We start from the raw sequence: 56,164 nt of genomic DNA on the forward strand, positions 1-56,164 counted from the left end.
GATTTCCCAATACGTAAGACCCCTGGAAGAACACCAGGTTGATAGGCTCGGGGTGGAAGCGCGGCAACGCGTGGAGCTGACGAGTACTAATCGGTCGAGGGCTTATCCTAAAGCAACGACAACAGCGCATCGTTTCGTATCCGGTTATCAAGGTGTAAGCCTTGAAAGATAAATGATCTGGTGGCAATGGCGGAGGGGAACCACGCGTACCCATCCCGAACACGACCGTTAAGCCCTCCAGCGCCGATGGTACTTGGACCGAAGGGTCCCGGGAGAGTAGGACGCTGCCAGGTCGAACAGCAAGAAGCATCTCTTAAGGGATGCTTCTTTTTTTGTTCCATTGTTCGGATCGCGCGATGAACGGTAGCCATGATCGTCGCTTCAATCATCCGTGCCTTGAACTCCCTGAACTCATATCATCATCCTCAATAAAAGGATGACGGGAAGTCCGCGTAAGCGTCAGCGCTTGCAGTGCCTTCTCCTTTGTCGGCCAAACGGACGGATCCTATAAACAGCGGTTACTGGGATATGCTTCCGTTCGCGAATGCCAGCAGCGGAGCGGTTTTCCAGCTTTTCCTGCCCTTCATGCTTGCGCCTTGACAGCCTGTTATGCCTCTGCTAAGATTGCCTATAATCAATCGGAGAACAACCGGTTATCGGAACTTAAAAGGGGAGGAAAATTCTCGTGTGGCAAAATAAATTCGCCAAGGAAGGCCTTACGTTTGACGACGTTTTGCTCGTCCCGCGCAAATCTTCGGTTCTGCCCAGGGACGTAGATGTGTCGACTACGTTAAGCGCCTCGGTGAAGCTGAATATTCCGTTGATCAGCGCAGGGATGGACACAGTAACGGAATCGGCCTTGGCGATTGCCATTGCCCGTGAAGGCGGCATCGGCGTTATTCACAAGAACATGTCGGTCGCGCAGCAAGCGGAGGAAGTGGACCGGGTCAAGCGTTCGGAGAGCGGCGTTATTACGAACCCTTTCTCGCTGACACCGGAACATCACGTATACGATGCGGAAGAACTGATGGGCAAATACCGGATTTCGGGCGTGCCGATCGTGGACGACAACGGCAAGCTGCAAGGGATCATTACGAACCGGGACCTGCGGTTTGTTCATGATTATTCCATCAAGATCAAAGAAGTCATGACCAAGGAAAATCTGGTGACCGCGCCCGTCGGAACGACGCTGCAGGAAGCCGAAATCATTCTCCAGAAGCATAAGATCGAAAAGCTGCCCCTGGTCGATGAGTCGAACACCCTCAAAGGACTTATCACCATTAAAGATATCGAGAAAGCCATTCAATTCCCGAACGCCGCAAAAGACAAATACGGGCGTCTGCTCGTCGGCGCTGCGGTAGGCGTCTCCAAAGATACGTTTGAGCGGGCTGAAGCCCTGGTACGGGCCGGCGTCGATATGCTGGTTGTTGACTCGGCACACGGCCACCATATCAACATCGTCGAGATGGTGCGCAAGCTGCGCGACCGCTATCCGGATCTGACGATCGTGGCGGGCAACGTGGCGACCGGCGAAGCCACACGCGATCTGATCGAAGCCGGCGCCTCCATCGTCAAAGTCGGCATCGGTCCCGGCTCGATCTGCACGACGCGCATTATCGCCGGCATCGGGGTTCCGCAAATCACGGCCATCTACGACTGCGCTACCGTTGCGCGCGAGTATAACGTTCCGATCATCGCGGACGGCGGAATCAAGTATTCCGGAGACATTACGAAAGCCATTGCCGCCGGCGCCAGCGCCGTCATGCTGGGAAGCCTCTTCGCCGGCACGGAGGAGAGCCCGGGCGAGGCCGAAATTTACCAAGGCCGCCGTTACAAATCCTACCGCGGCATGGGATCGATCGGCGCGATGAAGGAAGGCAGCAAGGACCGTTATTTCCAGGAGGACGACTCCAAGCTGGTTCCCGAAGGCATCGAAGGCCGTATCCCGTACAAAGGACCGATCAAGGACACGATTCACCAACTGATCGGCGGCCTGCGCTCCGGCATGGGATATTGCGGAACGAGAACAATCGAGGAACTGAAGAACGATACGTATTTTGTCCGGATTACGGGCGCAGGATTGCGCGAAAGCCATCCGCATGACGTCCAGATCACGAAGGAAGCCCCGAACTATTCGCTGTGACGTCCCGACGAAAGAAGCAGCCTAAAACCGGCATGCTGGACTTAAGCCGCAGAAGAGAGACTTCGACGCTGCGGCTTTTTCGTTTGTTTTTGGTATGCTACAATAGCAGACGGAACAGGCGCAGCTTTTTTGACATCAGAGAAGACAATAAAGGAGAGAATGCGCGGTGAATCGTCCTCAACCTTTCTTTTTTCGTCCTACGCTATCGATCACACGATTTTTGGCTATCGTCACTCTTATTTCATTCCTGTCGCTTGCTTTGTTTTCGGGCGCGGCCAGAGCGGAAACGGATCCGGCCGGGCTGCAGCTTTCGGCTCGCTCCGCCATTCTGATGGATGCCGAGTCGGGACAAGTGCTTTATGAGAAGGACGCCGATACCGCCTATGCGCCGGCCAGCATGGCCAAAATGATGACGGAATATTTGGTGTTCAAAGCCGTGGAAGAAGGCAAGCTGAGCTGGGACCAGCAAATCACGGTAACGGAAAATGCCTCTAAGCAGGTGGGCAGCCGTATTTTCCTGGCCGTTGGGGATAAACATACGGTGGAGCAGTTGTACATTGCCATGGCGGTCGGATCGGCCAACGATGCCACCGTTCAGCTTGCCGAAGCCGTAGCGGGCTCGGAGGAAGCGTTCGCCAAGCTCATGAACGAAACGGCCAAAGAACTGGGCATGACCCATTCTCACTTCATCAACGCCACCGGCCTCGATCGGGCCGATATGCCGGAAGAGTTCAGGCCTACGTCGATCGAAGGCGAGACGGTTATGTCCGCTAGGGACGCGGCTACGCTGGCCTATCATATTATCAAGGAAGATCCGAAATTCCTGGAGTATTCCAAAATTCAAACCTACAAATTCCGCGAGCGGGACAAAGATCCGATCGTCAATTGGAACTGGATGCTGGAGTCCAACAAAAACGTTCCTTCCCTTCGCAAGTTCGCCTACGACGGCGTAGACGGTTTGAAAACCGGGCATACGTCGACGGCGGGCAACTGCTTTACCGGCACCGCTTTGCGGAACGGCACTCGCCTGATCGCCGTCGTCATGGGTGTCGACGGTTCGACCAACGACGGCAAACGGTTTTTGGAAACGGCCAAGCTGTTCGATTACGGTTTCAACAACTTCGAGAAAAAGACGATTATCGAGGCCAAAAAGGCCGTACCGGGGCATGAGACCCTTCCCGTCAAAAAGGGCGTGCGCAAGAAGCTAGAGGTCGTCACCGCTTCGGACCTGACCGTCATGGTAAAGAAGGGCGAGAAAATCGAGCCGACGGTGGCCGAAGTCAAAAGCGTACAGGATCCGCTTGTCGCACCGATTAAGCAGGGAGACAAAGTAGGGACTGTTACGTATACGTACAAAGACCCGGCGACCCAGAAGGACAAATCGGTTACCATCGATCTGGTCGCGGCCGAAGACGCCAAAAAAGCCAGCTGGTGGCGGCTGTTGTTCCGCGGAATCGGCGAATTTTTTGCCGGCTTGTTCAAAGGGATTGTCAATTTGTTTTAATTTCCGGAAATGAATTCCGACTTGGTGGGTTGTCTATTCGCGATCCATCCTGTAAAATTTAACGTTAGAATGCTCAGGAGGCGTGTATACATGGAAACAGGTACTTCGAGGGTTAAACGCGGCATGGCCGAAATGCAAAAGGGCGGCGTCATTATGGACGTTATGAATGCGGAACAGGCGAAAATCGCCGAAGCGGCCGGCGCAACGGCCGTAATGGCGCTGGAAAGAGTGCCCTCCGATATCCGGGCGGCAGGCGGAGTCGCCCGTATGGCCGACCCGACGATCGTGGAAGAGGTTATGAAGGCGGTCAGCATTCCGGTTATGGCCAAAGCCCGGATCGGGCATTATGTAGAAGCGAAGGTGCTGGAGGCGCTGGGCGTCGATTACATCGACGAGAGCGAAGTGCTGACGCCGGCCGACGAAGTGTTTCATATCAACAAGAGCGAATTTACCGTGCCGTTCGTGTGCGGCGCCAAGGATCTGGGCGAGGCGCTTCGCCGGGTTCAGGAAGGCGCGTCGATGCTGCGTACGAAGGGCGAGCCGGGTACGGGCAACATCGTGGAAGCCGTTCGCCATATGCGTCTGATTATGAGTCAAATCCGCAAAGTCCAAAATATGTCGAAGGACGAGCTTTACCACGAGGCCAAAACGCTTGGCGTTTCTTACGACCTGCTCTTGGGCGTGCATGAAACCGGCCGCCTGCCTGTGGTGAACTTCGCGGCCGGCGGCGTGGCGACGCCTGCGGACGCCGCTCTCATGATGCATCTGGGCGCCGACGGCGTGTTTGTCGGTTCCGGCATTTTCAAATCCGACAACCCGGAAAAGTTCGCTCGCGCGATTGTCGAAGCGACCACGCATTACGACGATTACGAGCTGATCGCCCGCGTATCCAAAAATCTCGGCACCCCGATGAAGGGAATTGAAATCTCCAAGCTGAGCCAATTCGAACGGATGCAGGAACGCGGTATCTGATTTTTTAAGCGTCAGCCATTTCGGTTCAACTTCGGGCGGCTTCGCAACAGCCTTTGAACGGCTTGCGCGGAGCCGCCCAGATTGATTTTGATCGTTTTTAAGCTCACTGATCGGGAAAGAAGGAATCGGGATGAACATTGGAGTATTGGCGCTGCAAGGAGCTGTGGCCGAACATATTCAAAGCATTGAGCGGGCGGGGGCAAAAGGCGTGTCCGTCAAGAAGGTTCAGCAGCTGGACGAGTTGGACGGCCTTATCATTCCCGGCGGCGAAAGCACTACCATCGGCAAACTGATGCGCAAGTACGGTTTTATCGAGGCGCTTCGGGCGTTTTCGGGCAAGGGCAAGCCGATTTTCGGCACCTGCGCCGGCCTGATCGTTCTCGCCGATCGTCTGGAGGGCGGCGAAGAACCGCATCTGGGCCTGATGAACATGACGGTCGCCCGCAACGCTTTCGGACGCCAGCGGGAGAGCTTTGAGACCGATCTGGACGTCAAGGGCATCGATACGCCGCTGCGCGCCGTATTTATTCGCGCCCCGCTGATTAAGGAAGTCGGCTCGAATGTCGACGTGCTTTCCACTTACAAGGGAGAAATTGTGGCGGCCCGGCAAGGCCATCTGCTCGCGTCTTCCTTCCATCCGGAGTTGACCGATGACTACCGGCTGCACGCTTATTTCGTCTCTATGGCTGAGGAAGCCGTCAAACAGACGAAAGCTTAACTAACGAACCCACCCTTGTAAACGGAAAGGGGATTGCCGACTATGTTGGATGTCAAACTGCTTCGCAACGATTATGAGAAAGTCGCGCAGGCGCTTCGCAACCGCGGCGCTTCGACCGATCTGATTGAGGCGTTCCCGGAGCTTGACCGCGGACGCCGGGAACGGCTGGCCGAAAGCGAGGCGCTCAAAAACCGGCGAAACGTCGTTTCGCAGGAAGTCGCCAAACTGAAAAGAAGCGGCGGCGACGCGGAACCGTTCATTTTGGAAATGCGCGAAGTGAACGAGCGGATCAAACGGCTCGACGAGGAAATCCGCGAGCTGGAGGAACAGATCGACAAGCTGATGCTCGCGATCCCGAACGTGCCTCACGAGAGCGTTCCGGTCGGCGCTTCGGAAGAGGACAACGTCGAGATTCGACGCCACGGGGAGCCGCCGGCCTTCGACTTCGAGCCGCGCCCGCATTGGGAACTGGCGGACGAGCTGGGCATTTTGGATTTTGAAGCGGCGGCCAAGGTGACCGGTTCGCGCTTCGTGTTTTATAAAGGTCTGGGGGCGCGTCTGGAACGGGCGCTGATCAACTTTATGATGAATTTGCATGCGGACGAGCACGGCTACGAGGAGTTTCTGCCGCCGTACATCGTGAACCGGGACAGCCTCATCGGAACCGGCCAGCTGCCCAAGTTCGAGGAAGATTTGTTCAAGATCGAGGGAACGGATTTTTACCTTATTCCGACCGCGGAAGTGCCCGTGACCAACTATCACCGCAACGATATCTTGTCGATCGAGCAGCTTCCGGCCAAGTTTGTCGCCTACAGCGGCTGTTTCCGTTCGGAGGCGGGCGCGGCGGGGCGCGACACTCGCGGGCTCATTCGCCAGCATCAATTCAACAAGGTGGAACTGGTCAAGCTGGTCGATCCGGAGACGTCCTATGCGGAGCTGGAGTCGCTTACGGCGGAGGCGGAGCGCGTGCTGCAGATTCTGGGTCTTCCTTACCGTGTGCTCACGCTGTGCACGGGCGACATGGGGTTCGGTTCGGCCAAAACGTACGATATCGAAGTATGGCTTCCGAGCGCAGGCGTCTACAGGGAAATCTCGTCGTGCACGAACTTCGAGGATTTTCAGGCTCGCCGCGCCAATATCAGGTTCCGCAGGGAACCCGGAGCCAAGCCGGAATTCGTGCATACGCTGAACGGGTCGGGCCTTGCGGTCGGCCGCACCGTAGCGGCCATTCTCGAAAACTACCAGCAAGCCGACGGATCGGTGATCATCCCGGAAGCCCTGCGTCCGTACATGGGCGGAATTGAACGGATCGCACCTCGCGGGGGTTGAACAACGTTTCCCGGCTATGATATGATTACGGGGCAGACTTTTATCCATCCGGCTTTCGGATGCAAGCTGCCCACGGATGGAGAGGTACCGAAGCGGTCATAACGGGGCGGTCTTGAAAACCGTTAGGGCGCAAGCCCACGTGGGTTCGAATCCCACCCTCTCCGCCATTATCCATACCGACACAATGCCGATTCGCGCCGCGGATCGGTTTTTTGTTTTGCATAAGAACCGGGCAGCGGGCCAACCTAACGGGGCGGAGGTGTAAACCCATGTCAAGCAACGACGAACTTACCGTTCCTCAGCAGGAATTGGTTCATGCATGGCAAGATGCGTTGCCGGAGTGGTTGAAGCCGGGAGATCAGGCACTCGTATACGGAGATATCGCCCATAAGGACACGCTGCTCGTGCAAATCCAGTCGGCGGGGCGGCAAAATCTTGAATTTGACTTCAAGGTCAAATACGTAGACAGCCGCGAAATCGACATTCAGCTTTCCGACGTGGAGAGAGATGGACAAACGGTGGACGAGCGGACGGAAGAAATGCAATCGCTCATCGCCGACTACAGGCGGCATTTGCACGAATGCGCGCAGGCGCTGCACCCGGTTACCCGCGCATAATGACGGCAGAAAAGAGGTGCAAGACAGATGAACGACGCCCATATTCATACGGATAAAAATCTGCGCAATGTCGTGAAGGACCTGGACCAGACGCCGGTCAATTCGCTGCAAGCCCAGCAAATGCAGCAGCAAAGCAATGACAGGCGGCATCAAGACGCCTTGAACCATGACGAAACCGAAAACGATCTGCATCCGAAGCGGGTCGGCAAATAAAAAGGAGGACCGTTTCCATGAGCAAGCCTAAGACCGTACCCGTAGCCGAAGCCGCCGATGGCAGCGAACACGCCCGCGACCGGCGCAGCGGCGACGGCAACCAGCCCAACGAGCCCCTGTCCGGATCGAAGAAGGTCAAAAACCGCAACCACAGCCGCCATAACAACGGGGAAGGATGACCTAACCCCAGCACGCAAGCTGTTCCGGGCAGACCTGGTCTGCGGGAGGGACAGCTTTTTTTGGCGCGGGTGCGGGGGTTAAGACAAGGAAATTTGTGTGTTTTTATATCGCACTGTTATAATATAAATAAATGTTTTTGGGAGGTGCCTATGCAAAGTCCAGCACAACTGAACTCTACCGTCAATCCGAAACCGATTCATCACTCCAAATTGTCCGTCCTGGATATCGTTCGCCGGATCTTCTTTATTATTATCGGCGCGTCGCTGGCAGGCGTGGCTCTGGAAATCTTCCTCGTACCAAACGACATCATCGACGGCGGCATCACCGGCATTTCCATTATGGCCGCTCATCTGACCCATTGGCCGCTCGGTATCTTTCTCTTTCTTCTCAACCTTCCGTTCCTGATCGCCGGTTACAAATCCATCGGCAAAACCTTTGCGCTTTCGACGCTGCTCGGCGTTGTAACGTTGTCGATCACGACGACGCTTCTTCATCATGTCAAAGCGTTTACCGACGATACGCTGCTGGCCACGGTATTCGGCGGCATTCTGCTCGGCGTCGGCATCGGGATTGTCATCCGCAACGGGGGAACGACGGACGGCACCGAAGTGGTGGCCATTATGGTCAGCAAGAAAACGCCGTTTTCCGTCGGACAGATAGTCCTGTTCATCAACGTGTTCATCCTGGGCAGCGCAGGCCTGGTGTACGGCTGGGATAACGCGATGTTTTCGCTGATCACGTATTTTATCGCGTTCAAAATGATGGACCTGACGATCGAGGGCTTGGACGAGTCGAAATCGGTCTGGATCATCAGCGACCAATACCGCGAAATCGGCGATGCCATCGTCAGCCGCTTGGGTCGGAGCGTCACGTACCTGAACGGGGAAGGCGGCTTTTCGGGCGATACCAAACGGGTCATCTTCGCGGTCATCACCCGGATGGAGGAGGCCAAGCTGAAGTCGATCGTCAGCGAAATGGATCCTTCGGCCTTTATGGCCGTAGGCAATATTCACGATGTACAGGGCGGAAGATTCAAAAAGAAAGATATTCATTAAGGTTTTTCGTAGGATTTACGGCTTATTTTAAGCTGATTTTAAGCAATCTTTAAGGAATTGGGGTTTCCTGCTCCCTCGATTTAGGATAGAATGTTTGCTGTGTAAGTCATTGTTTTTTGAGGGGAGCAATGCTTTTTGAAGTCTCGCAAGTATCTTTATGCGTTTCTGTCGCTCTTTGTGGTTTTGGCGCTTGTATTGTCGGGATGCAACAGCAGCTCGTCGCCCAAGGAGAAGCTGCAAGACGCCTTGAAGAAATCGGCCGAAGTCAAGTCGTACGGAATGAAGGGCAGCTTGAAAGTGCAAGACCTGAAACTTCCGCCCGAAGTGATGGAGGAGGAAGGGGCCGCAAGCGCGCTTGGCCTGATTCAGAATGCGGAGGTCTCCTGGACGGGCGCTTACCGTCTGGATCCGTTGCTGATGGAGTTGAATCTCAAGCTCAGCATAAGCGGCGACCTGGCCATGACGTTCCAGGTTCCGATCATCATGAACAAAGAGAAAATGTGGATCAAGGTGCCGAACATTCCGATGCTCGGGTTGCCTGAAGATCTCGTCGGCAAATTCGTCGAATTCGACTTGAACGAACTGGCGAAGGAGCAAGGTACGGAATGGACGGGGGTTGCCGATGTCGGCCAATCCGTCAAATTCGCGAACGATATTTATGCTATCCTCTTTAAACATCTCGACGAAAAAACATATTTGAGCGCTCCGAGCGCCAAGGATGCGGGGATTCCGGACGAAGCCGGCGTAAAGAGCGTCGTGCAGTTCCATCTCACGCAGGAGCAAGTCGAACCGTTCATCAAGACGGTCGTCAAGGACATCGCTCCGGAAATCATCAATCTGTTGTCCTCGAACGAAGATTATCGCAAGCTGGCCGAGCTGAGCCAGGAAGACTTGGATTCGGCGAAAAAAGAACTGGATAACCTCTCCGACGCGGATTTGCAGGAGGGAATCGACGAATTCAAGAAAACCGTAAAATCGCTCGATGTGCTCGCCAACTTCGGCATTAACAAAGATGGATTCGCTAGCTACACCGATGCGACGCTCAAGGCCGAAATCGAAGACGAGGGCCAAAGCGGCAGCGGCACGATCAAGATCGTATCGGAGTTGACGGATATTAACGGCGACGTGAAATTCGAGTTTGACGTTCCGAAAGAGGAAGACGTCATTACGTTGGATGAACTTTCCGAGTACGGTTTGTATTAATACGCGAATAGGAATGAAAAAGCAGTCCCGGACGGGACTGCTTTTTTTTCGAATGGATAGACGATCGGATTGTTGCGGGCCGAATCAGGTCCGCTCGGCCGGCAAGACGACCGAGACACCGCGAAGGCGCAAAAAAATCGCGGCCATAAGCCGCGATGTTGTAGTTATGGATGGTCGAGACGACAGGATTTGAACCTGCGACCTCTTGCTCCCGAAGCAAGCGCTCTACCAAGCTGAGCCACGTCTCGATATGTCTTCGATATGTCTTCCGCAACGAACGAATTAGATTATAACACAGTCATTCAAAAAAGAAAAGGGGTGTATTGAGATTTTTTTCGGATTTTCTTGAAACATAGATGTCAATACCCGGACGCTCCGCCGCTGCTCGTCGAGAAGCGCTCGGAGATCGGCTGGACGAAGGATGAACGGGACGGAGCAGACGCTATTGCTGCACCGTTCCGTTTTTCATTTTTCAGTTGAGCCTGCAACGAAAGTCCCGAAAAGAAGAATAGCATCCAAATAATTTAGTAAAATAATCCTACTAAATCTATTGACGCGAAAATCGTGTCGGAGTATATTGGCGATAGAGGTGGATGATTTTGGGAGTCGTTAGATCGAATTTAAAAGCGATAGCCGATAAGGAAGGGAAATCGGTTCGCAGGATCGCAAAGGAGTTGCCTTACAGATACGAAACGATAAGACAAATGTACAACAACGAGACAAAACAATATCCGCGCGATCTTCTTGCCTTGCTTTGCGATTACTTTGATTGCGGGATATCGGATTTGCTGATATATGAAGAGGGTGGGAACCAGGATGAATAACGTTTGGTTTGTTTTGTTTTCAACGATCGAAGCGACTTCGATTTATACGATTATGCTCACCATTTTCCGGTACAATACCATCACGTACATAAAGCAAATCGTGCCGATTTCGATATTGATGTCCATTTTAAGCTGGGCGATTTGGAATGAATTGAATATCTCCCAGTACGCACCGATCATTTCCGTTGTCATTTTTGTCATCTTTATTTTTTACATCCTTCGAATCTCCTTATTGGGAGCCGCATTAGTCGTTGGGACAGGGTACGCCGCTTATGCGGTAGTTCAAACGCTGCTGCTTGCGGTGTTTCAGTCTTTGGGCCTCTTGTCGATCGAGAATGTGCAAAGCAACAAGCCGGACCTCTATGTCTTGCAAAGCGCATCCGCGCTGATCCTGTTTTTCGCCAGTTATGTGTTGTATAAAAAAGGATACGGATTTACGTTCCCGCTCGAACGGTTTAGCTGGAAAAGTTGGAGGCTGGAAAACCAACTCGTACTGGTCGTTCTGATTTTGAGCTTGATCTTTATCAGCGTCGTTTCGCTGCTTAGGAACAGGTTATATATGGCTTGGATTGTTTTTACCATCATGTTTTGCTTCCTCATTTATTTGGGTAACAAGAAGGAAAAAATATGATCGAGTCCATATCGAAAAAATTGGCCCATTCCCTGAAAGCGGCAATTCCGGATCATCCGTATTCCGAGGCCAAATTAACATTCGGCATTCATTTGCTTTTAAACACGGTCTTGACGATCGGTTCCGCAGTCGTCCTCGGAGCCCTATCCGGACGGCTTGCCGACACCATGATAAGCTTGTTCGCGTTCGCCTTGCTGCGGGCCGTATCGGGCGGATACCATTTCAAATCGGCTTTGATATGCGTCATCGTTTCATCGGCAACTGCCGCGGCACTGCCTTTTATTCCGCTTTCCGACGCTGCCGTCATCGGCATAAACATTCTTAACATCCTTCTGATTCTGATTTATGCGCCGTCGCGCATTGATGGGCAAACACGGATTCCAAAACGGCATTATCCGAAACTAAAGATCATATCGCTGGTGATCGCATCGACCAATTTCCTCTTCGCCTCTCCATTGTTGGCCCTAACATGGCTCGTCCAATCGATTTCGTTAATCCGCTTGAAAGGAGGTGAATCCAAATGAAAAAGCGAATCCTTAACACCATGGCAACATTCATCGGTTGTTTTGCGGTGCTTGCCGTTGCGCCCGCCAGCTTTCTCTGGGGCAATCAACCGGAGGTGCCGGCGGAGTTATTGGATTAGTAGGCGATAACCTCAATGAAGTGGCCTGTAACTCGCGACGAAAAAGGGGAGACGGGGCTGCTGTTTATTTCCTTAAGCGATATCGTGAAAATATCCGCCGAAGGAAATCGACTTCTGTTTCACACCAAAGACGAAGTATTCTACCAGCTTAACACCCTGGAAAAAATCGAATCGGCCCTTAAGGCAGCGGGGCTGCCGTTTGAAAGGGCCGATCGGGGTCATCTCATTGATCTGCATAAGGTCGTTGAGATCGACGTGAAAAACGCCATCGCTTATTTCGAACCGTCTCCCGGCAAAGAGAGGAAGTCCGCAACACTGTCCAGAGCGAAATTGAAAGAACTGCTACCGAAAATGAAAGAACGGATGAAACTAAGGGCCAGGGATTGATCCCCCGGCCCGATTTTTTTGGCTGTCCGCGTTTCTCCCGCATGGTTTATTGAGGTTGGGGAAAAAATAAAATCCCTTCGGTACCAAGGGATCTCGGCATGAATATGGCGCGCCACGGTGGGACTCGAACCCACGACGCACAGTTTAGGAAACTGTCGCTCTATCCAGCTGAGCTACGGGCGCGCAGCAATTATCATTATAACAAAAAAAAGCCCGGACGCAAAGCGCAATCCCCAAATGAAAAAGGCCGGCGCATGCCGGCCAACATTGCGATGCAGCGCCGGCCCGGCCAAGCCGGACGCGCAAGCCGTAAGGGAGGGCCATCGTCATCCATCCTCTCTCAGCTCATCGATAAGATTCGCTTTGGCCATGCGGCGAAGAGGTCCTTGGACGGACAGCAGTCCGACGCCGAACGCAAAGACGCAGGCGACAAGAGCGCCAAGCCATGGAAACTGGAAGGGCATCCCCTGCAGTTCATCCAATTGCAGATAAAGGAAGTAGCTGATCGCCGTTCCGGCAACAAGTCCCCAGAATCCTCCGATAAGCCCCATCCAGACGCCTTCGAGCGTCGCCATTCGCTTAAGCTGTCCGCCGGTCATGCCGACGGCCTGCAGCAGGCCGAATTCCCGCCGCCGAAGCAGCAGATTCGTCTGCACCGTGTTGATGATGTTCAGGCTTCCGATCAGCCCGATGACCGTAAGAAAACCGTAAACGAAAATTTGCATCTGCAGAGTGAACTGGCGCGCTTCTTTTTGGTTGGCGGCGACGTCGATCACTCTTCCGTTCGGGATGGTGCGGGCCAGGACGTTGAGCTGCTCGCGCACGGGCTCCGCATCGGCACCGTCCGCGAGGGCGACGTCGAATCCGATCAGGCTCGCCCGGGCGGGGTAATCCGCTTGGAGTTCCTTCGGGACGAGTTTGGCCAGCTTTTCGTAAATGCCTTCCGTCGCTATCACCGACAGGTCGGTTCTCTGATATCGCGCATCAAACGGGTTTTGCGACAAAATACCGCCCACCGTGACTTCGATCGCGATGCGTTCCTTTGCGCGAGGCTTTTCTGCTCCGTAATCATCCGGCACGGCGAGCTTCAGCTTGTCGCCGACTTTGAGGCGGGAAAGTTCCATGATGGCCGGCTTTTCGCTGTCACGCAGTCCGGTTTTCACCGTCTGAACGATGACGACCGCGTTGTCTTGGTCCAGCTTCTGCGGGTCCGTCGTGCCGGAGACGAGATACCGTTCCGCCTCGCGGAAGCGGGCCGCATCGTAAAGTTTAAAGTAAGCCGAGGCCTCCTGATAGCTCTCGCTGCCTTGCGTCACGGTTTCAAAGTTTATTCCCGTCAGCTCGGAAAAGTCCGGATTGATCTTGGCGGACGGTATCCAGGCGTTGACCAGCGGGGTTTGATAGATGCTGTAAACGTCGTCGACTCCGGGCAACGCCGCGATTTTCTTCAACATGTCGTTCGTGACGAAGGATTTCGTTCCGTTCTGGGACATTTCATAGCCGTATACCGAAAACGCGATGCGGTCTTCCTCGTTGGAGGCGGCGGTCATCTCGAACATTTCCCGGATAAAGTAGTGAAAGACGATAAACAGCGTCACGCTTACCACGACGGAAAACGTCGTGATGCGGAATTTCGTCCGGTTGCGGCGAATGTTTTTGGCCGCCATTTTTCCGCCGATACCGAACCCTTGCAGCAGGGACGGAAAGCGCGAGCGGCGGACCGATTCCTGCACGATGCTCCCGGCGCCCTTCACGGCTTCTACCGGAGAGACGCGCGAAGCTTTGCGGGCCGGCAGCCAAGCCGCCAAATAGACGGATACGAGCCCGACCGCAACGCTGCCGCCCATAATCCAGTTGTGCCACTGGAGCTGAAAGCTTTCCATTTGCAAAATTTGAAATCCGTTTGCCACCATTAGCCAAATAACCAACCAAAGCGCGCCCCATCCGCAGAGCAGCCCGATCGGAATGCCGATCAGCGCCAGCGTGGTGGCTTCGCGCAGCACCAGATTGCGGATCTGCCTTGGCGTCGCGCCGAGCGTCCGCAGCAGGCCGAACTGCCGGATTCTCTCCAACACGGAAATGTGAAACGCATTGTAAATCACGGCTGCGGTCGACAGCACGACCAAGCCGATCAGCGTGCCGAAGATGACCGTCAGCGCCTTGTTCGTATTGTCGTTGGTGGACTCGCCCATATAGGACAAGACGCGGTTGTTGGCGGAGAACGTCTCCGATTTGCTCTGAAATTCCGGGAGGTGGTCGCTGATGTCGACGCCCGGCCTGAAGGTCATGAACAGAGTCATTTCCGGCAGGCTAGCGGCCTTCTCTGCCCTCATCAACGTATAAGCGGAAGAGGAGGCGCTGTGTTGATCCGCAGCGGAATTGATCAAAATGCCGGAGATCCGGTAGCGGTGAGGCTTGCCGTCCGGTCCGGTCAGCTCGGTCTCTCCGCCCGGCTTCGGGGCCCCCGGCAGATAGGGCAATATCCATTTCTCCACGACGATTTCGTCCGGGCTCTGCGGCCACTGGCCTTCCTGGAGATGAAGGGGGACGAGCCCAAACGCTTCTTCGCTTGCTTCGTTGACTTGGATCGAGAAGGTATCGTCCAGCTTCGTCTTCGGGCCGTCATGAATGGCGCCGACCCGATCCAGCAGCGCGTTGTTTTTCATCTCGCCGTACAGCTTGGAATCGGCCTCGGAATAAGCGAAGTGATAGGAACCGTTCTCATAGATCGCCCGCTGCAGCAGATTGTCCTGAATGCTCTGGCCCATCGTGCCCAAAGCGCTGATCAGCGCCACCGACAGGACGATGCCGACGACGGTCAGGATCGAACGCTTCCGCTGCTCCTTTAGATAACGCCCGGCCAGCGAAGTGTAGCTCTTCATACGCGGCTCACCCCGCGCGTGTCGCTGACGAGCCGTCCGTCCTGCAACCGGAGGACGCGGTCGGCTTCGGCGGCTACGTTCATGTCGTGAGAGATGACGATGACGGTCTGGTGGTACTGGCGGACGGCGAGCTTAAGCAGCTCCAGCACCTCGCGTCCGTTGGCGGAGTCCAGATTGCCCGTCGGTTCGTCGGCCAGCACGATCGCGGGCTTGTAGGCGAGCGCCCGGCCGATCGCGACCCGCTGCTGCTGCCCGCCCGACAGCTCGGACGGCAGGTGCTTGCGCCGGTTGTCGAGGCCCAACGTCGCGATCAAATCGCGGATGTAGCCCTTGTCCGGCTGACGGTGGTCGAGCAGCAGCGGAAGCTGAATGTTTTCTTCAACGTTCAGCACGGGAATGAGATTAAACGATTGGAAAATAAACCCGATCTTCCGGCGGCGAAACACCGCGCGTTCTTTTTCTTTCAGCGCGTACAGGTTTTCCCCGTCGATGTAGACTTCTCCGGACGTGGGGCGGTCCAGTCCGCCAAGCAGGTGCAAAAGCGTGCTCTTGCCCGAGCCGCTCGCCCCGACGATGGCGACGAATTCGCCTTGGGCAACGCCGAAGCTGACGTCGCGCAGCGCCTCCACCCGAGTCGAACCTTTGCCGTAGATTTTGCTTAAGCCGGCGGCTTCGATGACGTTCATGGCTTTCTTCCTCTCCTCGTATAACGGCTTGATAAGGCCAGTATAACGAGTCCACCTTACAATAAAGGGCAGGGCAAGCTTACAATATTGTAAGCCGCCCTCCCCCATTGCGGTCAGCAAATCCCGCCCGGCTTCACTCCCCCGCATGCAGAACGTTGTCCGGAAGCCGCTGAACGGGAAGCGTCAAGGTGAACTGGCTGCCGCCTTCTTCGCGGTTGCGCGCGGAAAGCATGCCGTCATGCCGTTCCGCGATGGACTTGGCCAGAGGCAGTCCCAGCCCGACTCCGCTTCCGCCCGTTCCGCTCCGGTAGAACTTCTTGAAAATATGCGGCAAGTGCCGCTCGTCAATTCCCGGTCCTTCGTCCAGCACATCCAGACGCACAAACGCCGGCGTACGCTCCCAGCGGATCGTGACGGTGCCGCCCTTCGGGCTATGTTCGATGGCGTTTTTCGCCAGGTTGCCGATCGCTTCCGCCAGCCAGCGGCCGTCGTGCAGCACGAACACCGGCTCCGGCGGTTCCATAAGGCGAAGTCCGACGCCCCTCCGACCGGCCCATTCGCGCAGCGGAGCGACCGCTTCCTCGACCGTTCGGGCCAGAGGCGACACCGTCTTGTGAAGCTCCAGGGCGTCCGCTTCCAGCCTGGCGATCTTGAGCAGCGTCAAGGTCAGCCATTCCATCCGGTCGAGTTCTTGCCGGCACGTCTTCAGAAATCCGGCGGCTTCGTCCGGCTTGGTCCTCTCTTCCTGAAGCAGATCGATGTAGATGCTGAGCGAGGCGAGCGGCGTCTTCAGCTGGTGGGAAATATCGGCGATCGTTTCCTTCAGAAACGCTTTTTCTTTCTTCAATTGTCCGATCGTCAGCTGCAGCCGGTTCGCCAGCTCCTGCACCCCGTGCGCGAGCAGTCCGAGCTCTCCTTCGCCGTAAAGGCGGAAGTCCATCCGCCGGTTGTTCTTTACGGCTTCTTCGAGCGAGAGGGCGAGCGTGCGAAGGCTGCCCAACTGCAGCCGATATTCGCGCAGCAGCGCAAGCCCAAGAGCGGCAATCAGCAGCGCCGCGCCCAGAACAAGCCCCGGCAGCGCGAGGTTCCGGAAAGCGGAGGCTGCCGGAAGCAGGCCGGTTGCAAGCAGTCCGGTCAAGCCGTGCTTGGCGGCCAGCTCGCGGCCGAGACGCGCCGCTTCCGGACTTGCGGCGTCCTGCGCGAACGTCTTCGGCAGCTCGTCCGCAAGCTCCGGATGCGCGGCAGCAAGCGCACCGATGACGGCCACTTGGCGGTCGAGCCAGTCGCGCTCCAGCCGCTCGGTCGCGAAACGGACGAACAGTCCGGCGAGAACGGCCGCCGCTGCGAGCGTCAAGGCGAGAAGGACGGCGAGACGGCGTACGGGCGGATTGCGCCAAAGCCGCGGCAGCGGGATCATATTCACGTTTACCCGTTCCATCGGTATCCGGCCCCCCTGACCGTCACGATCCGCTGGGGATCGTGAGGCGTATCCTCGATTTTCTCGCGCAGCCGCCGGATGTTCACCGCCACGGTGTTGTCATCGAGAAAGTCGCTTTCGCCCTGCCACAGCCGCTGCACAATCTGTTCCTTCGACAAGACGGCCCGGGGATGGCTCATCAGCAGCGCGAGCAGACGGAATTCCGTCATGCTGAGCGGAACGGGCTGCCCTTGCTTTTCCACCCGCATCTCGTCCAGGTACACCGTCAAATCCCCCGATTGCAGGACGGCGTCGCCGGGGAACTGGGTTTTGGCGGACCGGCGGCGCAGCACCGCTTGAATCCGCGATAGAAATTCGCGCAGCCGGAACGGTTTGGTAATGTAGTCGTCTCCGCCCAGATCCAGCCCTCTTACGACATCGATTTCCGTGTCGCTGGCGGTCAGGAAGATGACGGGGGTATCCATCCGCCCGCGCAGCCACGCGCAGAAGTCGAAGCCGCTACCGTCGGGAAGCTGCACGTCCAGAATGATCAGTTCGAAAGGCTGGCGAAGAACGGCCGTTCTGGCATCGGCGACCGACCGTACGCCCGACACCGCGTATCCTTCCTGGCGAAGGGTGAATTCGATTCCCCGGTGCAGCGCTTCGTCGTCTTCCACAAGCAGCAAATGAGGCGCCATATGCTCACATCCTTGTCCAAATCGGTGCGACAAATCGTTCTCAAGACTTAAGGTACGGACGCTAAGACCCAAAAATTGTCGGAATATGGAGGAAATTTACCTGTTTGAATCGACACTATTCTACATCTTTCCGGATTTTTTTGGCTTATAATAGGGTGTATCAAAATAGGGCATCGCTGCGTGGCGATGGTGGTTACCGGAAAGGAGCGGCCAGTAGACCTACATGGAAGATTGTCCGATTATTCATCGCCTTCAGCTACTCCAGCGCAGATTGCAAGACATGGCGAACAATCTGGGAAATTTGACCGATCCCGAGATCCTGAAAGTCAGCGAAGAAGCGGATCGGCTGATCGTTCAACTGCAAAAAATGTACATGGAAAAAGCCTTCGAGCGCCAGAAAGGCGCCCAATCTTTATTTTCGGACGCGCAGCCGGCGGAAGAACTCGGTCAAAAGGCCAGCGCACTGTTCCTGAAGCACTCCTGACGTCCATTCGGTCGTATGGTTGAACCGATTGTCCTGCAGCAAATCCATCAAGGTGCCTACGCACCCGGCTTTCGGATCGTGCGTTCCGTACACGACCCTTTCGATCCGGGACTGAAGGATGGCGCCGGCACACATCGGACAAGGCTCCAGCGTGACGTACAGCGTACAGCCAAGAAGCCGCCAGGCTCCAAGCGTTTCGCTCGCCCGCCGGATCGCGACCATTTCGGCGTGACCCGTGGGATCTTTGGCCGTCTCCCGCACATTGTATCCAGCCCCGACGATGACGCCGTCGCGCACGATGACTGCGCCGATCGGCACCTCTCCCAACTGCTCGGCCATTTTGGCCTGCCGGATGGCCTCTTGCATCCACAATTCGTCTTCGGACACGGTTTAAGCTCCTCTCTTTTCCCACGAACACGTATTCGTTGTTAACATGCTGTGTATAATTTAGTGGATAACTTTCGAGTTGTCCACAGAATTATGCACAACATCGACAATTTATTGGGGATAACCTGCTTTTTTTGGGGATAGTGACGTGTTGGTTTTTTCTTTTTCATTGTAACAAAGGGGACTGGAAGTGCAAATTTGCCTTTTTCCCGAATACAGTATAGAGAAGAGGCGTGGACAACCTGACTCGCAGGCAAAAAAGGAGGGATGCGCATTGGCTACGTCGGCGTATTTGGGATGCCGGTTTCGGGTGCGGACCGGTTGGGAGCCGTCGGGCAAGACCTCGATTATGGGGCAGTCGTACTGTACGGCCGAGGAGCTGACCGCGTTCGCCAGGCGCCGGAATCCGGGAGCGCCCGACTGCTCCGGGCTGTATTTGCAGCTTGGCGAGCGCTACGGGGTGCGGGGGGATTTGGCGTATTGCCAGGCGATGTACGAGACGAAGATGTGGTCGTTGGACGCGGACTATTCGGAAGAACGGCTGGCCAAGGATGCCGAGGTCCAAATCCGCAGGCTGTACCGCTTTGCTGCCGGACCGCCGCCGCAGGAGGAAGATCGGCCGAACGGGGAGCTGCACGCTGCGGAGGCTCGGCTGCGGCACTTGCGCGGCCAGGCGCGCTGTTGGGAGGATTTGAACGGCAAATGGCCCGGGGCCGGCGATCGTTACGGCCAGGACATCGTATCCATTTGGAGAAATCTGCTGGAGTGGGCCGGCAAAGGAGGCATTCGCGTGGAAAAGAAAACGGAAACAGCCCTGCCCGAATCGCAGCAAGGGGAGCGGGCGCGGCTGCGGCACGACGATCAGGTCCCGGACGGGAATGAAACGGCACAAGCGGGGACGAGTCTCGAACAGCGCGTTGCCGCTATCGCGGCGCAAGAGGATCTGAACTGGCTGCGCAGCCGGGACTTGCTGCCCGTGCCGGATCCATTGCCGGGAAAGGGCGTAACGTGGGCCGAGCTGGCCGCGCTGCTGCGGCGCTGGGACGAGAAGCGTCCGGAGCCTTCGGAAGGCTGACGGCGCTGCTGCTTGGCGTCCGCAAAGCCGGGTTGCGCGGCGCGGACACGCAAAACGGCTGCGCCGTCCCGGGGACGTGCGCAGCCGTTTGGAAGCTGGCGGCATCGGGCCGCGGCCGGTGCCGAAGGGCAGGCCGCCGATCGCGTTCAAGGGGCACCCGATGCGTGGATTAAGGCTTTGAAGAGGATTGCGCCGAAGCCTGTTGGCCTTGACTCGCGTTGGCGACAGCCGACAGGGTCGTCTGATCGGATGCGGGATCGGTATATTTCCGCAAAATCGCCACTTCGACGCGGCGGTTTCTCGCCCTTCCTTCGCTCGTTGCGTTCGAGTCGACCGGACGGTATTCGCCGTAGCCGATCGCGCTGAATTTTTTCGGGTCGAAGGCGGGGTTTTGCAGCAGAATCATCATGAAGTTAATCGCCCGCTTGGAGCTCAGATCCCAGTTGGAATCGAACTTGGCCGTCCGAATCGGCACGTTGTCGGTATGGCCGGAGACGACGATTTCGTAGTCGGGATACTCCTGCAGCATTTGTCCGATCGCGACGGCGAGCGCCCGGGCTTCGGGCTTGACCGTCGCTTCGCCGGAATCGAAGAGGGCCGTGTCCCGTATGGTGATCAGCAGCTCCGACTGGTTCAATTGCGTCTGCAACTGCGAAGCCAGGCCGTTTTTCTTGATGTACCGGTCGAGCTCTTTTTTCAGCCCTTCGAGGTTCTCCTGTTCCAGCTGCTGCAGCTGCTTGCGCGTCATCTGGCCGTCTTCGGTATGACGCTGGCGTATTTTGTTGCTTAAGTCCTGTTCGCTCTCGATCGCCGCCGATTTGTCCAGTATCCCGAGACCGGCGTTAAGAACGCTGTTGAAGGCTTGGCTCAGCGCTTCCAGCTTGGACGTATTGACCGCGCTGGCCGCATAGAGCACGATGAACAGCGCGAGCAGCAGCGTCATCAGGTCGGAGTAAGGCAGGAGCCAGGATTCGTCGATGTGCTCGTCATGCTGATCATGCCGTCGCTGCTTTTTGCTCACCGCTCGATTCCTCCTGCTCGAACAATTTCACCCGTTCCGTCGGCGTCAGGAATACGGACAGCTTCTGCTGAATGGCCGTCGTGGATACCCCGGACTGAATGGACAGCAGGCCTTCCACCATCATCAGCCGAAGCTCGATTTCCCGCTTGGACAAGCGTTTCAGCTTATTGGAGATCGGGTGCCAGAGCACGTATCCGGAGAAAATCCCGAGCAGCGTGGCGACGAAGGCGGCCGCGACCGCATGGGCCAGCGTCTCCATTTCGGCAAGGTTGCCGAGCGCTGCGATCAGGCCGATAACGGCCCCGAGAACCCCGAGCGTCGGCGCGTACATGCCCGCCTGGGAGAAAATTTGCGCGCCGGCGCGGTGGCGCTCCTCCGTTGCGGAAATGTCTTCGAGCAGCACGTCGCGGACGAAATCCTGATCGTTGCCGTCGATGATCATCCGCATCCCGTTTTTGAGGAACTGGTCTTCGATCTCCTCGACGCGGGCTTCGAGGGCAAGCAGTCCTTCGCGGCGGGTGATCGATGCCCACTCCATAAACATCCGGATCACTTCGGAACGCTCGATCAGCTTGGGCTCTACAAACACGATCTTGAGCAGCTTCGGAACCTTCGCCAGATCCCTCATCGGGAAAGCCATGCAAACGGAAGCTGCGGTGCCCACGAAAATGATGACATATGCGGCCGGGTTGTTGACCAGGCTGACAAGTGGCGCTCCCTTCAGGAACATCCCTAATATGAGCGCGACTAACCCCAAAAACAATCCGATAATGGTCGAGTTTTTCATTGCTACACCCCAGCTTGTCGTAAATGGATACAGGATTTTTGTTTCGTTCGGAAGCGACACTTTACTCTTTTTATCGACAGTCCGGGGGCAAAGTATTAGAGATGAAGACGTTTTTTCATAAAAATGCCGTTTTGTCCGGCGCTTATTTTCGTTTTGGAGGGGATGAAAGATGAAGGGGAGCGCGAGGCTGCTGAAAGACGAAGAGATTGCCGAAGCGTTGGGAAGACTGGACGGGTGGAAGCTGGAAGAAAACAAACGGATCGCGAAAAAATATCTTTTTCCTTCGTTTCCCGAGGCGATCTCGTTCGTTCAAAAGGTGGCGGAAATCGCGGAGGCGCAAAACCATCATCCCTTTATCGCCATCGATTACCGCAAGGTGACGCTTCGTCTGACCACCTGGCATTCCGGCGGGCTGACCGGGCTGGATATCGCAGCGGCATCGGCCTACGACGGGCTGCTGGCGAAGTAGTTCCGGCAAAAAAGAGAGGCGGCCGAGCAAGGATTCGCCCCTTGCCCAACCGCCGCGACGAAGCTATCGGATGCAGAACGGGTACGTCCGGATTCACGGGTTTTTGGTCACTTTTCCGAACAGCGACAAAGCGTACAAAGCGGCTACGCCCACGATGATATATACGATTTTGGATCCGACTTCGGCGCTGCCCCCGAAAATTTCGCTTACAACGTCGTACTCGAACAGTCCGACCGAGAGCCAGTTCAAGCCTCCCAGAATCACCAGAATCAGGCTGATCACATTGAGCGTTTTCACACCTCAACAGCCTCCTTAGGGGGATAGTCGTTAACCATTACACAGTATGAAAGGAATCCGCGGCATATGCTTAAGGCCGCTTGGCGAAACCGATCTTGGCCGTTTACGTATGAAGACATAAGGCATAATAGGAAATAAAGCCAGAGGAGGCGAGCGCTTGATGAATTGCCCGGTTTGTCATGATACGCGCATGAAAGAAGTGGAGAAGAACGGGGTTCTGATCGATATTTGTCCGAGCTGCAAAGGCGTATGGCTGGACCGCGGGGAGCTGGACAAGCTGATGCAAGAAGTCCGCGAAGTCAGGGACGAGTACAATCACTGGTATTATGACGACAGGCATGATCCATCGTACCCCAGGACGCCGCACCCGCAGCAGGGCTATCCTCAGCAGCCGTACCCTCCGCAATCGCATCCGCAGCATGGATACGATCCGAAATACCGCGGATACGGCGGCCATTACAAGCATAAGAAAAAGAAAAGCGTTCTGGATTTGTTCGGAGATTTGTTCGACTGACCGTTTCTTCCGAACCCGTCAGGATCGCCCGTCGGGGCGGTCCTTTTGTTGATAGACCATGCAGCAGATGTGGACGCAGCCGTGCGTTGCCCGCCGCGTGTACGAGTCGGTGATGACGAAGCCCGCTTTCTCGTAGGCGCGGATGGCCCGCTTGTTCCACGACTCGACCTCAAGGTCGATCTCGGCTCCGGGATAGCGCGCCGAAGCCTCCGCGACCAGCGCCCGCATCAACTCCGCGCCCCAGCCGATGCCGCAGCAGTCCGGCCGAAGCCCGAGACCGAGCCGGACGACGCCCGTCATCGGGAAAAATTGCGCGTACCCGACCAGCGCCTGCTCCTTGTCGCGCACCGAGGCGTACTGGCTTTGCCGGATGTCCGGATCTCCGAACTCCTTCCCCTGCGAGCGCATCTCTTCCCAAGCCGGCCAGCGATAGCGGTCGTAAGGAGCCGGGTAGCGCCACGAGCATATCTCTTCCGCATCCGCTTCCGTCATCGGGCCGATCCGAAAATCCGTCCACCGCAAAGGATCCCTCTCCTTTTTCGATCTCTTGAGTTCAATAGTTTCAGCATACCATAGCCGCTCCTTCATGGTATAATGAATCGGCTTGATTTAGGCGATTGAAAAAAATGGTTGGCTGGGAAAGGGAGTCTTTCGACCGGTGACACGGCTTGTTTGGTTGGGATGTATTGCGTATTTGACCATCGGGCTCGGCCAGCTCGTGGCCGGTTCGGTTATGGAGCCGATGGTGCGCGCCTACGGAATCGGATACGGGGACGGGGGCCAGTTGGTGATGCACCAGTTTCTGGGCGGGCTGGCCGGAACGCTGTGCGCCCCTTGGCTCGTCCGGATCGCGGGCCGGAAGCGTCTGCTGCTGGCGAGCTTTGCGCTGATGGCGGCGGCGGAGTTGATCTTTGCCTTGCGGCCGTCATGGGGGATCATGCTGGCGGTTTCCCCGCTGGCCGGCTTCGGCTTCGGCACGGTGGAGACACTGGTGGGCTCGTTGATCATCAGCGCGGCGGGCGAGAAAGCCAATGTGGCCATGAGCCGGGTGGAGGTGTTTTTCGGCGTTGGGGCGCTAACGATTCCGTTCGCCGGCGCCGCGTTGATCCAGGCCGGGCAGTGGCGGCTGGCGTTTGCCTGCGTCGGCGTGCTGGCGGCCTTGACGCTTGGGCTGTGGGCGGTTCTATGGCCCGGCGTGCTGCATTCGAGCGATCGCGCCGGGCGGGAGTCGAAGGGGAGCGCGCCGACGCTCTTGCCCTTAAGCGCCCGAACCCGGCTGACTTTGGCGGCCTGCGCCTGCTTCTTCTTCGTGTACGTCGGATTCGAGATGAGTTTCGTTCACTACCTGCCCTCGCTGCTCGTGCAAACCGGCGGCTTGACCGACGCTTCGGCAACGCTTGCCTTAAGCGTGTTCTGGGGAGCGATGACGCTCGGCCGGTTGGTGGCCGGACAGCTTGCGGACCGCTTCGGCGGGGCGACGTATCTGATCGTCTCCTGCGCGGTGGCCGCCGCCGCGTTCATTCTGATGAGCCTGCCGAGCGGAATCGGACTGACGATGGCGTTGATCTTCGCGGCCGGGTTTGCGATGTCGGGGATGTTCGCCATCGCCCTTGTGTTCGGAACGCGCGCCGCGCCGGACCGAACGGTTCGGGTCACGAGCATCCTGATGGCTTGCGGCCTGCTCGGCAGCGCGGTGCTGCCCCGGATTACCGGTGGCTTCCTGGACCGGTTCGATGCCGCGCCGACGTTTTTCCTGCTGGCCGGGATTGCCGTGCTGATGCTCGTCATCGCCGCCGTCGCGGTCGCGTCAAGGCGGGCAGGCCGTCCGGAGCGGGCGGCGGCCGCGGAGGGTTAGGGCTAGGCGTTTGAGCCGTTTCTTGGGGCGCTCGGCTTGCATTTGGCATTGTTGGATGGCAAATAAAGTCAATCAACAAGGAAAAGGAGTGTCGGCGGATGCAAAATATCGTATCGATGAAGTGGGTGCTTGCGCGGCTGTACGAATCCGATCTCGTGATCGCGGACTGCCGCTTTTGGCTGGGGCAGCCGGATCGGGGCCGGGCCGCTTATGAGGCCGACCATATCCCGGGGGCCGTGTACCTGGATCTGGAGCGGGATCTGTCGGCTCCGGTCGGCGAGCACGGCGGCCGGCATCCGCTGCCGGACATCCCGGAGTTGGCCGAACGGCTCGGCCGGGCCGGCATCGGCAACGGAACGCGGGTCGTTGCGTACGACGACCAGGGCGGAGCAATGGCCTCGAGACTATGGTGGCTGCTCAAATATCTGGGTCACGACAACGTCTATGTCATGGACGAAGGCTACTCCGCCTGGAAGCGGGAGGGCTACCCGGTCAGCTCCGAGCGGAAGGTGACCGTTCCTTCCGCTTTCGTGCCCCGGGTGCGGGCCGAGATGCTGGCGGACGTCTCGGAAGTCCGCTCCAAGCTCGGCCGGCCCGGCACCGTTCTGGTGGACTCCCGCGAAGCCCCGCGCTATCGCGGCGAAACGGAGCCCATGGACAAGATCGCAGGCCACATCCCGGGCGCCGTCAACAAGTTCTGGAAGGGCGTTCTGGACGAGCAAGGCCGGTTCAAACCGGCGGATGCCATCGCGGACCATTTCGCCGATTTGCCGCGCGACAAGGAGCTCATCGTCTACTGCGGCTCCGGCGTCACCGCCACGCCGAACGTGCTGGCGCTGCAGGAAGCCGGCTTTAAAAACGTGAAGCTGTATGCGGGAAGCTGGAGCGATTGGATCAGCTATCCCGAAAATCCGATTGCCACGGGGGAAGAGGAAAAGGCGTGAAGCCGTGACGACGATGGAGGGCTGCGACAGGTTGCCATTGGGCAGACTGTTGCAGCCCTTTGTGCTTTTCGTTGAACAGCCGGGGTGTGGATGGTCGAGGATCGGCCTGTGTCTATGGCCCATATTGCTCACCGTTCGCCAAGACACGCACGAATAAATGCCGTTTATACGCCGCCTGCAATGCGCAAGAACGGATATGCAAGCGCGATTGTGGCTGAGCTATGTTCGGTCTTACTTTAAAAGTGCGCGAAATGCTAGGCTTTACGTTTTTTCATGCTGTATATTGGGGTTGGAAGGAGAGGGTGGCGAGTGGATTGGGTCGAACGAATGAATAAAGCCATCGGCTATATCGAAGATCATCTTACGGAAGATATTGACTACGCAGAGGCGGCGAAGGTCGCGGGTTGCTCCGCATATCATTTTCAACGCATGTTCCCGTTTATTGCCGATGTTTCCTTATCGGAGTACATAAGACGGCGGCGCCTTACGCTTGCGGCTTTTGAACTTCAGAACAGCGGTGTCAAAGTGATTGATCTTGCGCTCAAGTACGGCTACGACTCGCCCGAGGCGTTCGCCCGCGCGTTTCAACAGTTGCACGGCGCTGCGCCGACCGCCGCCCGCCACCCAGGGACCAAGCTCAGGGCTTATTCGCGAATCTCCTTTCAGTTCTCCGTCCAAGGAGTGTCGGAAATGAATTACAGAATCGAAGAGCTGGACGGCTTTTCCATCGTAGGCATTCAAACCCGCGTGAGCACAAACGATGCTTTCCGGATTGTCCCCGGTTTATGGGCCAGCGCAGCGCGCGAAGGGCTTTTCGGGAAGCTGTGGGAAGTGCGCGATGCGGAACACCCGATCAGAGGGATCCTGGGGGTATGTGCGGATGGCGAGCATGGCCAAAAGGAAGAGTTCAACTACATCATGTCCACGGTCTCCCGTCAAACGCCGCCTGAAAAGATGATCAAAAGGGAGTTTCCTAAAGCCGCATGGGCCGTTTTTGAAGCGGAAGGCCCTCCGGAAGCGCTTGGGGAGATGTGGAGGCGCTTGTATACGGAATGGGTTCCTGCTTCGGCTTACGAGCTTGCTTATTTGCCCGCGATCGAATGCTACTTGCCGCCGGAAGAAAACAAAAACGAATTATGGGTACCCGTAAAATGCAGGGATAAGCTCTGCGACAGGCAGGAATTGCATCTGAAATGAAGAATACTTTCCTATAAAACATCCGGACATTTCCAAATTGTAACGGCGGCAGCTTGCAAGGGCAGAATCGGTCATCGAATATCGGAAAAGGAGACGGTTCAAGTTGGCCAATTACGCGGGCATCCTTCAAACGCGCGTCGTCTGGAAAGACGCCTTCCTGGCGGTCGGGGAGAAAATCCGTTTCGTTCCATCCGCCGACGTTCCGCCGTCGGAGAACGAGATTTCCCGCCTGTGGAACCGCTTTAACGAAAGAGTGGGGGAGATCGAACACATCGAGGGCGGTATGTACGGCTTGTGCCTGCTTCCCCCGGACTGCAAGCCGGACGATCCGTTCGACTATGTGGCGGCCGTCGGCGTCTCCCGGGCGGAACGCGTGCCCCAGGGGATGACGGTGGAGTCGGTTCCGGGCGGATTGTACTGCGTCGTGACCCGTCGAGGCGTCATCGACGAGATCGGGGTGGCTTTCCGCTACTTCTGGGACGAGTGGCTGCCGCAATCCGGTTACGTTTTCCGAGACGGCGCGGAATTCGAATATTACGACGAACGCTACCGCGGCAACCATGATCCGGAATCGGTCATGGACATTTGGTTCCCGATCCGGCCCGCTCAACCGGTTCCGCTGGAAAACCGGATCGCCAGCGCGTTCGTCCATGTGACGGATTTGCGCAGGTCCGCGGAGTGGTACAGCCGCCTGCTTGGGCTGCCCGTGCTTGAGAAGCGCCTCAACGGCGGTCCGGTCTATTGGTTCGACCTTCCGGGCACGCATCTCATTCTCGACACCAACGCGGCCAACCGGCAAAACCCGGCCTGGCGCGAAGAGATGATGCCCCGGTTCATGCTGCCGGCCGCCGATATTGACGACGCCTATCGCTATGTGCAGGCAAAGGCGGAGCCGTTGTTCGAGCCGGAGCGCCACGGCGCGATGGCGTACTTCAATTTCCGCGATCCGGAAGGCAATGCGCTTATGGCCTGCTGGACCGCCCAACCGGGTACGGATTGGGAGTTTCGCGCGGAGAGTCCCGTCCTGCCTCGGATCGGCGGCGTTTTCGCGGACGTAAAGGACACGCGGCGGGCGGAGCGCTGGTACGCCGACCTGTTCGGATTGCCGTACGAGGAGGAGAGCGCCGAGCGGCCGATCCATTCGGTTCCCGTGACGCGGGGAGCGGCGCTGCTGCTGAACCCGAATCGGGAGACGTCGACCCCGCTCTTTTATGTGGAGACGGAAAATGCGGATCGTGCACTTGCGTACGTTCGGGAGCACGGTTTTCAAGTGGCGGGCGAGCTCGACGGCTTCCGCGGGTTGTCCGGATTCGTATTGCTCGATCCGGACGGCAATCGAATCGCCGTTGCGCAGATGAATCGCCCTGCATCATGAATTGGCTTCTGCCGAGGCATTCCCGCCTTTTTTCAAAGGCGCGATTCAGCGGTTCCAAAGTCCGGATTACGGTCGATATTATGGCAAAAACGAAACGAGGGAGCTGCAGAAGGCGGCTCCTTTCCTGTTTGGGGCTTACAGGAGACACTTGTGAAGGAATGTGGTAGCTTAATCTTAGCATCGCTGATCCGAACGAGAACGGCAAGTCATCTTTACGAAACCGCAAAAGGGGGGGGCATCGCGATGAAAGCGACTGAAGTCCGCGACGCGATTTTGCAGCTGACCGGGCGGGAGGCCAAGTTGTTGCTGCTTCATATGGTCATGAAGCTCGATTTGGCGAAAGACGGCGCTCTCTCCCAAGAGGAGCTGTACAATGAGCTGTTGGATCATGGCCATGCGCTGATCGCGGCCCGCAGCGGCAGCAAGCGTTGGGAGCCCGACGACGGCTGCACGGCCGTTCATATCGCCTTCGGCGAGTCCTTCGCCGGGAGCCTGAAGCAGGCGTTGAAATCGCTGAGCCGGGAGAACACCGACAAAATCGTCGCGTTCCGCGATCTGTACTCCATCGGACCCTTATGGCAGCTTCATGAGGATCATGGGCGGCAGCACAGGCGCGAATGGCTCCGGGACCATATCAACGACGGAGACGATGAGGACGACGGCGAAAAGACGGATCAGCAGCTCCTGCGCTACCTCTCGCAAATTCCTCCGCAAGCGAAGATATACGTGTGGGCCGGCGGAAATGCGCACGAACAGGCGGGATTGCGGCTTGCGGCATACCTGCTGAGGGAACATCCGAACGAGATCGCGACGCTGGATGCGCCGGCCGTTTGCGAACGGTTGTTTGACGGCGCCCTGACGCGGTTTGCCTATTTGCACTCGGGGGAAATCCCGCCCGACAAGCTGCAGGCCGTTTTGTACGAATGCAAAGAAGTTCCACCGTTGTCGGACAGGGAGAGAACCGCCCTGGAGCGCGAATGGCTGGAGCTTGCGGAACGCCGCGAGGTGCTGCGCATCTATCAAGACGGAAGAATCGTTCAGGTCGGGGCGGACTATTTTGACGGCTATTTGCGGAATATCGTCGAGCAGCTTCATAAAGACAGAGGCAATCGGGATTTCATCAAAGCGGCCAGAGTGATCGGCCAAGCGATCGGGTATTGCGATCAATACATCGGGGACGGTTACTTCGAATACCGGCTTCGGGAGCTGATTTACAGCGGATATCTCGAAATCAAAGGCGTTCCGCGGGCCATGAGGCATTACAGCGTGAGAACAAAGGCGGAAACGTAAAGGTGTACGGCCTGCTCCGCCAGAGCAGACTTAAGGTGAAGGAGATGGTACTTGTCCGGCCCGACGGCCGGGGCGAAGGCGATCCGTATTTGACGTATAAAAAAGGGTTGACCTTTACGCTGCGTCAAGGTGTACGGTGATGTTGTCGGGAGGTGAGCGCATGGAATACACCGTTCAGAGGCTTGGGCAATTGGCGGGAATCAGCGCCCGGACGATCCGATACTACGATACGACCGGTATCCTGAAGCCGGCCAGGATCAATTCGTCGGGGTACCGGATCTACGGTCAGGCTGAGGTCGACAGGCTGCAGCAAATCTTGTTTTACCGGGAATTGGGCGTCGGCCTGGACCGAATCAAGGACATCCTGAACGATCCCTCCTTTGACCGGATCAAGGCCCTGAAAGAACACCGCGAGCAACTCCTCGGCAAACGGAAGCAGCTGGATAAGCTGATCGCCAATGTGGAAAAAACGATCGCCCTGCACGAAGGGAGGATGACGATGACCGATCAAGAGAAGTTCGAAGGCTTCAAACGGCAGATGATCGAAGAGAACGAGAGAAAGTACGGGGCGGAAATTCGCGCAAAATACGGCGACGAAGCCGTTAACCGGTCCAATCAAAGGCTGATGAACATGACGCAAGCGGAGCACGAGGAAGCGACGCGCTTGGCAAACGAGGTGAAAGCGACGCTGGCCGAAGCGTTTCAAACGGGCGATCCTTCCGGCGAGCTGGCGCAAAAGGCGGCCGATTTGCATAAGCGGTGGCTGACCTTTTACTGGAGCGAGTACACCAAGGAAGCGCATGCCGGACTGGCCCGAATGTATGTCGAAGACGAGCGCTTTAGGGCGTATTACGACGAAAAGCAGCCGGGCACGGCGGCGTTTTTCAGAGACGCGATCCTGATTTACACAGGTCTGGATCAAGGAAAACGATAAGTCCGCGCAAGGGGCGTACGGGAGTCGGTCGACTGCCGGACGCTCCTTTCTTTGTTTACGAAAGCGATCGCCACGGATCGGACAAGCGTTCCAAGCCGTTGAGAATTAAGGTTAATTTCCATAAAAAACATAACAATAAAGGGTTTTCATTGTGAAATATCGACAGATAGACGCTTTAACGCGCCACAATTTAAACGAATGAATTGACTAAACGGTCTTCGCGACTTTAAACTGAACATCATACAGGTGTTTTTCATTTCCGAAAGGGGAAGAGTGTATGAAAAAGAAATTGTGGGCACCGCTGATGGTAGCGCTTTCCATCTTGGCGGCGGCCGGGTGCGGCGCCAAACCGGACAATTCCGGGGGAGCCAGCCCGTCGGCAAGCGAAAGCCCGAGCGCCAGCGCAAGCGCGGATGCCAAGACATATTCGATCGCCATTTCCCAGATCGTCGAACATCCGTCCCTGGACGCGACCCGCGAAGGCTTCCTGGCCGCGCTTAAGGACGCGGGCATCGTGGAAGGCCAAAATCTCAAGGTCGATTACAACAACGCGCAGAACGATCCGAGCAACAACTTGGCGATCGCGCAGAAGCTCGCTTCGCAGAAGTACGATTTGGTGCTTGCGATCGCGACTCCTTCGGCGCAAGCGGTCGTTCAGAACGTGAAGGACTCCCCGGTGCTGTTTGCGGCGGTCACGGACCCGATCGACGCGAAGCTCGTCGACAATCTGGACAAACCGGGCGGCAATGTTTCCGGCGCCTCCGACACGAACCCGGCGGCCATTCAGCAGTTGATGGACTTCATTGCTTCGGACTTGCCGGACATCAAGACGGTCGGCGTCATCCTGAATGAGAGCGAACCGAACGCGGTCGTCATGACGAACAACGCGCAGCAAGCGCTGGAGAAGCACGGCATCAAGCTCGTCAAAGCGCCGGTTACGAACACCTCCGAAGTCAAGCAGGCGGCGGAGTCGCTCGTCGGCCGCGTGGACGCCCTTTTCATCACCCTCGACAATACGGTCGTCAGCGCCGTGGATACGATCATTCAAGTCGCGAATGAAAACAAAATTCCGTTCTTCTCGAGCGACCGCGATACGCTGGAGAAAGGCGCGTTCGCGACCGTCGGCTTCAAATACTACGATCACGGCTACCAAGCCGGCCAGATGGCCGTCGAAGTGCTGAAGAACGGCAAGAAAGTCGGCGACCTGAAGGTCAGCAAGCCGGAGAAGCTCGATCTGATGCTGAACCTGAAGGCAGCCGAGGCGCAAGGCATTACGGTGACCGACGATATGAAGAAGAAGGTACAGGATCCGGAAAATAATATCATTCAGTAATTGCGCAGGATCAGATGGGGGGAACGGAGATAGTGCGTTCGCCCCGTTTTTCTTGTCCACAGGAGGTATCCATTCATGTTTCAATCGCTTACCGGCGCCGTCGAGCTCGGCCTCATGTACGCGCTGCTCGCGCTGGGGGTCTATATCACGTTCCGGATTCTGGATTTTCCGGATCTGACCGTCGACGGCAGCTTCGCCACGGGCGGCGCCATCGCCGCCGTCATGATCTCGCACGGCTACGAGGCCTGGATCGCGACGCTGGCGGCCTTTGCCGGAGGGCTCGCTGCGGGAGCCTGCACCGGACTTTTGCATACAAAGGGCAAGATCAACGGTCTGCTATCGGGCATTCTGATGATGATCGCGCTTTATTCGATCAACATCCGGATCATGGGCAAGCCGAATGTCTCGCTGATCAATGCCGACACGTTGTTCTCGCCGATCGATTCGGTGACCTGGAAGTACATTCTCGTCCTGGCGATCGTCGTCTTCGCGATCAAATTGCTGCTCGACGCCTTTCTTCATACGGACAAGGGGCTGGCTCTGCGGGCGACAGGCGACAATAATCGGATGATTCGCAGCTTCGGAGGCAACACCGATAACGCGACCATTCTCGGCATCAGCCTGTCGAACGGCTTGGTTGCGATTTCCGGCGCGCTGATCGCGCAGGACTCGGGATTCGCGGACGTGACGATGGGCGTGGGGATGATCGTGATCGGGCTCGCCTCGGTCATCATCGGGGAAGCGATTCTCGGGACGCGGGGCGTATTTTGGACGACGTTTGCCGTCGTGATCGGCTCCATCGTCTACCGGATCGTGCTGGCGCTGGCTTATCGGGCGGAGTGGCTGAAGCTGAAGTCGACCGACCTGAAGCTGATCACGGCGCTGATCGTCATCGTCGCCCTGGTCATTCCCACGATTCGGCGCCACTACAAGCAGAAGAGCAATGCCCGCAAGCGGACGGCAGAGCTTGCGGTTTCGGCGCGCGGAAAGGGGGGGATCTGATGCTGGAGCTGAACCATGTCTCCAAGCTGTTTAACCCGGGCACCCCGGACGAGAAGATCGCCTTGATCGACATTCAGCTGAAGCTGAATCCGGGCGATTTCGTCACCGTGATCGGCAGCAACGGCGCGGGTAAGTCCACGCTGATGAACATCATCTCCGGCGTCCTGAAGCCCGATCTTGGCGATGTGAAGATCGGCGGCACGTCCATCTCCCATCTGCCGGAGTTCCAAAGAAGCCGCTGGATCGGCCGCGTCTTTCAGGACCCGATGGCCGGCACCGCGCCGACGATGACCATCGAAGAAAACCTGGCGATGGCTTACCGGCGCGGCAAGCCGCGCGGCTTGAGCTGGGGCGTCTCCGCCGCCAGGCGCAAGCTGTTCCGCGAGCAGCTGCAGCGGCTCGGTCTCGGCCTGGAGAACCGCCTGAAGGCGAAGGTCGGCCTGCTGTCCGGCGGCGAGCGGCAGGCGCTCAGCCTGCTGATGGCCACGTTCACGAAGCCCGACATCCTGCTGCTGGACGAGCACACCGCAGCGCTCGACCCGGCTCGCGCCGAGCTGATTACGCGGCTTACCGAGAGCATTGTCCGCGAGATGAAGCTGACGACGCTGATGGTCACCCACAACATGGAGCAGGCCATCCGTCTCGGCAACCGGCTCATTATGATGGACAAGGGCCGCATCATTCTCGACATTCCCGAAAACCGCAAGCGGGATTTGACCGTCCCGCAGCTGCTGGCCGAATTTGAGCGGATCAGCGGACATAAGCTGGCGGACGACCGCGTCGTCTTAGGCTAAATACGAAATGGCCGTTCCCGAGGCACTATAGCCTTGGGGACGGCCTTTTTTTTCGCGGGGCGGCAGGGAAGACAATCGCGGTACGGAGGGCGCAAAATAAGGGGAATCCTAAACTTTTCACAAGATTTTTGTTAATACTTCACAGAAAAATGTTTCATCATTTGTCAAATATCATTATACTGAAAAATTAGGTAAAGCAGTCAACGTTAGGAGGACATGCAGTGGGAGACAGAATCAAAATCGGGATCGTCGGATACGGAAACCTCGGGAAAGGCGTGAAGAAAGCCATCCGCCAAAATCCGGATATGGAGCTTGTGGCCGTGTTCACAAGAAGAGATCCCGCCCGGCTGCAGGCGGAAACGGAAGTCCGTTTTGAGCCTATTTCGGCGGCGGAGCAGTATCGGGGCAAAATCGACGTGATGATCCTCTGCGGCGGTTCGGCGACCGATCTGCCGGAGCAGACGCCTGTCATGGCGCGCCTGTTCAATACGGTCGACAGCTTCGATACGCACGCCCGAATTCCCGAGTTCTTCGAGGCGGTCGATGCGGCGGCCAAGCAGGGGGGGACGCTCAGCATCATTTCGACCGGTTGGGACCCCGGGCTGTTCTCGCTGAACCGGCTGCTTGCGGAAGCGATTTTGCCGCAGGGCAAAGACTACACGTTCTGGGGCAAAGGCGTAAGCCAAGGCCATTCCGACGCCATCCGGCGCGTACCGGGCGTCAAGGCGGGCGTTCAGTACACCGTGCCGGTTCAGGAGGCGATCGACCGCATCCGCGCGGGCGAGACGCCGGATTTGTCCACGCGCGAGAAGCATGTGAGACAGTGCTTTGTCGTTGCGGAGGAAGGCGCGGACAAGGAGAAAATCCGCGAAGCGATCGTGACGATGCCGAATTATTTCGCGGACTACGATACGACCGTCACGTTCATAACGGAAGAAGAACTGCAAGCGCATCACCGCGGGATGCCGCATGGCGGTTTTGTCATTCGCAGCGGAATTACGGGCGAAGGCACGAAGCAGTTGATCGAGTTCAGCTTGAAGCTGGAAAGCAATCCGGAGTTTACGGCCAGCGTTCTCGTGGCATGCGCAAGGGCCGGCTATCGGATGCGGCGGGAAGGAGCGGTCGGCGCCAAGACGATTTTCGATCTGCCGATCGGCTATTTGTCGCCCAAATCCCCGGAACAACTGCGGCGGGAGCTGCTGTAACCGCCAGGCTTGAAGCCGCTTGAGGAAGCGCTGGATTTTGGGGAGTCCACCATTAGGGCGCGGTCAAAAAAATAAAGGAGACGATATCCAAGTGATTACGATTTCTACCGGGCAAGACCAGGCGACGCAATACGTTCATTCGGTATATGAGACCGTCGTGAAACGCAATCCCCATGAGGCCGAATTTCATCAGGCGGTCAAGGAAATTTTCGATTCGCTTATCCCGGTGTTCGCCCAGCATCCGGAATACATTGAGCACAACATCCTGGAGCGGATTTCGGAGCCGGAGCGCGTCGTCACCTTCCGCGTCCCTTGGGTGGACGATAACGGCAAGGTCCGGGTGAACCGCGGCTTCCGCGTGCAGTTTAACAGCGCGCTCGGACCGTACAAGGGCGGAATCCGGTTCCATCCTTCCGTCAACGCCAGCATTATCAAATTTCTCGGCTTCGAGCAAATTTTCAAAAACAGCCTGACCGGCCAGCCGATCGGCGGCGGCAAAGGCGGTTCGGACTTCGATCCGAAGGGCAAATCCGACAACGAAATCATGCGGTTCACCCAAAGCTTCATGACGGAGCTGTACAAGTATATCGGTCCGGACATCGACGTGCCGGCCGGCGACATCGGCGTCGGCGCCAGGGAGATCGGCTATATGTTCGGCCAGTACAAACGGATTCGCGGAGGTAACGAAGCGGGCGTGCTGACGGGCAAAGGCATCGGGTACGGCGGCAGTCTGGCCCGCAAGGAAGCGACCGGCTACGGATGCGTCTACTTCGTTCATGAAATGTTGGCATCCCGCGGTCTTAGCTTCAAAGACAGCACGGTTGTCGTCTCCGGCTCGGGCAACGTATCCATCTACGCCATCGAAAAGGCGCAGCAGCTTGGCGCCAAAGTCGTGGCCTGCAGCGACTCCGACGGCTATATTTACGACCCGGACGGCCTGAACCTCGAGACGGTCAAGCGTCTTAAGGAAGTGGAGCGCAAACGGATTAAGGAATATGTGCTGGAGCATCCGCACGCGGTGTACACCGAAGGCTGCGAAGGCATCTGGTCCATTCCGTGCGACATCGCGCTGCCGTGCGCGACGCAAAACGAAATCGACGAGCCATCCGCCAGGAAGCTCGTGGCCGGCGGCGTGAAAGCGATCGGGGAAGGGGCGAATATGCCCTCCACGCTGGAAGCGATCGACGTGTTCCTTAAAGCCGGTGTGCTGTTCGCGCCGGCCAAGGCGGCAAACGCCGGCGGCGTCGCCGTTTCCGCGTTGGAGATGGCCCAGAACAGCATGCGGCTGTCCTGGACGTTCGAGGAAGTCGATGCGAAGCTGCACGACATTATGCGGAACATTTACAACAACTGCGTTCAAGCAGCCGATCGTTACGGCTATTCCGGCAATCTAGTCGTCGGCGCCAACATCGCCGGCTTCGTGAAAGTGGCGGAAGCCATGATCGCGCAGGGCGTTGTATAAGGTGCGCCGGGTACGTGAAGTCAGGACAACGTCCAACCGAATGCAACAAACAAGTTGAGAGCCGGGCATCACCGCCCGGCTTCTTGTTATTCGGCTTCCGGCCGGCCGCCGGACAAATCCGCTATCTCCAGACGGATCGGGCAGTGGTCGCTTCCGAGCACATGGGCGTCGATGTCCGCGTCGATCAGAAAGGGCGTGAGCCGGGAAGAGACCAGAAAGTAATCGATGCGCCAGCCGATGTTCCGCTGCCTCACACCGGGCATCTGGGACCACCAGGTGTAGGCGTCCGTCCGGTCGGGGTAAAAATGCCGGAAGGTATCCACGAATCCGGCGTCCAGCAGCCGGGTCAGCTTGTCCCGCTCTTCCTGCGTAAAGCCGGAATTGCCGCGGTTGGCTTTCGCGTTTTTCAGGTCGATTTCCTGATGGGCCACATTCAAGTCGCCGCAGATCACGACGGGCTTCCGGCTGTCCAATTCCCGCAAGTAATCGAGAAACCGGTCCTCCCATTCCAGCCTCAGCGCCAGCCTCGACAAATCCCGCCTTGCGTTGGGCGTATACACATTGACAAGGTAAAAAGGCTCAAACTCCAGCGTGATGACGCGTCCTTCGGGCTCTTGCTCCTCCTCAAGGCCGTACCTTACCGACAGCGGCGCCAGTTTGGTAAAGACGGCGGTTCCGGAGTATCCTTTCTTCTCCGCATAGTTCCAAAACTGCAAATACGCCTCTCCAAGTTCGAGGCGGATCTGGCTTTCCTGCAGCTTCGTTTCCTGAACGCAGAATATATCCGCATCCGCTTGCCGGAAATAATCGCAAAAGCCTTTGTTGACGCAGGCTCTCAGTCCGTTGACATTCCAGGAAACCAGTTTGATCATCGTCCATCTCCTTGTATCTTCCGCGTTCTTTTCTCAGTGTAACATACGGAGCGCTCCGAAAAGCGAAAGGATAAACCTTGAAAAATAAGGTTGACAAAATGTGCCAAGCAAAGCTAAAATCAAGCTGTCATTGCTAATGATAATGATTATCATTATCTTTTGAATGATTATGACTTTTGTGTCATGGAAGGAGGGGATGAGGTCAAACAAGGTTAACGTCCCGGAGCCGTCGCGCGGCATCGTTTCGTACTTATCGTCGGAATTTTCAGTATTGCCATTCAACAACTCTACATTTTGAAGGAGCGTGCAGATTGATGATGGTAAAAACGATGAGGAAGTCCGTCTCTTTAATGCTGATGTTGGCGCTTGCGCTTGTTCTGGCTGTGCCCGCCTTCGCGGCGAGCCAAGAGTATGAATTCTATTACGAAGGCGAGCCGTCCGCGCATGCGAGTTCCTTCATCGCCGGTCCTGCCGACGTGAACGGCACGACCGTGACGATTACGCTTTCCGGGGATTATTATCCGTACTTATACGCGGATGATGGCACGGGCAACTATGTGCAGGCTTCCAAGACCGTTTCCGGCGGCAACACCATCTTCACCTTCACCAATTCGAATCCGGGCGCAGACATTCCCGTTAAGCTCTATGTTTCCGTCAGCTACCCGGGTGGAAGCCACAACGCCTTGTACAACCTCGATATCCATTGGCTTTAATTCGTAAAGGGGAAGCGGTCTGAGGGAGACTTGGACCGCTTTCTTTTAAGCGGATTTACATACTCCATCCTGTCGATAAGGAGCGTATAGACGTTGAACAAGCAATTGGGCAAAGTCTTCGCCTTGCTGACGGCTTTCGCCATCGTGCTGTCCTTAGTCCCGGGCGGCGCAGGCCAAGCCGGGGCGGCCGCCGCGATTACCGTGCCGGATGGCGAGTACCCGATCCATTTTCGGATTTTGAAGGACGGTTCGGAAGAAGATTCGTACGCTTCGGCGTATCTGGAGCCGGGACCCGGAAAGCTGATTGTCAAGAACGGCAAGTACGAGTTCGTCAGCAAATGGAACAATTACGACTGGTTCGCATTCTGGGGCTCTCTGAAACCCGGCAGGCAGAAGAGCGCCGACGCCGATGACTACACGCCGGCTACGCTGATTTCCGCCGAGGACCACACGGTTACGGACAGAGGGCCGGTTCCCGGCGTGCCGACGGAAGTAAAGGGCTATTACGGCACGATCAGCCTTCCCGTCGAAGACATTACGAAAAAGCAAGAGCTTCTGATGCACATTGTGATCAAGGACTTGTTTTTGGGGGGGCAGCCGTTTGCGTATGACCATTGGTACAATGCCCAACTGCTGCTGGATACCACCGGCATTCCGATCGTCCCGGCCGGCAGCGGCGGAGAGAAAGGTTCGGCGAACATTACCAAAGATCAGCTGAACGAAAAGCTGTCCGTCGCCCAACAGGTTTATGACACCACGGAGGAAGGCTTGAGCGACGGTCTCTATTATCCCGGCTCCAAGACATCGCTATATTCGGCGATTGCAGCCGCCCGGGAGACGGCGGACGATCCGGACGCCGCGGCGGAAGCGATTTCGAAAGCGTACGATTCGCTGGTTCTCGCTCTGGAAAATTACGAGCTGCTGCGCGTCAAGATCGACAGAACGCCGCTCCAACAAATCATCGGCGAGTCCACCGAGTATCTGAATCAGATGGTCATCTTCGGGAGCGCAAGCGGCGACACACGAATTCCGTCGGCCGGCGAACATCCCGTCGGTTCGGATACGGCCTTAAGAAACGCCATCACGTCAGCCGAGTCCGTCTATTCGAATCCGGGCGCTACGATTCCGCAAGTGGACAAAGCGGTTGCGGACTTATCCTCGGCTCTCCAAAAGGCCAAAAACAAAAAAACGACGTCCAAAACGATTCATGTGGCGCTATTGGACAGCGTCGTTCCCGCTCCCTCCGTTTCCAAGCTGGCGTATTACGTTTCGGATACCGCGGAGCTGCTGCAATCCGACACCTATTTGTACGCCCGCGTGACCTGGAACCGGGCTTCGAATCTGGATACCGCGAGCATAAAATATAAACGTCCGGCGACGACGGGGGAATTTGCGTTTCTCAGCAGCGAAAATGCCGTTATTCCCATCAGCGCCAATCCGGAAAGCGATACGTTGGTGAGCCAAATCGACGTAAACCGCAGTAGTACGCTCAACATTAGCGGTATCGTATATGTCAAATTCAACACGATAGAACCTTCTGTCACGAATTCCGTCTATTTGACCTTGAACGTGGATTTGCTCGATGAGTTGGCCGCGCAGGCGAATGAGGCGCAAGCGCTGCTGGACGGAGCCTCGGCAGGGGCCGGTCCGGGTCAATATCCGGCCGACGCCGTCGCGTCCTTCCGGGCGGCGATCGACAGCGCGAAGGCGGTGGCGAATAACCTGGGCGCAACCCGGCCGCAAATTGACGCAGCTTCGGCAGCTTTGCAGCAGGCGGTTGCGGCGTTTAAAGCTTCGGCGGTGCCGGAGAACGGAGAAGAGGAGGATCCGCCCGCTGCGCCAGTTCCGCCGGACCCGCCCGTTACGCCGACTCCGCCTGTCGGCAGCCCCGTCCCTGTCGTTCCGGCCCCGGGCTCGGGAACGCCGCCGACGGACCGGGAGGATGGCGGTTCGACCGGTGCGGGCGGCGGAGACGGCGGCGCGAGCGCGCCGGCGAAGAGCTTCCGCGACATTCAACATCATTGGGCGCGCGAGACGATCGAGAAGGCAGCCGCTCTGGGGATTGCCCAGGGATTCGAAGACGGCAGCTTCCGTCCGGACGCCATCGTGACGCGAGCGGAATTTGCGGCGTTTCTGAGCCGGGCGCTGCAGTTGGAAGCCGTGGATTCCGAAGCGGCGGCTTCGATTCGCGACCTGAATCAAATGCCGGCCTGGGCCCGTTCGCATGCGGCCAAAGCCGCGAGCGCAGGCCTGATGAAAGGCTACGCGGATGGAGCCTTCGGAGCCGGCAACCCCATTTCCCGTGCGGAAATCGCGGTGGTCGCCGCGCGCGCGGCGAAGCTGGCGCCCAAGGAACATCCGGTGCTGCCGTTCGCGGACGCCGCCAAGATTCCGGCCTGGGCGAAGCCGGAAATCGCGGCGGCGGTGGAAGCCGGACTGATTCAAGGGAAGGACGGCAATCGCTTCGACCCGGATGCGGTCGCGACGCGGGCGGAAGCGCTCGCGGTGATCGTCCGGCTGCTGGAGCGTCCATAGATTGGCGGATATAAAAAAGCCGCAGCTTGCCGGCCGATTACGGCATGCTGCGGCTTTTTTGTTCAAATCGCCCGTGTCGTCGTCAAATCCTTCACGTTGACCGCTTCTTTTCCAGCTCCTCGCCGAAATACCGGCGCAGCTCGTCCCTCTTTTTCGGATCGTCCAGCGGAATCCGGCCTTCCAGGTAATGCTCGACGATATCCTCCCATTCGGGAACGGTTTTTTTCGCCAGCATGGAGCGGATCGCATTTTTGACGAGTCTGCGTTCTTTGGCATTCGTAAACCGGTCCTTGTACCGTTGCTTGAGCGTGAAGTCCAGCTCGCCGTATATTTTCCGGAATACCTCGGCCGTCATGCGCGCGTCGTCCAACGCCCGGTGAGCCGAGCCCTCCGCGGCAATGTTCAAATCGGCGAGAGCCGCTTCGACGCTGACGTCGTTGGTCACCTTTTTGTAGCGCAAATAGCCTTTAAGCAAATCGAAATAATCCTGGGCCAGCCAGTAGGCGTCGTCCAGCTTGTGCATGCGCGTGTCGTACACGATGCGCTTGAAATCCTCGCCGCCCCAGGTGACGAACAGGCGCTCTTCGCTGCGGTCCAGCCAGGCGATGAAGTCGGTTATGACTTGGGGAAAGCCGTCCGCCCGGTCGATTTCCTCCTGCCGGATGCCGGTTTTCTTCTTGATAAAGGCGTTCAGCTTGGAAAAGTACACCGGCTTGATCAGCGACGAAAACTCGTCCTTGAACCGCAAATCCGGATCCAGGCGCACGGCTCCGATTTCGATGACCTCCATCGGCAGGTCGCTGGCGAATTTGCGGCCGTTGAACTCGATATCCAAAACGATGTAATCCATGGCAAAGCCCCCGATCTGTCGCTCGTGATCTTCATTCTACCAGCAGAACGGCGCTCGCGGCTATGCCGATTCGGCGCAGCCGGCCGGTCATTCTAAAGCCGGCGAAGGGCTTCGCCAACGGGTTCGGCCCCAAGCGTTCAGGGCCGGCCTTGTCACGTTCCGCAGAACGTCCGGTACGGCCGTTCGGACGGCTCGGGCGGCGCCGCGTATTCCTCCTGCTCCGGGGTGTGCGCGTAAGGACGCGAAAGCGCGGCGAGCAGCCGCTCCATGACCCGGTAGTCTCCTCGGTTTACGGCAGCGTCCAGTGCCTCCTCGACCCTATGGTTGCGCGGAATGACCGCCGGATTGTGGCCGAGCATCCGCTGCCGGGAGACCGTCTCCGCTTCCGGCTGCCGGCTCGCCCTCGCCCGCCAGCGCTCCAGCCACCGGGCGAACGCCTCCGTGCCGTGCAGCGCCGTCTCCTCCGGATTCCCGTGCGTCAGGGCGCGGAACGTATTCGTATAGTCGGCTTTATGTTCCTTCATCAGGGCGAGCAGCTCTTCCGCCAGATGCTCGTCTTCCGGCTCTTCGTTGGAGAGACCGAGCTTTGCCCGCATTCCCGCCAGCCAATGGCGGCGGAACCATTCGCCGAACGCGGCAAGTTCCTCTTCGGCAAGCTCGACCGCCCGATTCCGGTCGTCATCGAGCAGCGGCAGCAGCGTTTCGGCGAACCGGGCCAAATTCCAGGCGGCGATATAAGGCTGGCGGCCGTACGCATAACGGCCGTGCACATCGATGGAGCTGAATACCGTCTCCGGGTCGTAGGCATCGATGAAGGCGCACGGCCCGTAGTCGATCGTTTCGCCGCTGAGCGCCATGTTGTCGGTATTCATCACCCCGTGAACGAAGCCGACAAGCTGCCATTTGGCCACCAGCTCGGCCTGCCGCCGGATCGCTCCCCGCAGCAGAGCGAGATAGCGGTTGCCGTCTTCGTCCGCTTCCGGATAATGCCGGCGCAGGGTGTAGTCGGCCAGCTGCTTCAACGCTTCGGGCGCGCCCCAAGCCGCTGCATACTGAAACGTGCCGACGCGCACATGGCTGGAGGCTACGCGCGCCAGCACCGCGCCCGGAAGCGCCGTCTCGCGGTAGACCGGCTCGCCGGTCGCGACGACAGCGAGGCTGCGGGTGGTCGGAATGCCGAGCGCATGCATCGCCTCGCTGATGATGTATTCGCGCAGCATCGGACCGAGCGCGGCGCGGCCGTCGCCCTGGCGCGAATACGGGGTAACGCCCGCGCCCTTGAGCTGAATGTCAAACCGCTCCCCGGGACGGCGTAATCTGTTCGCCCAGAAGCAGCGCGCGGCCGTCGCCGAGCATCGTAAAATGCCCGAATTGATGCCCGGCATAAGCCTGCGCCAGCGGCTCCGCTCCTTCGGGCAAACGGTTGCCGGCAAGCACCGCCGCGCCTTCTTCGCTTCGCAGCGCCTGCGCGTCCAGTCCCAGGGAGGCGGCAAGCGGGACATTCAGCACGGCAAGCTGAGGCGAGCGCACCGGGGTAGGGTCGAGCCGGGAATAAAAAAAGGCCGGCAAGCGGGCATAGCTGTTGTCGAACTTCCATCCTGCATGGCGAGCGCCTTGATTGTCAGTCATCGCATCTCCTTCTGCCGTCGCGCGAATCGCTGCGGAACATCGCGAAGCCGCGGCCGTCGCTTGCAAGTTTTCATCTGCCATCCATTATACCTTTTCCCAAAAGGGTTCGAAATAAAGGCCGGGCATACCGTCTCGCGCATTGCGGAACATTCCTGCGCTTTTGCTGGAAAATCGGAAACAAAAAAACGGCTTTGCAGCCGTTAAGGGAAAAGGGACGATCGTCTGATGGAGGTTTGGCGCGGCTTATGCGCTTGCCCGTCCCGCTTCTGTCGCTTGAGGAACTTCCGCCAGCCGTCCCGTCTTTACATCGTAAATATAACCGTAAATCGGAATGTACGGCGGCACCAGCGGGTGGCTGCGGATCTTCCGGACATCTTCCACAACGCTTTCCGCGAGATTGCGGATCGTCAGAAAATCGATTTTTCTTCCTTCGCTCGATCCCGGCGTTGTCCCGACATTTTTCCATTCGCCGTCGTACACGGCGGTGTCGAGACTCTTTTCCAGCAAATCGGCTATAATCTCATTGGTGAAAAGCTCCATGCCGCAATCCGTATGATGAATGACGAACCATTCCTTCGTGCCGAGCAGCTTGTAGGAAATCACCAGAGAGCGAATCGCGTCGTCGCTGGCCCTTCCGCCCGCGTTGCGGATGACGTGTGCGTCGCCTTCGGCCAGACCGGCAAATTTCGCAGGGTCCAAACGTGCATCCATGCAAGTGAGAATCGCAAAGCGGCGCGCAGGCGGCAAAGGCAATCGGCCCTTGTCTCCGAAATCGCTAGCATACTGCTCGTTGGCATTCAGCACTTCCTTCAAGATCTCGCTCATCCTAACCTCTCTCCCTATAACATACTAATCCAAGTCGATTTCTTTTATTTTAACGCATGAGAACTGGAAAATAAAGCTATCTTTTTCAACTCCTGCACCCCTGATGATTTTACGCGAACCCTATGCGAGCGGTTTTGACATTTCTTTGTCTATAGTGTATATATATAATATACACACTAATCACAAAGGTGATTTATGAAAATCATCCTATCCAACGCATCCGACGAGCCGTTGTATCTGCAAATCGTCCGCCAGGTGCGGGACGCGATCGTAAACGGCGAGCTGTCGCCGGGTCAGCCCCTTCCTTCGATCCGCCAGCTCGCGAAGGATCTGCAGATCAGCGTCATCACCACGAAGCGGGCATACGAAGAGCTGGAGAAGGAGCGGCTGATCGATTCGGTCGTCGGCAAGGGGTCCTTTGTCTCCGGCGCCAACCAGGCTTTCATCCGGGAAGCGCGTTTGAGGCAGCTGGAAGAAAAAATGGCTGAAATCATCAAGGAGGCCCGGGCGCTGCAGATCGGACTGGAGGAGCTGCAGGCGCAATTGGCGATTCTTTACGGGCAGGAGGAGGAGTGAGACGACATGAATGTCATTGAAGTGCGCGGATTGGCCAAGCAGTATTCCCGGTTCGCCATGAAAGACGTGTCGCTGGACATCAAGCAGGGCTTCATTACCGGGTTGATCGGACCGAACGGGGCGGGCAAAAGCACGCTGATCCGGATGTTGATGGGAATGACGGTACCGGGCGCGGGGGAGATCCGCATCTTCGGGCAGCCGATGCCCCGCAGCGAAGACGCCATTCGGCAGCGCATCGGCTTCGTCTCGGAGGAGTGCAACTACTACGAGCATTTGACGATTGCCGCGATGAAGCGGGTGATCGCTCCTTTTTACAGGCATTGGGACGAGAAGCGCTTCAATGAATACTTGCATCGGTTCGAGCTTCATCCGAAAGCCAAAATCCGCAGCCTGTCCAAGGGAATGAAGATGAAGCTGTCCCTCTGCTTCGCCTTGTCCCACCGGGCCGAGCTGCTCATTATGGACGAGCCGACGGCAGGGCTCGATCCGGTATTCCGGCGGGAGCTGCTCGATATTTTGGCGGATCTCATGCTGGACGAAGGCCGGTCGATTCTGTTTTCCACGCACATTACGACCGATCTCGACCGGGTGGCGGACTACATTGTGTTTTTGCATCAGGGCAAGGTGGTGTTCAACGAATCGAGAGAACGGGTGTTCGAGAAATACGCGCTGGTGAAGGCCTCCCCCGAGCTGCTCGACCGGGACGTGCGCGGGCTGTTCGTCGGCATACGCGAGACCGCGGTCGGGTTCGAGGGCTTGACCGAGCGGCGGGACGAGGCGGTAAGGCTGTTCGGAAACGAGGCGGTCGTAGAAAGGCCGACGCTGGAGGACATTATGTTTTTTACGGCAAAGGGAGGGCGGCGGCATGATTAATCTGGTGCGCAAGGAGCTTTTCGTTCTAAGCTATTACCATCTGTTTGCCGTATTGTACGTGCTTGTTTTCGGCGTTTTCTTCGAGACGGCCTATTCGACGGTTCTTCTGGCGACGCTCCCGGCGATGATGCTGATGACGTTCGCTTCCAATCTCGAGCTCCGCTCCAAAAGCGAGCTGCTCATCGGCAGCCTCCCGGTGCGCCGGGAGCAGATCGTTCTCGCCAAATACGTTTGCCTGTTCTATTACGTGGCGTTGGGACTCGCTTTGGGCGCAGCGGCGAACCTGATCAATCGGTATGTGCTCGCAAGGGAAACGGATTGGTCGCTCGCTCACGTGTCGATCGGCTTGACGATCAATTTCCTCTTCTTCTCCCTGTACTATCCGTTTTATTACTGGTTTGGGCAAAAGGGAGCGCAGTTCGTCGTGTATGTCGTCCTGTTTCTGGCGACGGTGACCATAGTCGGGTTCAGCGACGTTATGCGGGATCATTTTGACGGAGGCGGGGCCATTGACGGCGGGACGGCGCTGACGGTGCTGCCGCCGATCGGCAGCCTTGCGCTGCTGCTGGTTTCGTACCGGTTGTCCGTCGCCATCTTCCGCAAAAAGGATTTGAACGCCTGAAGCGTTCGCCCTGAAAACGAAGCCGCCCCGCTCGCGGAGAGCGAAGGCGGCTTCGGCCGCAGGGACGGGCTGTTCGGCGCCGGCGGACTTGGGATTTACGGTTCCAGCGGCAGTCCGGCGTGGTCCCGCAGCGCCAACTTGTAATAGCGGTGCGCGATGCCGATATCGAAGGCGGCCATGCCCATCGGGTTGAAAAACACGGGTTCGTCCTCCGGAAACCGGTCAAGCCCGTTTTCGTGAATCGCCTGCTTCAGCGTAACGGCGTCCCGCTCGCTTAAGCCAAAGGCCAGATGCAGCCGCTCGATATCGGTGTTTTCCCGGCACACTTCCCGCCAATCGTCGACGACGACGGCATTCAGCGACCGGACGCTGTGCGGCATATAATCGCGGAGCGACACGTTCAAGAGCAGAGTTCCGGGGGGAGGGGGTTCGTCAATATATCGCTCCGATGCGGTCGTGCAGGTGATGAAGACGTCGGCGTGTCGGTACGCCTCCCGCCAATCGGTCGCGATCGAGACCGATCCGCGGACGTTGTCCGGCACGGAAGCGGGATCGATTCCGCCCGCGTCGAACAGCAGCGTCCATTCGAGCCGATCCGCAAGCAGCGCCTTCAGCATGGACAAGTGGGCCCTGCCGATCGGCCCCCATCCGACGATGCCGGCCGTCACGTTCCGCCCCGGCCGCCGCTTCAGCCAGCTTTGGAGCATGGCGCCGCTGACGGCGGCCGTTCGCAGCGCGTTGAGAAGCCCGCTTTGAAAAATGGCGAGCGGCATTCCGGTACCCGGATCGTTCAGCACGATCGTATTGTGCGCGCGGGGCAATCCGCGCAAGCGGTTGCCCGGAAAGCTCGCGATCCACTTGATGCCGCACGCCCGCAGGTTGCCTCCGACGTAAGCCGGCATGGCGATGATGCGGTTGGCCGGATCGCCAAAGCGCAAATATGGCTTGAGCGGCTGAACCGTTTCGCGGGTTTGCAATAGCGCGGCAACATGCTCGACGGTTTCGACCAGCTTCGGCCAATCGATGCCGAGCTGCCGGATGTCCCGGTCGTTCAAATAGATCATCGGACAAGCCCCTCCGCGGACGCTCCGGGCAGAGCGGACACCCACTTGTCGTCGTATACGGTGTCCAAATACCGGTCGCCCCGGTCCGGGAGAATGGCGACGCAGACCGAATCCGCCGGAATGTCGACCTGCATCCGGCGGATCGCCGTCACGACGCCGCCCGACGACGCGCCGGCGAGAATCGCCTCCGTGTCGCGCAGCTCGCGGCAGCCCGCGACGCAGTCGAGGTCGGTCACGTGGACGACGCGGTCGGCCAGCTCCCGTCGGCACAGCGGCGGTACGATTGCCGCGCCCAGACCGGGCAGGCGGCGCACGGCCGAGCCGCCGCTTTCGAAGATCGCGCTCCCGGCGGCATCCACCGCGATGACGCGCGTGCTCAGGCCCTCGTCGCGCAACCGTTCCGCGCAGCCCCGGAGCGTTCCGAACGTGCTCACACCGCAGAACAAATAGTCGATGCGGTCCAATTCCCGCAAAATCTCCGGCATCGTCGAGCCGTAGTGCGCCAAATAGCTGGCCGGATTGGCATACTGGTTGGGCCAGCAGCAATCGCCGAGCTCCTCTTGCAGCTCGCGAATCCGCTTGATGCGGGCGGGCAAATATTCGCCTGTCAGCGGATCGGGCTCGCGAACCGTCTCGATGCCCGCGCCAAGGCTGCGAAGCGTCCTAAGGTGCGCGGAGGTGGTGCGCGGGTCCACGACGCAGACGAACCGCAGCCCGTAGAACTTGCAGATGAGAGCGAGACTGATCGCCAAGTTGCCCGAGCTCGATTCGATGACGGTCGTTCGGGGGCCGATCAGGCCGCGGTCGATGGCGTCGCGGATCATGCGCAGAGCCGGCCGGTCTTTGGCGCTGCCGCCGGGATTCATCATCTCCAGCTTGGCGTACACCCGGAAAGGCGCGTCCGCGAACATGCGCGCCAGCCGGACGAGCGGCGTCCGGCCAATGGCGGAAAGCAGTCCGTCCAAGGCGTTCATTGGCGGCACCTCAATCGTAATAGATCTTCTTGCGTTTGATCCCGCCGTCCGCCCAGGCGGCCGTCCCGTCATCCTGCGGCACGTATTCCACCTTCAGCGCTTCCAGCAATCCGCCCCGGATCATCGCCCCGATCTCGGGGATGCGGTTCGCAAGTTCCCGCTCGATGGCTGCCAGCCGCCCGAGGTCGCCTATGCCGCCGACGATGCGCACCCGCAGCTTGTTGTCCGCGACGTGCACGCGGACGGCAGCCGAAGGCTCCGCATGGCGGTATACCACGTCCTCGATATCGTACACGCTGATCTTCTCTCCGTGCTTCAGCTCCGGCCCGAGCCGTTTGACGAGCGCCCGAAAGCTCGGGCGCCAGCTCCCGTTCACCCGGATCGGGCGAAAATCGCGCACGACATCGTACGTCACGTAACGCAGGGCGGGAAACATATCGCGCGCAAGCGAGGTCAGCACCAGCACGCATTCGTCTTCCTCCAGCCCGTCCCCCGCGCCGGACAGGGCTTCCAGACCTGCGGAGCCCCGAAAATCCGGCTCGGCCGAAGGCCGCCATCCTTCCGCTTCGATGCCTTCGGCAAACAGATAACGGCCGTGCTCATGGGAGAAGTAAGCGATGGTGCCGATTTCGATCGAGCCGTACGTATCCATGATGTCTTCCGTTCGAATCCCGAGCCGCAACGCGGCTTGCTCCAGCCATGCGGGGGGAGCGGGCTCGCCGACGAGAATGACTTTGCGGATGCCAAGGCGGCTTGGGCGTTCCGCCGCCGCCAGCAGTCGGTCAAGAATGGACGGCATCGTATACAAGACATGCGGCCGTACCGCTTCCAGCCGCTCGAGATGGCGTTCGACCGGAAGCCGAAACGAAACCGATTCGGCCTGCAGGCCGATGCGCGCGAACACGTCTGCCGCCGTATCGGCGGCATGGCCCGTGCCCATATCGGACAATGCCGTGCGCAGGCTGCCAAGCCCGACTTCTTCGCCTGCGCGCAAAAATCGGGCAAAGATGTCGGATTTGATTTCCGCGTAACGCCTTTCGTCCTCGTCGGAATAATAAATCGTTTTCCGATATCCGCTGCTGGTGCCCGACGTTCTGTACGCATGAAGGTTCGGCTGCCGTTCCAGCGGATTGCCGGGCGTGTAGTAGAACCGTTCCAGCGTTTCGGCCGTCAGAAGCGGCAGTTCGGAGAGCGCGGTTGCCGCCCGCGTATGTCCGAGCAGCCGACCGTACCATGGAAAGGCGAGCAGCGTTCGCTCCAGTTTGCGCTGCAATTGCCCGCTGTTCAGCATTCAATTCCCTCCGGCGGTTCAACTAGACCGTTTATCGTCTTCTCCCAGTGTATGTGCCTGCGTTGGGATGGTTCGCCGTTCCGGCTGCTGTGGGCATGCGTACTTCCTTTCGGGGAAAAATCCCATAGGGTAGGGTAAAGGCTTCGCAGACCGGATCGGAGCGGGCCGAGGGGGGAGCGGCGATGAGGAGCAGACGCAGAACGATAACGGACAAATGGACGAAAACCCGGATCATCAAAGGCTCGGCTGCGCTTAAAGCTCATATTCCCGATACGAGGCGGTTGGACAGATGCGCGTTTGAACGAATGCTGAAACGTTACGGCCTCGTCTATGTCAAGCCTGTGAACGGATCGTGCGGAATCGGCGTCATGCGCGCGGAGCGCAGGGGAAGCGAGGGCGTTGCCGTGCAGGCCGGCACGAGGGTTGCGCGGTTTGCGACGAGCGGCCAGGCGTTTCGCTGGATCGTCCGGCGCAAGGGGAAGAGGCCGTACTTGGCGCAGCGGGGCATACGCGTTATACGGATATCGGGAAGGCCGGTCGATTTTCGGGTCGTGATCCAGCGGAACCGCGTCCGCAAGTGGGAGGTGACGGGTATGCTGGCCCGCATTGCCCATCCCCGCAAAGCCGTGACGAACGGAAGTCAAGGAGGCAGCATCCGTTCCGCTCACGAGGTGCTGGTCAGCCAGGCGGGCAGGCGGCAGACCGAACGGCTGATCCGCGGCTTCGCCAGGCTGGCGAGGCTGACGGCGAAGCAATTTGCCCGGTCCTATCCGCGAATGAACGAGCTGGGGCTCGATATTGCGGTGGACGGGAAGCTGAGAAGCTGGATTCTCGAGGTGAATACTCGGCCCGACCCGCGGCCGTTCGTTCTGCTGGACGATCCGTCCATGCTGCGCAGGATTGTCAGGTTGGCGCGGGGCTACGGCCGTATATGCAATCTGAAGGTTACAAAAGCCAAAAAAGGCTGAACCGGCATATCAGAAGCCGGCAAGCCTTCCCGGTTTGCATAATAGAATGAGCCTTGCTTCGGCTAGGAACGCCGAAGCAAGGCCGCTTTATCAGACCGGCTGCCACAACGCCGGAACGTTGGGCGGTTCCCATCCCGTCAGCGACGTATGCGCCTGAATGCAGCGGTATACGACGCCGTTATACGTGACCTGATCGTTAACGCTGTAGGCGACGCCCGGCGCCCACGGCTGCACGCCCGTCGCGGCGTCCGTCGTCGCCGTCACCGCGTTGCTCGCCGGCGAAATATTGCCCGCCGCATCTTTCGCCTGCACCGTGAACGTATAGCTCGTTCCCGGGGCAAGTCCGGCGACCGTCGCCGTCGTTCCGGTCACGTTCACGCTGCTGCCGCCGTACTTGACGATATAGCCCGTGACGCCCACGTTGTCCGATGACGCGTTCCAGGCCAGGCTGACGCTGGTCGACGTTTTGCCCGTCACGCGAAGGTTCGTCGGAGCGGTCGGCGCCGTCGTGTCTCCGCCCGGATCGGGGTTTCCGCCGCCTCCGCCCAGATTGTTGAGATAAGCCCGGTGGCTGTTGGAAAACTGAAAGCCGCTGTACTGGTCCCAATTGATGGACCAGGTCATCAATCCGCGCAGCGCCGGATACCCTGACGGCTTGCGCAGCGTATAGGCGCCGCCGAAGGATTGTCCTTTGATCAAGTAATCCAGCGCTTTCTGCACTTCGGCGGGAGCGGTATACCCGCCGCTGGCCGCTTGCGGCGACGCCGGCAGTCCGATCGCAACCTGATCCGGCCTGAGCGCGGGGAACGTGTTGCTTGCGCTTCCGGCCACCGGGAAGCCTTGCAGCAGCATTTCCGCCATAGCCACGTGGAAATCCGCCGTTCCCTGCGCGTAATTGCGTCCGTCAAGCCCGGTCAAAGGGCCGGAGTTGTAATGCTGGACGTGAATGACGTCCAACTGATCCCGCAGCGCGTAAATGACCGGCAAATACGCCCCCCATGGTCCGCCGTATGCCGACATGCCTCCCTGCACATAGGCCGTTTCCGGCGCCATCGTCAGCACGAAATCCTGGCCGAAGTGCTGGATGATCTGCCGCGTGCCGTCGATCAGGTTCACGATTTTCGGCGTGGTCGGATTGCGGAAATCCGAATCTCCCGGATTCAGGGAAAGCGAGCTTCCTTCCAGATCGATGTCCATTCCGTCGAATCCGTACGTTTCGATGATTTGAATCATCGAATTGACGAACTGCTGCTTTTTGGCCGCATCCGTCAGCTCGACCGTCCCGTTGGCGCCCCCGATGGAGATAAGCACCTTTTTGCCTTGGCTTTGCAAATAGGCGACATCGTCCCGGAACTGCTGAACCGTAGCATTAAAGGGGGCAAAAGCCATGCTTCCGTTTCCGCTGGAGGCAGGCTCCGCAAAGGCAATATTGATGACGTCGAAATTCGCCGATACGTTCCGCAGGCGGATCGAACCGGACCCGTTATCGAAGTTGTGCCAGTATCCGGTCAGGATTTTGCTTGGAAGGGCCGCCGCTTGGGCCGCCGGCAATTGCGGCCGGGTCAGAAACCATGAACCTAGAAGAACAAAGGAAAGCACGATGGCGAAAACGCGTTTCATCCGTTTCTCCTCCTTAAACGTTGATCCGTTTGGAGCAAGTCATCAAGGCATCGCGTTCCGATTCCGCCGGGTTGCCTTGCTTCGGCTAGGAACGCCGAAGCAAGGCCGCTTTATCAGACCGGCTGCCACAACGCCGGAACGTTGGGCGGCTCCCATCCCGTCAGCGACGTATGCGCCTGAATGCAGCGGTATACGACGCCGTTATACGTGACCTGATCGTTAATGCTGTAAGAAACGCCCGGCGCCCACGGCTGTACGCCCGTCGCGGCGTCCGTCGTCGCCGTCACCGCGTTGCTCGCCGGCGAAATATTGCCCGCCGCGTCTCTCGCCTGCACCGTGAACGTATAGCTCGTTCCCGAGGCAAGTCCGCCGACCGTCGCCGTCGTTCCGGTCACGTTCACGCTGCTGCCGCCGTACTTGACGATATACCCCGTGACGCCCACGTTGTCCGATGACGCGTTCCAGGCCAGGCTGACGCTGGTCGACGTTTTGCCCGTTACGCGAAGATTCGCCGGAGCGGTCGGCGCCGTCGTGTCTCCGCCCGGATCGGGGTTACCGCCGCCTCCGCCCAGCAGGTCGCCGCTCAGCTTGTTCAGAAGCGTCCGGTTCCGGTCGCCGCTGAATTCCCAGAACATCGCGCCGCCCAAGCTTCTCGACTGGATAAAGGCGGTTTTGTGGCCCAGAGACTCGGTATCGTCATACGAAATGAAATTGCCGTTCGCCGGGTTGTACAAATAGGGCACCTTGGCCGTGTCGTTCCAATACCGGGTATAGCCGTTCTTGTTGATGTAGTTGTTCTGGAGGTCGGTAAAATCGAAAACGCCGCTTTCCCATGTGCCCGGAGGCGTTCCCGTGCAGCTTCGGTATTGCCCGTTGTTCGCGTTGGCGCAGCCGCTCCAGCCCCTGCCGTAGAACGGAACGCCCAGCACGATTTTGGCGGCCGGCACGCCGGCGTCCAGAAAGCCCTGTACGGCTGCCGCCCCGTTGAACTCCTGCGCATCGGGCACGCCTGCCGCGGAAGCCGCCGGGTCGTAGTAAAGCGGGGCGTTGTGGGCGCTTATGCTCTGCCACCCTCCGTTGAAATCGTAGGTCATGATGTTGATCCAATCGACGATGCCGGCAATATTGGCCAATTCGGTGTTTTGCCTGAAGGACGGGCCGGCTCCCGCGGCGATGGTAAGCAAATAATGCTTTCCGTCCTGCGCCCCGGCCGCATCCAGCTTATTGCGCACCTCCTGCAGCAGCAGCGTGTAATTCCGCTTGTCCTCCGGGCGGTAGCCGTTCCCCGGCAAGCCGCCGCTGACCGGGTATTCCCAGTCCAGGTCGATGCCGTCGAATTGATATTTCCGCAAAAAGTTCACGGCCGAATTCGCGAAATTCTCCCGCGTCTGCTGGGTGGCGGCGGTGTCGGAGAAGCGGTTGGACCACGACCACCCGCCGACGGAGATGATCGTTTTCAGATGGGGGTTGGCCTGCTTCAGCAGGATCAGCTGCTTGAGATTCCCGCGGATCGGATCGCTCCACGAGTCTCCCGGGTTGGTTTGCTGCGCGTCGATCCACGGGTCTCCGAGCACGATCGAACCGTTGGGAACCTGAATCGTTCCGTTCTCGTCCTGACAGGTCCACGTTTGCGGATTCGGTCCCGTCGGGTCGGGATTGCCGTGAATGCCGTTCCAGCAAATGTCCGCGAACGCGTAGTTGATATGGGTCACCTTGGATGCGTCGATATCCCACACGTGATAGGCCCGGCCGTACGCGCCCCAGGAAGGGTAGTACCCTATGATCTTGTAGTTGGATTCGCCGGCAGCCGAAGCCGTCTTTTCCTGAAACGATAGAATGGAAAAAATCAATGAAGCCATAAGGAGCAACGACACGGAAGCACGAAACCGCAGAAACCGGACCCGAACGTTCATTACTTTTCCTCCTTCGATATTTAATGAATTCACCAAAACTATAAATCTCTTTCTTCACCACCTCCTTCAATTCTATTTTCTGTCAAATGATGGAAGATTGAAAGGGATAAATTCATATAACGAGGGGTATAAATCTGAATTTTCAGATAAAATTTAAACGCCTATGGCAGACTTATTGGCAGAATCGTTATAGGGCAAAAACGACGGTCGGCCTTTTAACGAACAAGCATTTCCAGACGCTCCGTCGAACTTGGGATACCCCTTTCCAAGAATCGCGTTGTATCCGAAACGAAAATCGGGAACGGCAAGCCGGCAGCGGCCGAAGTTGGCCGGGATGACGAAGCGGCTGTCATTTGTTCATCGCAACCATGGCTGTAATCGAAGCTCCGGTTATATTGTTACCGTGGTTATAATCGCAACTGTGGCCATGCCGCAACTTCGGCTATGCGTCTATATTAGAAAAAATCCAATCAAATTCACCGCTCAGGCGCCGGCAGCCGGTCTATGTTGGATATATCCAGTCATTTAACCCGTAGAAGCCGAATCGGCAAGGCTCTCGGGTTCTTTCATTGAATAAAATCCAACATACGGCCCGGAAAGGGGCGAAAGGAGTCGGCATCCTGAACAAAATCCAATATAGCTGCCGCTCGGGGGCAATGAGAGATACTAGGCGGACTACATGGCGGGTTAGCCTCGGGGTTGGCGGCAAAGAAGGGTACTGGGCGGACTACATGACGGGTAAGCAGCGAGGTTGGCGGCAAAGAAGGGTAATGGGCGGACTACATGACGGGTTAGCAGCGAGGTTGGCGGCAAAGAAGGGTAATGGGCGGACTACATGACGGGTTAGCAGCGAGGTTGGCGGCAAAGAAGGGTACTGGGCGGACTACATGGCGGGTTAGCAGCGAGGTTGGCGGCAAAGAAGGGTACTGGGCGGACTACATGACGGGTTAGCAGCGAGGTTGGCGGCAAAGAAGGGTACTGGGCGGACTACATGCCGGGTTAGCCTCGGGGTTGGCGGCAAAGAAGGGTACTGTACGGACTACATGGCGGGTTAGCAGCGAGGTTGGCGGCAAAGAAGGGTACTGGACGGGCTACTTGACGGCTGCACGCCGCGGCTCGGGGCCGGGGCGGCTTCCTCCGAACGGAACTTCCGTTGCGAACGGGCCTCGAAGCGGGGAGTCCCCGTCCGTTCCCGTCTTCATGCCCAACGGCAGCGTAGGTTGCCCGTTTGAACGCGGGTTCGCTCATTTGCCGGATCGTGCCCCGACGAAGACGGCTCCGAAGCCGTCCCGAACATGACCTTCAAAAAAAGGTGGCAAATAAGTCGGTCTCAAAAAAAAGCTTGCGCAGCCGTCCCCGAACGCCGCTTCGGGTTGGGCTGCGCAAGCTTTTTGATTCGGTTAGCTAAGTTCCGACTGGTAAGGCCAGAACATACGTCCGGAAAATAAAAAAAGCCGCGTATGCGGATTTTTGACAGACTTTAAGCAGAGGCTCAGCAAATCAACTGAGGGCTAAAACTATATATCCTCGCCATCTATAATATTAGAATAACATGAAGATAAAGAAAAGTCTAGTCTTTTTCTCCAACTTTGGTAAGATTTTTTTGCTCGTCGCGCGGGAGCTTTAAACTGCACAACGAAGGAGGAATCCCTTTGGTTCTGTGGATACTGGCCAAAAGCATGGTCCGAAGCCGGCTTCAATACTCCGCTTCCCATGCGGTAAGAACGGCGGCCAGCGTGATTTTCGGCATGATCTACGTGGCGATCTGGCAAGGCATCGGCGAACAGGATCCCCTGGGCGAGTACGGCACCGAAGGCATGGTCCGATATATCGCCTTCAACCAGGTGATCCTCTGGCTGACGTTTACCCAATACGGACTCGGGCTGGAAGAACGGGTACGGACGGGGCAGATCGCACTCGACCTCGCCCGTCCGGTCCATCTGTTCGTCTTCGCCGCCGGGAGGGAGGCGGGCTCGATCGCCTATAACGCGATATTCACCGCGCTTCCGCTGTTCTTCATCTACGATTGGATGTTCGGACTTGCGGCTCCCCGGGAACCCGCCGTCTGGCTATGGACGGCCGCGGCGCTGCTGATGGCGGTCTATTCCGCCTTGTGCATCGGCTACGGAATCGGCGTAGCGTCGCTGTGGACGGTCGAAGGACGCTGGTTTCATTTGCTGAACTATTCGCTGAATTTCGTGCTGTCCGGGTTTCTGATGCCGCTTCAATGGATGCCGGACTGGCTGCAGGCGGTCGCCTGCGCTTCGCCCTACCCGATCTTTCACTCTGTTCCGGCCGGACTTTATATGGGC

Annotated in this window: 56 protein-coding genes, 3 tRNA genes, 2 rRNA genes and 1 pseudogene (1 of these 62 cut by a window edge); 42 read left to right on the top strand and 20 right to left on the bottom strand. The window is 57.9% G+C overall.

The annotated features are described in order from the left end of the window. From F560_RS0111820 to F560_RS0111885, 13 genes are all read left to right on the top strand, one after another. Positions 1 to 110, top strand: a 23S ribosomal RNA gene (locus tag F560_RS0111820); the annotation flags it as partial. Between the two features lie 66 nt (positions 111 to 176). Continuing rightward, positions 177 to 293: ribosomal RNA gene (gene rrf / locus F560_RS0111825) — 5S ribosomal RNA — on the top strand. 392 nt (positions 294 to 685) lie between these two features. Then, a complete protein-coding gene (gene guaB, locus F560_RS0111835) occupies positions 686 to 2,143 on the top strand; it encodes an IMP dehydrogenase (protein ID WP_019005949.1) in 1,458 nt (485 codons plus the stop codon). A gap of 166 nt (positions 2,144 to 2,309) precedes the next feature. Then, positions 2,310 to 3,647, top strand: coding sequence for a D-alanyl-D-alanine carboxypeptidase family protein (locus tag F560_RS0111840; RefSeq protein WP_019005950.1), 1,338 nt, complete (start codon positions 2,310 to 2,312; stop codon positions 3,645 to 3,647). A gap of 90 nt (positions 3,648 to 3,737) precedes the next feature. Further along, entirely contained in the window at positions 3,738 to 4,619 is an 882-nt protein-coding gene (pdxS, locus tag F560_RS0111845; RefSeq protein ID WP_019005951.1) for a pyridoxal 5'-phosphate synthase lyase subunit PdxS, read from the top strand. 130 nt (positions 4,620 to 4,749) lie between these two features. Beyond that, entirely contained in the window at positions 4,750 to 5,337 is a 588-nt protein-coding gene (gene pdxT, locus F560_RS0111850) for a pyridoxal 5'-phosphate synthase glutaminase subunit PdxT (RefSeq protein WP_019005952.1), read from the top strand. A 42-nt stretch (positions 5,338 to 5,379) separates the two neighbouring features. Continuing rightward, complete coding sequence (serS, locus tag F560_RS0111855) at positions 5,380 to 6,666, top strand: serine--tRNA ligase (RefSeq protein WP_019005953.1); 1,287 nt, start codon at positions 5,380 to 5,382, stop codon at positions 6,664 to 6,666. A gap of 78 nt (positions 6,667 to 6,744) precedes the next feature. Further along, positions 6,745 to 6,833 (top strand) — tRNA-Ser (locus tag F560_RS0111860). Between the two features lie 102 nt (positions 6,834 to 6,935). Then, the gene (locus F560_RS0111865; protein ID WP_019005954.1) at positions 6,936 to 7,283 is read left to right on the top strand and encodes a hypothetical protein; all 348 of its coding nucleotides are present in this window, start codon (positions 6,936 to 6,938) and stop codon (positions 7,281 to 7,283) included. A gap of 27 nt (positions 7,284 to 7,310) precedes the next feature. Further along, complete coding sequence (locus tag F560_RS0111870) at positions 7,311 to 7,496, top strand: hypothetical protein (RefSeq protein WP_019005955.1); 186 nt, start codon at positions 7,311 to 7,313, stop codon at positions 7,494 to 7,496. Positions 7,497 to 7,513: 17 nt separating this feature from the next. After that, on the top strand, positions 7,514 to 7,675 hold the full coding sequence (locus F560_RS23120; RefSeq protein WP_019005956.1) for a small acid-soluble spore protein P: 162 nt from the start codon (positions 7,514 to 7,516) through the stop codon (positions 7,673 to 7,675). Between the two features lie 150 nt (positions 7,676 to 7,825). Next, positions 7,826 to 8,731, top strand: a complete 906-nt coding sequence (locus F560_RS0111880; RefSeq protein ID WP_019005957.1) for a YitT family protein — start codon at positions 7,826 to 7,828, stop codon at positions 8,729 to 8,731. A gap of 135 nt (positions 8,732 to 8,866) precedes the next feature. Continuing rightward, positions 8,867 to 9,934, top strand: a complete 1,068-nt coding sequence (locus tag F560_RS0111885; RefSeq protein WP_019005958.1) for a hypothetical protein — start codon at positions 8,867 to 8,869, stop codon at positions 9,932 to 9,934. A gap of 171 nt (positions 9,935 to 10,105) precedes the next feature. On the opposite strand, the gene F560_RS0111890 is transcribed toward F560_RS0111885, so the two are convergent. Then, positions 10,106 to 10,182 (bottom strand) — tRNA-Pro (locus tag F560_RS0111890). A gap of 345 nt (positions 10,183 to 10,527) precedes the next feature. Between F560_RS0111890 and F560_RS0111895 the strand changes: the two genes are divergently transcribed. The 5 genes from F560_RS0111895 to F560_RS0111915 are packed head-to-tail and all read left to right on the top strand — an operon-like array spanning position 10,528 to position 12,419. Continuing rightward, positions 10,528 to 10,758, top strand: a complete 231-nt coding sequence (locus F560_RS0111895) for a helix-turn-helix domain-containing protein (protein WP_019005959.1) — start codon at positions 10,528 to 10,530, stop codon at positions 10,756 to 10,758. Then, on the top strand, positions 10,751 to 11,389 hold the full coding sequence (locus tag F560_RS0111900) for a hypothetical protein (protein WP_019005960.1): 639 nt from the start codon (positions 10,751 to 10,753) through the stop codon (positions 11,387 to 11,389). The genes F560_RS0111895 and F560_RS0111900 overlap by 8 nt, the downstream gene beginning before the upstream one ends. After that, positions 11,386 to 11,913 carry an accessory gene regulator ArgB-like protein gene (locus tag F560_RS0111905; protein ID WP_019005961.1) on the top strand — a complete coding sequence of 176 codons (528 nt, stop codon included), beginning with the start codon at positions 11,386 to 11,388 and terminating at the stop codon, positions 11,911 to 11,913. The genes F560_RS0111900 and F560_RS0111905 overlap by 4 nt, the downstream gene beginning before the upstream one ends. Then, complete coding sequence (locus tag F560_RS25035) at positions 11,910 to 12,032, top strand: cyclic lactone autoinducer peptide (protein ID WP_019005962.1); 123 nt, start codon at positions 11,910 to 11,912, stop codon at positions 12,030 to 12,032. The genes F560_RS0111905 and F560_RS25035 overlap by 4 nt, the downstream gene beginning before the upstream one ends. 15 nt (positions 12,033 to 12,047) lie before the next feature. Beyond that, a complete protein-coding gene (locus tag F560_RS0111915) occupies positions 12,048 to 12,419 on the top strand; it encodes a LytTR family DNA-binding domain-containing protein (protein ID WP_019005963.1) in 372 nt (123 codons plus the stop codon). 105 nt (positions 12,420 to 12,524) lie between these two features. On the opposite strand, the gene F560_RS0111920 is transcribed toward F560_RS0111915, so the two are convergent. From F560_RS0111920 to F560_RS0111940, 5 genes are all read right to left on the bottom strand, one after another. Further along, positions 12,525 to 12,602 (bottom strand) — tRNA-Arg (locus F560_RS0111920). 143 nt (positions 12,603 to 12,745) lie between these two features. Further along, entirely contained in the window at positions 12,746 to 15,301 is a 2,556-nt protein-coding gene (locus F560_RS0111925; protein ID WP_019005964.1) for an ABC transporter permease, read from the bottom strand. Next, positions 15,298 to 15,987 (bottom strand): ABC transporter ATP-binding protein, encoded by a 690-nt coding sequence (locus F560_RS0111930; RefSeq protein ID WP_019005965.1) that lies wholly within the window; start codon positions 15,985 to 15,987, stop codon positions 15,298 to 15,300. The genes F560_RS0111925 and F560_RS0111930 overlap by 4 nt, the downstream gene beginning before the upstream one ends. 133 nt (positions 15,988 to 16,120) lie before the next feature. Continuing rightward, positions 16,121 to 17,425: a sensor histidine kinase gene (locus F560_RS24640; protein ID WP_019005966.1), complete on the bottom strand. Its 1,305-nt coding sequence runs from the start codon at positions 17,423 to 17,425 to the stop codon at positions 16,121 to 16,123. Beyond that, positions 17,413 to 18,102 (bottom strand): response regulator transcription factor, encoded by a 690-nt coding sequence (locus tag F560_RS0111940; protein WP_019005967.1) that lies wholly within the window; start codon positions 18,100 to 18,102, stop codon positions 17,413 to 17,415. Before F560_RS0111940 ends, F560_RS24640 begins: the two co-directional genes overlap by 13 nt. Positions 18,103 to 18,325: 223 nt before the next feature. On the opposite strand from F560_RS0111940, the gene F560_RS26610 reads away from it, so the two are divergent. Beyond that, complete coding sequence (locus F560_RS26610) at positions 18,326 to 18,586, top strand: aspartyl-phosphate phosphatase Spo0E family protein (RefSeq protein ID WP_026298236.1); 261 nt, start codon at positions 18,326 to 18,328, stop codon at positions 18,584 to 18,586. Here the strand turns inward: F560_RS26610 and tadA are convergent. Continuing rightward, the gene (gene tadA, locus F560_RS0111950; protein ID WP_019005969.1) at positions 18,515 to 18,973 is read right to left on the bottom strand and encodes a tRNA adenosine(34) deaminase TadA; all 459 of its coding nucleotides are present in this window, start codon (positions 18,971 to 18,973) and stop codon (positions 18,515 to 18,517) included. The two genes, F560_RS26610 and tadA, sit on opposite strands and share 72 nt — an antisense overlap. A gap of 274 nt (positions 18,974 to 19,247) precedes the next feature. On the opposite strand from tadA, the gene F560_RS0111955 reads away from it, so the two are divergent. Next, on the top strand, positions 19,248 to 20,048 hold the full coding sequence (locus F560_RS0111955) for a glucosaminidase domain-containing protein (protein WP_019005970.1): 801 nt from the start codon (positions 19,248 to 19,250) through the stop codon (positions 20,046 to 20,048). A gap of 169 nt (positions 20,049 to 20,217) precedes the next feature. Here F560_RS0111955 and motB read toward each other — a convergent pair whose 3' ends face one another. Together motB and motA are read right to left on the bottom strand one after the other, a co-directional pair. After that, on the bottom strand, positions 20,218 to 21,069 hold the full coding sequence (gene motB / locus F560_RS0111960) for a flagellar motor protein MotB (RefSeq protein WP_019005971.1): 852 nt from the start codon (positions 21,067 to 21,069) through the stop codon (positions 20,218 to 20,220). Beyond that, on the bottom strand, positions 21,044 to 21,856 hold the full coding sequence (gene motA / locus F560_RS0111965) for a flagellar motor stator protein MotA (RefSeq protein ID WP_019005972.1): 813 nt from the start codon (positions 21,854 to 21,856) through the stop codon (positions 21,044 to 21,046). Before motA ends, motB begins: the two co-directional genes overlap by 26 nt. Positions 21,857 to 22,025: 169 nt before the next feature. On the opposite strand from motA, the gene F560_RS0111970 reads away from it, so the two are divergent. Beyond that, positions 22,026 to 22,325: a 4a-hydroxytetrahydrobiopterin dehydratase gene (locus F560_RS0111970; protein WP_019005973.1), complete on the top strand. Its 300-nt coding sequence runs from the start codon at positions 22,026 to 22,028 to the stop codon at positions 22,323 to 22,325. 93 nt (positions 22,326 to 22,418) lie between these two features. Here the strand turns inward: F560_RS0111970 and F560_RS0111975 are convergent, their stop codons facing one another. After that, the gene (locus F560_RS0111975; RefSeq protein ID WP_019005974.1) at positions 22,419 to 22,622 is read right to left on the bottom strand and encodes a DUF378 domain-containing protein; all 204 of its coding nucleotides are present in this window, start codon (positions 22,620 to 22,622) and stop codon (positions 22,419 to 22,421) included. Positions 22,623 to 22,782: 160 nt separating this feature from the next. Between F560_RS0111975 and F560_RS0111980 the strand changes: the two genes are divergently transcribed. Continuing rightward, complete coding sequence (locus tag F560_RS0111980; protein WP_019005975.1) at positions 22,783 to 23,136, top strand: TFIIB-type zinc ribbon-containing protein; 354 nt, start codon at positions 22,783 to 22,785, stop codon at positions 23,134 to 23,136. A gap of 18 nt (positions 23,137 to 23,154) precedes the next feature. On the opposite strand, the gene F560_RS0111985 is transcribed toward F560_RS0111980, so the two are convergent. Continuing rightward, positions 23,155 to 23,658 (bottom strand): GNAT family N-acetyltransferase, encoded by a 504-nt coding sequence (locus F560_RS0111985; protein WP_019005976.1) that lies wholly within the window; start codon positions 23,656 to 23,658, stop codon positions 23,155 to 23,157. 136 nt (positions 23,659 to 23,794) lie between these two features. On the opposite strand from F560_RS0111985, the gene F560_RS0111990 reads away from it, so the two are divergent. The 13 genes from F560_RS0111990 to gdhA all read left to right on the top strand — a co-directional run bounded on the left by F560_RS0111990 (position 23,795) and on the right by gdhA (position 36,527). After that, positions 23,795 to 24,991: an MFS transporter gene (locus F560_RS0111990; protein WP_156828970.1), complete on the top strand. Its 1,197-nt coding sequence runs from the start codon at positions 23,795 to 23,797 to the stop codon at positions 24,989 to 24,991. A gap of 98 nt (positions 24,992 to 25,089) precedes the next feature. Next, positions 25,090 to 25,935, top strand: a complete 846-nt coding sequence (locus F560_RS0111995) for a sulfurtransferase (protein WP_019005978.1) — start codon at positions 25,090 to 25,092, stop codon at positions 25,933 to 25,935. Positions 25,936 to 26,025: 90 nt separating this feature from the next. Next, positions 26,026 to 26,175 carry a GNAT family N-acetyltransferase gene (locus tag F560_RS26515; RefSeq protein WP_342662938.1) on the top strand — a complete coding sequence of 50 codons (150 nt, stop codon included), beginning with the start codon at positions 26,026 to 26,028 and terminating at the stop codon, positions 26,173 to 26,175. A 69-nt stretch (positions 26,176 to 26,244) separates the two neighbouring features. Next, positions 26,245 to 27,132 carry an AraC family transcriptional regulator gene (locus tag F560_RS23130; protein ID WP_019005979.1) on the top strand — a complete coding sequence of 296 codons (888 nt, stop codon included), beginning with the start codon at positions 26,245 to 26,247 and terminating at the stop codon, positions 27,130 to 27,132. A 103-nt stretch (positions 27,133 to 27,235) separates the two neighbouring features. After that, on the top strand, positions 27,236 to 28,507 hold the full coding sequence (locus F560_RS24645; protein ID WP_019005980.1) for a GyrI-like domain-containing protein: 1,272 nt from the start codon (positions 27,236 to 27,238) through the stop codon (positions 28,505 to 28,507). Between the two features lie 243 nt (positions 28,508 to 28,750). Continuing rightward, on the top strand, positions 28,751 to 29,797 hold the full coding sequence (locus tag F560_RS0112015; RefSeq protein ID WP_019005981.1) for a DUF1835 domain-containing protein: 1,047 nt from the start codon (positions 28,751 to 28,753) through the stop codon (positions 29,795 to 29,797). 2 nt (positions 29,798 to 29,799) lie between these two features. Further along, on the top strand, positions 29,800 to 29,937 hold the full coding sequence (locus tag F560_RS25570; RefSeq protein ID WP_019005982.1) for a hypothetical protein: 138 nt from the start codon (positions 29,800 to 29,802) through the stop codon (positions 29,935 to 29,937). 20 nt (positions 29,938 to 29,957) lie between these two features. After that, on the top strand, positions 29,958 to 30,731 hold the full coding sequence (locus F560_RS0112025; protein ID WP_019005983.1) for a MerR family transcriptional regulator: 774 nt from the start codon (positions 29,958 to 29,960) through the stop codon (positions 30,729 to 30,731). 277 nt (positions 30,732 to 31,008) lie between these two features. Then, a complete protein-coding gene (locus F560_RS0112030) occupies positions 31,009 to 32,064 on the top strand; it encodes an ABC transporter substrate-binding protein (RefSeq protein ID WP_019005984.1) in 1,056 nt (351 codons plus the stop codon). A gap of 75 nt (positions 32,065 to 32,139) precedes the next feature. Next, entirely contained in the window at positions 32,140 to 33,066 is a 927-nt protein-coding gene (locus F560_RS0112035) for an ABC transporter permease (protein WP_019005985.1), read from the top strand. Then, the gene (locus tag F560_RS0112040) at positions 33,066 to 33,860 is read left to right on the top strand and encodes an ABC transporter ATP-binding protein (protein WP_019005986.1); all 795 of its coding nucleotides are present in this window, start codon (positions 33,066 to 33,068) and stop codon (positions 33,858 to 33,860) included. Before F560_RS0112035 ends, F560_RS0112040 begins: the two co-directional genes overlap by 1 nt. Before the next feature lie 221 nt (positions 33,861 to 34,081). Further along, positions 34,082 to 35,065: a diaminopimelate dehydrogenase gene (locus tag F560_RS0112045; RefSeq protein WP_019005987.1), complete on the top strand. Its 984-nt coding sequence runs from the start codon at positions 34,082 to 34,084 to the stop codon at positions 35,063 to 35,065. Positions 35,066 to 35,156: 91 nt separating this feature from the next. Beyond that, positions 35,157 to 36,527: an NADP-specific glutamate dehydrogenase gene (gene gdhA, locus F560_RS0112050; RefSeq protein WP_019005988.1), complete on the top strand. Its 1,371-nt coding sequence runs from the start codon at positions 35,157 to 35,159 to the stop codon at positions 36,525 to 36,527. An 86-nt stretch (positions 36,528 to 36,613) separates the two neighbouring features. Here gdhA and F560_RS0112055 read toward each other — a convergent pair whose 3' ends face one another. Beyond that, positions 36,614 to 37,396, bottom strand: coding sequence for an exodeoxyribonuclease III (locus F560_RS0112055; RefSeq protein WP_033396080.1), 783 nt, complete (start codon positions 37,394 to 37,396; stop codon positions 36,614 to 36,616). A gap of 317 nt (positions 37,397 to 37,713) precedes the next feature. Here F560_RS0112055 and F560_RS0112065 point away from each other — a divergent pair, with 317 nt between their 5' ends. After that, positions 37,714 to 38,112, top strand: coding sequence for a hypothetical protein (locus F560_RS0112065; protein ID WP_169449902.1), 399 nt, complete (start codon positions 37,714 to 37,716; stop codon positions 38,110 to 38,112). Positions 38,113 to 38,205: 93 nt separating this feature from the next. Beyond that, entirely contained in the window at positions 38,206 to 40,647 is a 2,442-nt protein-coding gene (locus tag F560_RS24650) for an S-layer homology domain-containing protein (protein WP_019005992.1), read from the top strand. Positions 40,648 to 40,738: 91 nt separating this feature from the next. Here F560_RS24650 and F560_RS0112075 read toward each other — a convergent pair whose 3' ends face one another. From F560_RS0112075 to F560_RS0112085, 3 genes and pseudogenes are all read right to left on the bottom strand, one after another. Then, the gene (locus F560_RS0112075; RefSeq protein ID WP_019005993.1) at positions 40,739 to 41,497 is read right to left on the bottom strand and encodes a 3'-5' exonuclease; all 759 of its coding nucleotides are present in this window, start codon (positions 41,495 to 41,497) and stop codon (positions 40,739 to 40,741) included. 152 nt (positions 41,498 to 41,649) lie between these two features. Beyond that, a pseudogene (locus F560_RS24200) lies at positions 41,650 to 43,126 on the bottom strand (protein adenylyltransferase SelO). Positions 43,127 to 43,369: 243 nt separating this feature from the next. Next, positions 43,370 to 43,951 (bottom strand): beta-class carbonic anhydrase, encoded by a 582-nt coding sequence (locus tag F560_RS0112085; RefSeq protein WP_019005994.1) that lies wholly within the window; start codon positions 43,949 to 43,951, stop codon positions 43,370 to 43,372. A gap of 195 nt (positions 43,952 to 44,146) precedes the next feature. Between F560_RS0112085 and F560_RS0112090 the strand changes: the two genes are divergently transcribed. Genes F560_RS0112090 through F560_RS0112100 form a run of 3 tightly spaced genes read left to right on the top strand, consistent with a single transcriptional unit; the run spans position 44,147 to position 46,022 of the window. After that, positions 44,147 to 44,527 (top strand): GntR family transcriptional regulator, encoded by a 381-nt coding sequence (locus F560_RS0112090; RefSeq protein ID WP_019005995.1) that lies wholly within the window; start codon positions 44,147 to 44,149, stop codon positions 44,525 to 44,527. A 6-nt stretch (positions 44,528 to 44,533) separates the two neighbouring features. Continuing rightward, entirely contained in the window at positions 44,534 to 45,400 is an 867-nt protein-coding gene (locus tag F560_RS0112095) for an ABC transporter ATP-binding protein (protein WP_019005996.1), read from the top strand. Then, positions 45,393 to 46,022 (top strand): ABC-2 transporter permease, encoded by a 630-nt coding sequence (locus tag F560_RS0112100; protein ID WP_019005997.1) that lies wholly within the window; start codon positions 45,393 to 45,395, stop codon positions 46,020 to 46,022. Before F560_RS0112095 ends, F560_RS0112100 begins: the two co-directional genes overlap by 8 nt. 95 nt (positions 46,023 to 46,117) lie before the next feature. Here the strand turns inward: F560_RS0112100 and F560_RS0112105 are convergent, their stop codons facing one another. The 3 genes from F560_RS0112105 to F560_RS0112115 are packed head-to-tail and all read right to left on the bottom strand — an operon-like array spanning position 46,118 to position 49,351. Beyond that, positions 46,118 to 47,086 carry a hypothetical protein gene (locus F560_RS0112105; RefSeq protein WP_019005998.1) on the bottom strand — a complete coding sequence of 323 codons (969 nt, stop codon included), beginning with the start codon at positions 47,084 to 47,086 and terminating at the stop codon, positions 46,118 to 46,120. After that, positions 47,083 to 48,060 (bottom strand): 2,3-diaminopropionate biosynthesis protein SbnA, encoded by a 978-nt coding sequence (gene sbnA, locus F560_RS0112110; protein WP_019005999.1) that lies wholly within the window; start codon positions 48,058 to 48,060, stop codon positions 47,083 to 47,085. The genes F560_RS0112105 and sbnA overlap by 4 nt, the downstream gene beginning before the upstream one ends. Positions 48,061 to 48,070: 10 nt before the next feature. Further along, complete coding sequence (locus F560_RS0112115) at positions 48,071 to 49,351, bottom strand: AMP-binding protein (RefSeq protein WP_019006000.1); 1,281 nt, start codon at positions 49,349 to 49,351, stop codon at positions 48,071 to 48,073. Positions 49,352 to 49,533: 182 nt separating this feature from the next. On the opposite strand from F560_RS0112115, the gene F560_RS0112120 reads away from it, so the two are divergent. Then, entirely contained in the window at positions 49,534 to 50,319 is a 786-nt protein-coding gene (locus F560_RS0112120) for a YheC/YheD family protein (RefSeq protein WP_019006001.1), read from the top strand. A gap of 90 nt (positions 50,320 to 50,409) precedes the next feature. Here the strand turns inward: F560_RS0112120 and F560_RS0112125 are convergent, their stop codons facing one another. Together F560_RS0112125 and F560_RS0112130 are read right to left on the bottom strand one after the other, a co-directional pair. Then, positions 50,410 to 51,939, bottom strand: a complete 1,530-nt coding sequence (locus F560_RS0112125) for a carbohydrate-binding protein (protein ID WP_019006002.1) — start codon at positions 51,937 to 51,939, stop codon at positions 50,410 to 50,412. Positions 51,940 to 52,052: 113 nt separating this feature from the next. Further along, entirely contained in the window at positions 52,053 to 53,852 is a 1,800-nt protein-coding gene (locus tag F560_RS0112130; protein WP_019006003.1) for a glycosyl hydrolase family 18 protein, read from the bottom strand. A gap of 1,652 nt (positions 53,853 to 55,504) precedes the next feature. On the opposite strand from F560_RS0112130, the gene F560_RS0112135 reads away from it, so the two are divergent. Further along, positions 55,505 to 56,164, top strand: partial view of an ABC transporter permease gene (locus F560_RS0112135; RefSeq protein ID WP_019006004.1) — the 5' portion only. 114 nt of this gene lie beyond the right edge of the window; only the first 660 of its 774 coding nucleotides appear in the window; the start codon lies at positions 55,505 to 55,507; the stop codon falls past the right edge of the window.

It is taken from the genome of Cohnella laeviribosi DSM 21336, assembly GCF_000378425.1.
GTDB lineage: Bacteria > Bacillota > Bacilli > Paenibacillales > Paenibacillaceae > Cohnella > Cohnella laeviribosi.

What these genes read in the sequence shown, in the direction of transcription:
- F560_RS26515 (WP_342662938.1), top strand. Translation starts at nt 26,026, where the DNA reads ATGGTCGAGGATCGGCCTGTGTCTATGGCCCATATTGCTCACCGTTCG.
- F560_RS0112115 (WP_019006000.1), bottom strand. Translation starts at nt 49,351, where the DNA reads ATGCTGAACAGCGGGCAATTGCAGCGCAAACTGGAGCGAACGCTGCTC.
- serS (WP_019005953.1), top strand. Translation starts at nt 5,380, where the DNA reads ATGTTGGATGTCAAACTGCTTCGCAACGATTATGAGAAAGTCGCGCAG.
- F560_RS0111980 (WP_019005975.1), top strand. Translation starts at nt 22,783, where the DNA reads ATGAATTGCCCGGTTTGTCATGATACGCGCATGAAAGAAGTGGAGAAG.
- F560_RS0112035 (WP_019005985.1), top strand. Translation starts at nt 32,140, where the DNA reads ATGTTTCAATCGCTTACCGGCGCCGTCGAGCTCGGCCTCATGTACGCG.
- F560_RS0111865 (WP_019005954.1), top strand. Translation starts at nt 6,936, where the DNA reads ATGTCAAGCAACGACGAACTTACCGTTCCTCAGCAGGAATTGGTTCAT.
- F560_RS0112120 (WP_019006001.1), top strand. Translation starts at nt 49,534, where the DNA reads ATGAGGAGCAGACGCAGAACGATAACGGACAAATGGACGAAAACCCGG.
- F560_RS0112090 (WP_019005995.1), top strand. Translation starts at nt 44,147, where the DNA reads ATGAAAATCATCCTATCCAACGCATCCGACGAGCCGTTGTATCTGCAA.
- F560_RS0112030 (WP_019005984.1), top strand. Translation starts at nt 31,009, where the DNA reads ATGAAAAAGAAATTGTGGGCACCGCTGATGGTAGCGCTTTCCATCTTG.
- F560_RS0111900 (WP_019005960.1), top strand. Translation starts at nt 10,751, where the DNA reads ATGAATAACGTTTGGTTTGTTTTGTTTTCAACGATCGAAGCGACTTCG.
- F560_RS0112100 (WP_019005997.1), top strand. Translation starts at nt 45,393, where the DNA reads ATGATTAATCTGGTGCGCAAGGAGCTTTTCGTTCTAAGCTATTACCAT.
- F560_RS0111895 (WP_019005959.1), top strand. Translation starts at nt 10,528, where the DNA reads ATGATTTTGGGAGTCGTTAGATCGAATTTAAAAGCGATAGCCGATAAG.
- F560_RS0112065 (WP_169449902.1), top strand. Translation starts at nt 37,714, where the DNA reads ATGATGGTAAAAACGATGAGGAAGTCCGTCTCTTTAATGCTGATGTTG.
- F560_RS0112075 (WP_019005993.1), bottom strand. Translation starts at nt 41,497, where the DNA reads ATGGATTACATCGTTTTGGATATCGAGTTCAACGGCCGCAAATTCGCC.
- F560_RS0112095 (WP_019005996.1), top strand. Translation starts at nt 44,534, where the DNA reads ATGAATGTCATTGAAGTGCGCGGATTGGCCAAGCAGTATTCCCGGTTC.
- F560_RS0111925 (WP_019005964.1), bottom strand. Translation starts at nt 15,301, where the DNA reads ATGAAGAGCTACACTTCGCTGGCCGGGCGTTATCTAAAGGAGCAGCGG.
- F560_RS0111915 (WP_019005963.1), top strand. Translation starts at nt 12,048, where the DNA reads ATGAAGTGGCCTGTAACTCGCGACGAAAAAGGGGAGACGGGGCTGCTG.
- F560_RS26610 (WP_026298236.1), top strand. Translation starts at nt 18,326, where the DNA reads ATGGAAGATTGTCCGATTATTCATCGCCTTCAGCTACTCCAGCGCAGA.
- F560_RS0111995 (WP_019005978.1), top strand. Translation starts at nt 25,090, where the DNA reads ATGCAAAATATCGTATCGATGAAGTGGGTGCTTGCGCGGCTGTACGAA.
- pdxS (WP_019005951.1), top strand. Translation starts at nt 3,738, where the DNA reads ATGGAAACAGGTACTTCGAGGGTTAAACGCGGCATGGCCGAAATGCAA.
- F560_RS23120 (WP_019005956.1), top strand. Translation starts at nt 7,514, where the DNA reads ATGAGCAAGCCTAAGACCGTACCCGTAGCCGAAGCCGCCGATGGCAGC.
- F560_RS24640 (WP_019005966.1), bottom strand. Translation starts at nt 17,425, where the DNA reads ATGGAACGGGTAAACGTGAATATGATCCCGCTGCCGCGGCTTTGGCGC.
- F560_RS0111880 (WP_019005957.1), top strand. Translation starts at nt 7,826, where the DNA reads ATGCAAAGTCCAGCACAACTGAACTCTACCGTCAATCCGAAACCGATT.
- pdxT (WP_019005952.1), top strand. Translation starts at nt 4,750, where the DNA reads ATGAACATTGGAGTATTGGCGCTGCAAGGAGCTGTGGCCGAACATATT.
- F560_RS0112105 (WP_019005998.1), bottom strand. Translation starts at nt 47,086, where the DNA reads ATGATCTATTTGAACGACCGGGACATCCGGCAGCTCGGCATCGATTGG.
- F560_RS0112125 (WP_019006002.1), bottom strand. Translation starts at nt 51,939, where the DNA reads ATGAAACGCGTTTTCGCCATCGTGCTTTCCTTTGTTCTTCTAGGTTCA.
- F560_RS0112130 (WP_019006003.1), bottom strand. Translation starts at nt 53,852, where the DNA reads ATGAACGTTCGGGTCCGGTTTCTGCGGTTTCGTGCTTCCGTGTCGTTG.
- F560_RS0111940 (WP_019005967.1), bottom strand. Translation starts at nt 18,102, where the DNA reads ATGGCGCCTCATTTGCTGCTTGTGGAAGACGACGAAGCGCTGCACCGG.
- F560_RS25035 (WP_019005962.1), top strand. Translation starts at nt 11,910, where the DNA reads ATGAAAAAGCGAATCCTTAACACCATGGCAACATTCATCGGTTGTTTT.
- F560_RS0111870 (WP_019005955.1), top strand. Translation starts at nt 7,311, where the DNA reads ATGAACGACGCCCATATTCATACGGATAAAAATCTGCGCAATGTCGTG.
- sbnA (WP_019005999.1), bottom strand. Translation starts at nt 48,060, where the DNA reads ATGAACGCCTTGGACGGACTGCTTTCCGCCATTGGCCGGACGCCGCTC.
- F560_RS0111930 (WP_019005965.1), bottom strand. Translation starts at nt 15,987, where the DNA reads ATGAACGTCATCGAAGCCGCCGGCTTAAGCAAAATCTACGGCAAAGGT.
- F560_RS0112040 (WP_019005986.1), top strand. Translation starts at nt 33,066, where the DNA reads ATGCTGGAGCTGAACCATGTCTCCAAGCTGTTTAACCCGGGCACCCCG.
- F560_RS0112015 (WP_019005981.1), top strand. Translation starts at nt 28,751, where the DNA reads ATGAAAGCGACTGAAGTCCGCGACGCGATTTTGCAGCTGACCGGGCGG.
- F560_RS0112025 (WP_019005983.1), top strand. Translation starts at nt 29,958, where the DNA reads ATGGAATACACCGTTCAGAGGCTTGGGCAATTGGCGGGAATCAGCGCC.
- F560_RS0111905 (WP_019005961.1), top strand. Translation starts at nt 11,386, where the DNA reads ATGATCGAGTCCATATCGAAAAAATTGGCCCATTCCCTGAAAGCGGCA.
- F560_RS0112085 (WP_019005994.1), bottom strand. Translation starts at nt 43,951, where the DNA reads ATGAGCGAGATCTTGAAGGAAGTGCTGAATGCCAACGAGCAGTATGCT.
- F560_RS0111970 (WP_019005973.1), top strand. Translation starts at nt 22,026, where the DNA reads ATGAAGGGGAGCGCGAGGCTGCTGAAAGACGAAGAGATTGCCGAAGCG.
- motA (WP_019005972.1), bottom strand. Translation starts at nt 21,856, where the DNA reads ATGAAAAACTCGACCATTATCGGATTGTTTTTGGGGTTAGTCGCGCTC.